The organism is Streptomyces sp. NPDC048416, assembly GCF_043200435.1.
Classification (GTDB): Bacteria; Actinomycetota; Actinomycetes; order Streptomycetales; family Streptomycetaceae; genus Streptomyces.
Genome location: NZ_JBICXU010000044.1, coordinates 1 through 42,988 on the forward strand (window position 1 = coordinate 1; position 42,988 = coordinate 42,988).

31 protein-coding genes are annotated in these 42,988 nt (G+C 71.3%); 18 read left to right on the plus strand and 13 right to left on the minus strand.

What is annotated here, in order from left to right; translation table 11 throughout:
• Positions 1–176: 176 nt before the first annotated feature.
• Entirely contained in the window at positions 177–1,502 is a 1,326-nt protein-coding gene (locus tag ACGFW5_RS33165) for a UDP-glucose dehydrogenase family protein (protein ID WP_393838040.1), read from the minus strand.
• A gap of 190 nt (positions 1,503–1,692) precedes the next feature.
• On the opposite strand from ACGFW5_RS33165, the gene ACGFW5_RS33170 reads away from it, so the two are divergent.
• Positions 1,693–2,868 carry an acyl-CoA dehydrogenase family protein gene (locus ACGFW5_RS33170; RefSeq protein WP_393838041.1) on the plus strand — a complete coding sequence of 392 codons (1,176 nt, stop codon included), beginning with the start codon at positions 1,693–1,695 and terminating at the stop codon, positions 2,866–2,868.
• Between the two features lie 73 nt (positions 2,869–2,941).
• Here ACGFW5_RS33170 and ACGFW5_RS33175 read toward each other — a convergent pair whose 3' ends face one another.
• Together ACGFW5_RS33175 and ACGFW5_RS33180 are read right to left on the minus strand one after the other, a co-directional pair.
• Positions 2,942–3,262 (minus strand): LAETG motif-containing sortase-dependent surface protein, encoded by a 321-nt coding sequence (locus tag ACGFW5_RS33175; RefSeq protein ID WP_393838066.1) that lies wholly within the window; start codon positions 3,260–3,262, stop codon positions 2,942–2,944.
• A 1,256-nt stretch (positions 3,263–4,518) separates the two neighbouring features.
• Entirely contained in the window at positions 4,519–5,820 is a 1,302-nt protein-coding gene (locus ACGFW5_RS33180) for an LCP family protein (RefSeq protein WP_393838042.1), read from the minus strand.
• Between the two features lie 118 nt (positions 5,821–5,938).
• On the opposite strand from ACGFW5_RS33180, the gene ACGFW5_RS33185 reads away from it, so the two are divergent.
• Positions 5,939–6,463, plus strand: coding sequence for an acyl-CoA thioesterase (locus tag ACGFW5_RS33185; RefSeq protein ID WP_393838043.1), 525 nt, complete (start codon positions 5,939–5,941; stop codon positions 6,461–6,463).
• A 76-nt stretch (positions 6,464–6,539) separates the two neighbouring features.
• On the opposite strand, the gene ACGFW5_RS33190 is transcribed toward ACGFW5_RS33185, so the two are convergent.
• Positions 6,540–7,949 (minus strand): LCP family protein, encoded by a 1,410-nt coding sequence (locus ACGFW5_RS33190; RefSeq protein ID WP_393838067.1) that lies wholly within the window; start codon positions 7,947–7,949, stop codon positions 6,540–6,542.
• 245 nt (positions 7,950–8,194) lie between these two features.
• On the opposite strand from ACGFW5_RS33190, the gene ACGFW5_RS33195 reads away from it, so the two are divergent.
• On the plus strand, positions 8,195–9,211 hold the full coding sequence (locus tag ACGFW5_RS33195; protein ID WP_393838044.1) for a glycosyltransferase family 2 protein: 1,017 nt from the start codon (positions 8,195–8,197) through the stop codon (positions 9,209–9,211).
• Positions 9,212–9,358: 147 nt separating this feature from the next.
• Here ACGFW5_RS33195 and ACGFW5_RS33200 read toward each other — a convergent pair whose 3' ends face one another.
• The 4 genes from ACGFW5_RS33200 to ACGFW5_RS33215 form a co-directional block, all read right to left on the minus strand.
• Positions 9,359–10,813, minus strand: coding sequence for an LCP family protein (locus ACGFW5_RS33200; protein WP_393838045.1), 1,455 nt, complete (start codon positions 10,811–10,813; stop codon positions 9,359–9,361).
• A gap of 665 nt (positions 10,814–11,478) precedes the next feature.
• On the minus strand, positions 11,479–13,206 hold the full coding sequence (locus ACGFW5_RS33205) for an LCP family protein (RefSeq protein ID WP_393838046.1): 1,728 nt from the start codon (positions 13,204–13,206) through the stop codon (positions 11,479–11,481).
• A 229-nt stretch (positions 13,207–13,435) separates the two neighbouring features.
• Positions 13,436–14,836 (minus strand): LCP family protein, encoded by a 1,401-nt coding sequence (locus tag ACGFW5_RS33210; protein WP_393838047.1) that lies wholly within the window; start codon positions 14,834–14,836, stop codon positions 13,436–13,438.
• 298 nt (positions 14,837–15,134) lie between these two features.
• Entirely contained in the window at positions 15,135–15,887 is a 753-nt protein-coding gene (locus ACGFW5_RS33215; protein ID WP_393838048.1) for a TIGR03089 family protein, read from the minus strand.
• A gap of 129 nt (positions 15,888–16,016) precedes the next feature.
• On the opposite strand from ACGFW5_RS33215, the gene ACGFW5_RS33220 reads away from it, so the two are divergent.
• From ACGFW5_RS33220 to ACGFW5_RS33230, 3 genes are all read left to right on the plus strand, one after another.
• Positions 16,017–17,321, plus strand: a complete 1,305-nt coding sequence (locus ACGFW5_RS33220; protein WP_393838049.1) for a peptidoglycan recognition protein — start codon at positions 16,017–16,019, stop codon at positions 17,319–17,321.
• Positions 17,322–17,429: 108 nt separating this feature from the next.
• The gene (locus tag ACGFW5_RS33225) at positions 17,430–18,512 is read left to right on the plus strand and encodes a sugar phosphate nucleotidyltransferase (protein ID WP_393838050.1); all 1,083 of its coding nucleotides are present in this window, start codon (positions 17,430–17,432) and stop codon (positions 18,510–18,512) included.
• Positions 18,513–19,073: 561 nt separating this feature from the next.
• Positions 19,074–20,051 (plus strand): DNA-3-methyladenine glycosylase family protein, encoded by a 978-nt coding sequence (locus tag ACGFW5_RS33230; protein WP_393838051.1) that lies wholly within the window; start codon positions 19,074–19,076, stop codon positions 20,049–20,051.
• Between the two features lie 88 nt (positions 20,052–20,139).
• On the opposite strand, the gene ACGFW5_RS33235 is transcribed toward ACGFW5_RS33230, so the two are convergent.
• The 3 genes from ACGFW5_RS33235 to ACGFW5_RS33245 are packed head-to-tail and all read right to left on the minus strand — an operon-like array spanning position 20,140 to position 22,901.
• Positions 20,140–21,432: a coenzyme F420-0:L-glutamate ligase gene (locus ACGFW5_RS33235; protein WP_393838052.1), complete on the minus strand. Its 1,293-nt coding sequence runs from the start codon at positions 21,430–21,432 to the stop codon at positions 20,140–20,142.
• Positions 21,429–22,385, minus strand: coding sequence for a 2-phospho-L-lactate transferase (cofD, locus tag ACGFW5_RS33240; protein WP_393838053.1), 957 nt, complete (start codon positions 22,383–22,385; stop codon positions 21,429–21,431). The genes ACGFW5_RS33235 and cofD overlap by 4 nt, the downstream gene beginning before the upstream one ends.
• 12 nt (positions 22,386–22,397) lie before the next feature.
• Positions 22,398–22,901: a cysteine dioxygenase gene (locus tag ACGFW5_RS33245; RefSeq protein WP_393838054.1), complete on the minus strand. Its 504-nt coding sequence runs from the start codon at positions 22,899–22,901 to the stop codon at positions 22,398–22,400.
• A 759-nt stretch (positions 22,902–23,660) separates the two neighbouring features.
• Between ACGFW5_RS33245 and ACGFW5_RS33250 the strand changes: the two genes are divergently transcribed.
• The 3 genes from ACGFW5_RS33250 (at position 23,661) to ACGFW5_RS33260 (ending at position 30,160) form a co-directional block, all read left to right on the plus strand.
• Positions 23,661–23,924: a WhiB family transcriptional regulator gene (locus ACGFW5_RS33250; RefSeq protein WP_267052898.1), complete on the plus strand. Its 264-nt coding sequence runs from the start codon at positions 23,661–23,663 to the stop codon at positions 23,922–23,924.
• 582 nt (positions 23,925–24,506) lie between these two features.
• Positions 24,507–28,574: a glycosyltransferase gene (locus ACGFW5_RS33255; protein ID WP_393838055.1), complete on the plus strand. Its 4,068-nt coding sequence runs from the start codon at positions 24,507–24,509 to the stop codon at positions 28,572–28,574.
• Positions 28,571–30,160, plus strand: a complete 1,590-nt coding sequence (locus ACGFW5_RS33260; RefSeq protein WP_393838056.1) for a DUF5719 family protein — start codon at positions 28,571–28,573, stop codon at positions 30,158–30,160. Before ACGFW5_RS33255 ends, ACGFW5_RS33260 begins: the two co-directional genes overlap by 4 nt.
• A 121-nt stretch (positions 30,161–30,281) precedes the next feature.
• On the opposite strand, the gene ACGFW5_RS33265 is transcribed toward ACGFW5_RS33260, so the two are convergent.
• Entirely contained in the window at positions 30,282–30,761 is a 480-nt protein-coding gene (locus ACGFW5_RS33265; protein WP_393838068.1) for a metallopeptidase family protein, read from the minus strand.
• Positions 30,762–31,034: 273 nt separating this feature from the next.
• Here ACGFW5_RS33265 and ACGFW5_RS33270 point away from each other — a divergent pair, with 273 nt between their 5' ends.
• From ACGFW5_RS33270 to ACGFW5_RS33305, 8 genes are all read left to right on the plus strand, one after another.
• Positions 31,035–31,454: a DUF3499 domain-containing protein gene (locus tag ACGFW5_RS33270; RefSeq protein WP_393838057.1), complete on the plus strand. Its 420-nt coding sequence runs from the start codon at positions 31,035–31,037 to the stop codon at positions 31,452–31,454.
• 170 nt (positions 31,455–31,624) lie between these two features.
• Positions 31,625–32,986, plus strand: a complete 1,362-nt coding sequence (locus tag ACGFW5_RS33275; RefSeq protein ID WP_393838058.1) for a phosphomannomutase/phosphoglucomutase — start codon at positions 31,625–31,627, stop codon at positions 32,984–32,986.
• Between the two features lie 400 nt (positions 32,987–33,386).
• Positions 33,387–33,569 (plus strand): Trm112 family protein, encoded by a 183-nt coding sequence (locus tag ACGFW5_RS33280; protein ID WP_393838059.1) that lies wholly within the window; start codon positions 33,387–33,389, stop codon positions 33,567–33,569.
• A gap of 89 nt (positions 33,570–33,658) precedes the next feature.
• Positions 33,659–34,786 carry an SIS domain-containing protein gene (locus ACGFW5_RS33285; protein ID WP_393838060.1) on the plus strand — a complete coding sequence of 376 codons (1,128 nt, stop codon included), beginning with the start codon at positions 33,659–33,661 and terminating at the stop codon, positions 34,784–34,786.
• 267 nt (positions 34,787–35,053) lie between these two features.
• Positions 35,054–36,220, plus strand: a complete 1,167-nt coding sequence (manA, locus tag ACGFW5_RS33290) for a mannose-6-phosphate isomerase, class I (RefSeq protein WP_393838061.1) — start codon at positions 35,054–35,056, stop codon at positions 36,218–36,220.
• 79 nt (positions 36,221–36,299) lie between these two features.
• The gene (locus tag ACGFW5_RS33295) at positions 36,300–37,259 is read left to right on the plus strand and encodes a cation diffusion facilitator family transporter (protein WP_393838062.1); all 960 of its coding nucleotides are present in this window, start codon (positions 36,300–36,302) and stop codon (positions 37,257–37,259) included.
• A 287-nt stretch (positions 37,260–37,546) separates the two neighbouring features.
• Positions 37,547–39,010: an adenosylhomocysteinase gene (gene ahcY / locus ACGFW5_RS33300; RefSeq protein WP_393838063.1), complete on the plus strand. Its 1,464-nt coding sequence runs from the start codon at positions 37,547–37,549 to the stop codon at positions 39,008–39,010.
• 447 nt (positions 39,011–39,457) lie between these two features.
• Complete coding sequence (locus ACGFW5_RS33305; protein WP_393838064.1) at positions 39,458–40,078, plus strand: hypothetical protein; 621 nt, start codon at positions 39,458–39,460, stop codon at positions 40,076–40,078.
• Positions 40,079–40,289: 211 nt separating this feature from the next.
• Here ACGFW5_RS33305 and ACGFW5_RS33310 read toward each other — a convergent pair whose 3' ends face one another.
• On the minus strand, positions 40,290–41,417 hold the full coding sequence (locus tag ACGFW5_RS33310; RefSeq protein ID WP_393838065.1) for an RDD family protein: 1,128 nt from the start codon (positions 41,415–41,417) through the stop codon (positions 40,290–40,292).
• A gap of 138 nt (positions 41,418–41,555) precedes the next feature.
• On the opposite strand from ACGFW5_RS33310, the gene ACGFW5_RS33315 reads away from it, so the two are divergent.
• Positions 41,556–42,563, plus strand: coding sequence for a stage II sporulation protein M (locus ACGFW5_RS33315; protein ID WP_393838069.1), 1,008 nt, complete (start codon positions 41,556–41,558; stop codon positions 42,561–42,563).
• Positions 42,564–42,988: the final 425 nt, after the last annotated feature.

The window sequence follows — 42,988 nt, forward strand, 5'->3', positions numbered from 1 at the left end:
CGCCGCGATCTGGCACAACCACAAGACCCGCCAGCCCATCACGCGGTCACTGATCGCTTACGACCACTGATCACATCGGAATGACTCGTCTAGGCGGGCGGACCTCAGCCACGCGGGCGGACCCAAGCCACGCGGGCGGACCCAAGCCGCGCGGGCGGCCCCAAGCCGCGCCGACCCTAGGCGCGCGGGCGGCCCATCGCGCGGTAGGTCCAGCCCGCTTCCCGCCACGTGACCGGGTCCAGCGCGTTGCGCCCGTCCAGGATGATCCGGGAGGACGCGGCCCCGGCCAGTTCGGCGGGGTCGAGGTCGCGGAACTCGCGCCACTCGGTCAGGTGCAGGACGACGTCGGCGCCGCGTACCGCGTCGAACGCGGACGCCGCGTAGCCCAGTGTCGGGAAGAGGCGGCGGGCGTTGTCCATGCCCTTGGGGTCGTACACGGTGACCTGGCCGCCCTGGAGGTGGATCTGCCCGGCGACGTTCAGGGCGGGCGAGTCCCGTACGTCGTCGGAGTCGGGCTTGAACGTGGCGCCGAGCACCGCGACCCGCTTGCCGAGGAACGTCTCGCCGCCCACCGCCTCGCGGGCCAGCTCCACCATGTGGCCCCGGCGGCGCATGTTCACCGAGTCGACCTCGCGCAGGAAGGTGAGCGCCTGGTCGGCGCCGAGCTCGCCCGCCCTGGCCATGAACGCGCGGATGTCCTTGGGCAGGCAGCCCCCGCCGAAGCCGATGCCGGCCCGCAGGAACTTGCTTCCGATGCGCTCGTCGTGGCCGATGGCCTCGGCCAGCTTCGCCACGTCGCCGTCGGCGGCCTCGCACACCTCGGCCATCGCGTTGATGAACGAGATCTTGGTGGCGAGGAAGGAGTTGGCGGCGGTCTTGACCAGCTCGGCGGTCGGGAAGTCGGTCACCACGAACGGCGAGCCCTCGCCGATGGGTCCCGCGTACACCTCGCGCAGCAGCTTCTCGGCGCGCTCGCTCTCCACGCCCACCACGACCCGGTCCGGGTGCAGGGTGTCGTCCACGGCGAAGCCCTCGCGCAGGAACTCCGGGTTCCATGCCAGCTCCACGCCCTCGCCCAGCAGCGTCGCGAGCCGGGCCGCCGACCCGACCGGCACGGTGGACTTGCCGACGACCAGCGCGCCCTCGCGCAGCTGCGGCGCGAGCGAGCCGAAGGCGGCGTCGACGTAGCTCATGTCACAGGCGTACTCGCCGTGCTTCTGCGGGGTGTTCACGCAGACGAAGTGCACATCGCCGAACGCGCCGACCTCCTCCCAGGAGGTGGTGAAGCGCAGCCGGCCGGTCGAGCCCTCGATGCCCGCCACATGCTTGCGCAGCAGCTCTTCGAGTCCGGGCTCGTACATGGGGACGCGCCCCCGGCCCAGCATCTCGATCTTCTCGGGCACCACATCGAGCCCCAGCACCTCGAACCCCAGCTCCGCCATGGCCGCGGCATGGGTGGCCCCGAGGTATCCGGTGCCGATCACGGTGATCTTGAGGGCCATGCGGTGCTCCTGGAGGTGCGGGCTCGAAAGGCGGGCTCGGACGGGCGACAAACGCGCTGCCCGAGCATAGTCGGGCCCGGCCGGAGCCCCATTTCCGGGCTGTCGCCAAACTCACGTATCCCTACCGGGTGATGGCCCCTAAAATTAGGTTACTTAACGGTAGTTAGCATCCCTTGGGGAGTGAGTGATCTTGGCCGGAACGGCTGGCAACGCTGGAAACGCAGAGTTCGACCTCTACCGGCCGTCCGAGGAGCACGACATGCTCCGCGACGCCATCCGCTCGCTCGCCGAGGCCAAGATCGGTCCGTACGCGGCCGAGGTCGACGAGCAGGCCCGCTTCCCCCGGGAGGCCCTTGACGCGCTGGTCGCCAACGACCTGCACGCCGTGCACGTGCCGGAGGAGTACGGCGGCGCCGGCGCCGACGCGCTCGCGACCGTCATCGTGATCGAAGAGGTCGCACGGGTCTGTGCCTCCTCCTCCCTCATCCCGGCCGTCAACAAGCTCGGCTCGCTCCCGGTGATCCTCTCCGGCTCCGAGGAGCTGAAGAAGAAGTACCTGGGCCCGCTGGCCAAGGGCGAGGGCATGTTCTCGTACTGCCTCTCCGAGCCGGACGCCGGTTCGGACGCGGCCGGCATGAAGACCAAGGCCGTGCGCGACGGGGACTTCTGGGTCCTCAACGGCGTGAAGCGCTGGATCACCAACGCGGGCGAGTCCGAGTACTACACGGTCATGGCCGTGACCGACCCCGAGAAGCGCTCGAAGGGCATCAGCGCCTTCGTCGTCGAGAAGTCGGACGAGGGTGTCTCCTTCGGCGCCCCCGAGAAGAAGCTCGGCATCAAGGGTTCGCCGACCCGCGAGGTCTACCTCGACAACGTCCGCATTCCCCTCGACCGCATGATCGGCGAGGAGGGCACCGGCTTCGCGACCGCGATGAAGACCCTGGACCACACCCGCATCACCATCGCGGCCCAGGCGCTCGGCATCGCGCAGGGCGCCCTCGACTACGCCAAGGGCTACGTCCAGGAGCGCAAGCAGTTCGGCAAGCCGATCGCCGACTTCCAGGGCATCCAGTTCATGCTGGCCGACATGGCCATGAAGCTGGAGGCGGCCCGCCAGCTCACCTACGCGGCCGCCGCCAAGTCCGAGCGCCTCGACGGCGACCTGACGTTCTTCGGCGCCGCCGCCAAGTGCTTCGCCTCCGACGTCGCCATGGAGGTCACCACGGACGCCGTGCAGCTCCTGGGCGGCTACGGCTACACCCGCGACTACCCGGTCGAGCGCATGATGCGCGACGCGAAGATCACCCAGATTTATGAAGGTACGAACCAGGTCCAGCGCATCGTGATGTCCCGCAACCTGCCGTAACCACAAGCGAGTTGAGGAAGGTCCCGCATCCGGTGTGTGCCACGGATGCGGGACCTTCGGCTGTGGGGGGCCGTCAGGTGCGGTCGGCGGCCTTGCGGCGGCGGGTCACGAAGACCGCGCCCGCGCCGAGCACCACGGCCGCGCCGCCCGCGAGGGCGAGCTGCGGCATCGCGGAGGACGAGCCCGTGCTGGCCAGCGCGCCGGTGGTGGAGGTGGCCGTCCCGGTGTTCAGCGGGGTGGTGGCCGCTGCGCCCTGCGCGGTGGGCGTCGAGCCGCCCGACGAGGGCTTGGCGGCCGGCTTCGGGCGGTCCTTGTCGTCGACCGGCTGCGGCTTCGCGGCGTCGTTGTTCGGCTTGCTGCCCACGGGCAGCACCTTGAACGTGTAGCCCTTCATCGGGCCGTGGATGCACGGGTTGTACGCGTCGGATGCGTCACCGGCGATCGCGGCGTCGCCCTTGGCGGCCGTGGCCTTGGGGTCGACGGTCAGACGGACCTTCACCTCGATCGCGGAGCCGGGCTTCACACCGTTGGTGGCCGCGATCCGGGAGGAGCGGTCGGTGGCGAGCGGCTTCCATACCGAGCCGTCGAGCCACTGCGCCGTGGCCCCGTTGGCGTGGACGAGGAAGAGCGGGTCCACGTCGAGCGTGCGGTCGGTGCCGTTGGACACCTGGAAGGAGAAGTCGACCGAGGTGCCCGCGACCACCTCCGCGGGCAGACCCGTCAGCTTGGAGGAGAGCTTCGGCAGCCAGACGCACTCCCCGGCGGCCTTCAGCGCGGCGTCCGCGTCCTTCTTCGCCTTCTCGGCGTCGTCCTTGGCCTCGCTCGCCGCGTTGCCCGTGCGCAGGGCGGCCATCCGCAGTGCGGTGAGGGCGTCCCCTTCGGTCGTCTCCTTGGCGTCGGCTGCCTTCGAGGCCGCGGCGGCCTCCTTGGCGGTGGCCTCGGCGTCGGCGACCGCCTTCTTCGCGGCCTCCTTCTCCTCGGTGCTCGCGGTCTCGGGAAGCCCGTCGAGCTTGACCTTCGCGTCGGTCACGGCCTTGTCGGCGGCCGTCTTCGCCGCCTTGGCCTTGTCGGCGGCGGCGCTCGCGTCCCGGAAGGCCTTGGCCTCGGGGGCGTCGGGCGTCATCAGCTTGTTCAGGAGGGCCTGCTGGTCGTTGTGGGCCTTGAGGGCCACGTCGTAGGCCTTGGCCGCGTCGTCGGCGGCCTTCTTCAGGGCCGCGTACGTGGACTTCTGCGTCTGCGCCGCGGGCTTGGTGTCGGCGGCGAACGCGGGGGACACCGAGAGCAGCACGGCCGGGGCGGTCACGGCGGCGGCGACGGTGGTGGCGAGAATGCGACGGATATTCAAGTGAGCCCTTTTCTGGGTCCGAAAAGTCGTGGCGTCCGCGCCGCGGTGGATTTCACGCAGCGCGAGCTCGGTGATCGTAAGACCGCAATCGGGAGGGAGAAAGGCAGTTACTCGGGTGCGCGAATGCGGTGGGTTGCATTCCATGGGAATCAATCGCCGCAAACCAGGACAGTTGCTCTCGGTTCCTGTGGTTTCGCTGTGAGGCATGTCATGCGCGAAAGGGGCGATGGCGCGGTGTATGCGAAAAGGCCCGGCCCGCCGCATCGGAATGCGGCGGGCCGGGCCCAAATGCCCTGCGGTACGGACTACTTGACCGTCACCGTGTCGTCGTTCTTCAGCTCGTTCACCAGCTGGGTGACCTTCGGCTTGTCCCAGAGGAGGGAGGTCTGGGGACCGTCGCCCGCCACCGGCATGTTCATCGAGATGCCGTCGCCGCTCGTGATGCCCTTCATCGCCCAGAACATGGAGCCCAGGTCGAACAGGCTCATGTCCTTGTCGACGATCAGGGTGTCGAGGCCCGCGCCCAGTACCGGATACAGCTTGAACGGGTTGAGGAGCGTCGTCGGGGTCGCCGTCTGGCTCGCGAGGGCGGCCAGGAACTTCTGCTGGTTCTTCGTACGCTCCAGGTCACCGGCCGCGTAACCGTGCCGGTTGCGCACGAACGCGAGGGCCTGCTGGCCGTCGAGGGTCTGCTTGCCCTTCCTGAAGTCCGCGCCGGAGTCCTTGTCCTTGATGTCCTGAGGAATGTCGAGTTCCACGCCGCCGACCGCGTCCACGATGTTCGCGAATCCCGCGAAGCCGATCTCCGCGTAATGGTCGATGTGCAGACCGGTATTCGCCTCGACCGTACGGACCAGCAGTTCGGGGCCGTCCATCGAGAACGCCGCGTTCAGCTTGTTCTTGCCGGGGGAGGGGTACTTCTTGCCCGAGTCGGAACCGACGAAGCTCGGAATCGTCACCCACGAGTCGCGCGGCAGCGAGACCATCGTGTTCCCGTTGTCGCCGACGTGCAGAAGGATCATCGAGTCGGTCCGCTTGCCCTCGGCCGAGCCCGTGTGCAGCTTCTTCTTCTCGTCCGCGGACATGCCGTCACGCGAGTCGGAGCCGACGATCAGGTAATTGGTGCCCTCGCCCCCGTCGGGACGGTCTATGACCTTGGACAGGTCGACCTCCCGGCGCACCTTGCCGTCCGCCCAGAAGTACGTGGCGACCGAGGTGACCAGGAGCACCACGACCAGGGACAGCACCCCGATGGTGATCCGCCTGCGCCAGTTCGGCGCCGCCCCCGGCCGGCGTCCGCCGCCGCGGCGCGGGCCCTCGGGCCCACCAGGACCACCGGGACCGCCGGGACCCGTCGGGCCGCCGCCGTAGACGTGGCCCTCGCTGTAGCCGCTGTCGTACGAGCCCTGCCCGGGCACGCTGCCGCCCTGGCCGTACCGGGGCTGTACGTAGCGGTCGTCGTGCGCGGGCTGCTGCTGAGGGACGGGACGCCGGACGTGCGGCATCCGGCGCGCGCCCTCGGGCTGCGCGGCGGAGCTGCCGCGGCCGTAGCCGTCGTCACTGTTTCCGCGGGCGTTGCCACTGCGGGCGTCGGGCCATTCGTTCATGCCGTCCAGCATGCACGGCCGCCCCGGCCGCCTGACAGGGCGGGGGGAGAATCGGGGCAGGGCTGTTGCACAGCTGATGCAATGAGCCCGCCGTCGCACGGCGCCTAAAGTGGAACGCATGACTGAACTTCCGGGCAAGCCGACCTCGGCCTCCCGAACCACCCTGAGCCACATCATGACCACCCATGACACCAACCTCCTCGGCACGGTCCACGGTGGCGTGATCATGAAGCTGGTCGACGACGCGGCGGGTGCGGTCGCCGGACGACACTCGGGTGGCCCGGCCGTCACGGCCTCGATGGACGAGATGGCCTTCCTCATGCCGGTCAGGGTCGGCGACCTGGTGCATGTGAAGGCGCAGGTCAACTGGACGGGCCGGTCCTCCATGGAGGTCGGTGTGCGGGTGCTCGCCGAGCGCTGGAACGAGTCGACACCGGCCCAGCAGGTGGGCTCGGCCTACCTCGTCTTCGCGGCCGTCGACGCCGACGGCAAGCCGCGTCGGGTGCCGCCGGTGGTCCCCGAGACCGAGCGCGACGAGCGCCGCTACCAGGAGGCGCAGATCCGCCGCACCCACCGGCTCGCCCGGCGCCGCGCGATCATGGACCTGCGGGAGAAGCGGGCGGCCGAGGGCCTGGACGACTAGGTCCACCTGGGCGACCTGGGCGACCTGGGCGACTGGAGCCTGGACGGTTGGGGCCCAGGGGCAGGCCGCCCCAGTCTCAGGGGCAGACCACCCGGTCCCCGGTCACCGTGCCGAAGTCACCCTGCGGCTGCTCCTCGGCGCGTACCGGGACGACGTCCTTGAAATCGGCGCCCGCCGTCACCTTCATCGTGGGGCCGAGCCCCTTGACCGCACGCAGCTCGCTGCCCGGCAGGGCGAGCGCGAGCGACTTCACCGAGTGGTCCCAGCGCGGGTCGTACTCGATCAGTGTGCGGTGCATGTCGAGGTTGGCGCTGGTGCGCGGGGAGCGGGTGGTCCTGAAGCCCGTCGCGTGCAGCGCGTCGTCGACGCGGCGCCCGAGCCCGTCGGTGCGGGTCCCGTTGTAGACCTGCACCCTGATCTGCTCCGGGGCGACCTCGACCACCGCGCCCGCGTCCTTGCGCGGCGGCTTCGCGTCCTTGGCGGCGGGCGGGGCCGCGGGCTTGGGCGGGCTGTGCGGGGCCAGCGGCTTGTCGTCGTGGAGCAGCTGGAAGAGCTTCTTCGCCTTCGCCTCGTCCCACTTCACGGTCGAGCCGATGCCCTTGACCGGGAAGGCCAGCTGCCCGAGCGGCACGGTCGTGAAGTCCGACGACGACGGTGTGAAGTTCTTCATCGCGGCGGTGAAGCTCAGCATCTCCTCCATGCCGAAGCCTTCGTCGGCGCGTACCGAGGAGAGCAGGGACGAGGCGACCTCGCGGAACTTGACCGGGTTCAGGAGCACCCCGTTGCTCGTCGCCTTCTCGATGAGCGCGGCGAGGAAGCGCTGCTGGCGCTGCATGCGGCCCAGGTCGGACGAGCCGTCGGTGTGCCGGGAGCGCACGTACTGGAGTGCTTCCCCGCCGTTCAGCTGGTGGGTGCCGGCGCCGAGGTCCAGGCCGGTGTAGGAGTCCTTCATGGGGCGGGCCGTGCAGATCTGGACCCCGCCGACCACGTCGACCGTCTTCATGAAGCTGGTGAAGTCGACCTCCAGATAGTGGTCGATCTTGAGACCCGTCATGCTCTCGACGGTGCGCACGGTGAGCGAGGGCCCGCCCTCGGCGTAGGCCGCGTTCAGCTTCACCGGGTGCCGCGGGTGCTTCTCGCCGGTCGCCTCGTCGGTGTGCTCGGGGACCTCGGCGTAGGAGTCGCGCGGCAGGCTCACCACGCTGACCCGGTCCCGCTCCGCCGACACGTGCACCATCATGATCGTGTCGGTGCAGTGGCAGGGCGCCCCGCCGAGCCGGTACTTCTGCTTCTCCTCCGGCGTGATCCTGTCCCGCCCGTCGGTGCCGACCAGCAGGATGTTGGTGCCCCGGCTGCCCTGCGGACGGTTCTTCATGTCGCGGAACGGGTCGACCCGGCCGATCCCGCCGTCCAGGCTGGTCACCACCGCGTGCCCGACCCCGCCCGCACCCAGCACCAGGACGGACAGGGTGGTCGCCAGCCGCATGCCCCAGCGGGGGCGCTCGTCCTGCTGTCTGCTGCGGGGCCGACCGGGCGTACCGGGCCTGCTCGGCTTGCCGGCCTTGACGGGCTTACCGGGTCGTACGGGGCGCGGGCGGGGCGGCGTGGGCACGGGGACCTCCGCGGGTGACAGGGGGATCTGGAGCACCGTAGGCCCATACGATCAGCTGGCCCGTGCACCGCCCGGCCGCCGCGCGACCTTGTCCCCCGTTCGCGGTAACGTGACCACCGATGAACGCCACGCCTCCTGTCTCCGTGATCATGCCGGTCCTCAATGAGGAGCGGCATCTGCGCAACTCGGTCCGTCACATCCTGGAACAGGAGTACGCGGGCGAGATGGAGGTGGTGATCGCGCTCGGCCCGTCCACGGACCGCACCGACGAGATCGCCGCCGAGCTGGTACGTGAGGACCCGCGCGTCCACACCGTGCCCAACCCCACAGGCCGCACGCCCGCCGCCCTGAACGCCGCCATCAAGGCCTCCCGCCACCCGATCGTGGTACGCGTCGACGGCCACGGCATGCTGTCGCAGAACTACATCGCCACCGCCGTACGCCTCCTCGCGGAGACCGGCGCGCAGAACGTCGGCGGCATCATGCACGCCGAGGGCGAGAACGCCTGGGAGGACGCGGTCGCCGCCGCGATGACCTCGAAGATCGGCGTGGGCAACGCGGCCTTCCACACCGGCGGTCGGGCCGGGCCCGCCGAAACCGTGTATCTGGGTGTCTTCCGGCGTGCGGCCCTTGAGCAACAGGGCGGCTACAACGAGGAGTTCATCCGCGCCCAGGACTGGGAGCTGAACTTCCGGATCAGGGAGGCGGGCGGCCTCATCTGGTTCTCGCCCGAGCTCAAGGTCCAGTACCGGCCGAGGCCTTCGGTGAAGGCGCTCGCCAAGCAGTACAAGGACTACGGCCGTTGGCGCCATGTGGTGGCCCGCTACCACGAGGGTTCCATCAACCTGCGCTACCTCGCGCCGCCGACCGCCGTCTGCGCGATCGCGGCGGGTGTCGTGGTGGGCGCGCTCGTCACGCCGTGGGGCCTCGTGGTCCCGGCCGGCTACCTGGCCGCGATCGCCGCGGGCTCGCTGCCGGCCGGCAAGGGGCTCTCGCTCAAGGCCCGCGCCCAGATCCCGGTGGCCCTCGCCACCATGCACATGTCGTGGGGCTTCGGCTTCCTGACCAGCCCCAAGGCGCTGGCACGCAAGGTCATCGCGAGCCGCCGCCCGGCCGTGCGGACCGCGTCCGTCTGATCCCCGCGTATGCGAAGGCGCGTATGCGAAGAGGCGTATGCGAAAGCGCGTATGCGAAGGGGGCGTCCGGTGCCGTGAAGCACCGGGCGCCCCCGTTCTCGTACGCCTGCCGCTAGCCGCTGGCCGTAGGCGGCAGGCCGCTGGCCGCTAGAAGCGGTACGGCGCGTACACGTCCATGCAGGCGCCCTTGTCGGCTCCGTTGACCGTCTCGGTGTCCTTGAGCGGGTCGGTGGCCTTCGGGTCCTGCTTGGGGTAGCTCGCGCCGGTGCGCCAGTCCCCGCCGACCACCAGGGTCAGGCCCTTGACGTCGGAGGCCTTGACCGCGCTCAAGGGCAGGCCGAGCGCCGTGGCGACCGACTCCGCGTCCGACTTGCCCTGGGCGCCCGCGCCCTTCGGATAGTCGACCTCACTCGTCGCGGACGGCGTGCTCGAACCCGTCGTGGCCTTGGCGAAGCCCTTGGCCTTCAGGCTCGTGACCACCTCGGTGGCACGGCCCTTGGCGGCGATCCGGCCGTCGGTGCCCGTCCCGTTGACCACGCTCACGGCGAGCGAGCCCGGAGCCGCGGCGGCCGGTCCCTTGGAGGAGGTCGCGGAGGGTGCGGTGGCCGGCTTGCCGTCGTCCTTGCGGTCCAGCGGCTTGTCGTCCCGCAGCATCGCCCACAGCGCGTCCGCCTTGGCCTTGTCCGGCACCACGTGGGCGTCGGGGTCCTTGGGGTCGGGCAGCCGCGGCATGGTCAGCATGTTGATGCGGTCCATGGGGATGTCCTTGAGCTCCATGCCCAGGTCGAACAGCTTCTTGACGGTGCCGAGTTCCGAGGAGACCTTGAGCGACTTGGTCGCCGTCTCGGCGATGTCCATGAGGCGGCCCGTGTCGGTGAACGCGTTCTGGTCCTTGAGGTTGCGGATCACCGAGTTCATGTACATGTGCTGCGCCTCGGAACGGCCGATGTCGCTGCCGAAGGCATGCCGGGTACGCAGCCACTGGAGGGCCTGCTCCCCCTTCACGGTGTGCTTGCCCGCCGTGAGGTGCAGGTGCGAGCCGCCCTTCTGGAGCTTCGTGGAGTGGTCGTCGATGTTCTGCTTCACGCAGACGTCGGCGCCGCCCACCGCGTCCGAGATCGCCACGACCCCCGCGAAGTCGACCATCATCCAGTGGTCGATGTAGATGCCGGTCAGCTTCTCCCAGGTGTCCAGGACACAGCCCCCGCCGCCGCGTCCCAGCGCCTCGTTGATGATGGCGTTGGTGGCCGGGAAATCCTTGTGCTTCTCGGTGTCCTTGCACGCAGGCATGTCGACCCGGGTGTCACGCGGGATGCTCACCACCGATGCGTTCTTGCGGTCGGCCGCGACGTGCAGCAGCATCTGTACGTCCGCGTGCGGATCGCCTCCCCGGTCGTCCTTGGCGCCGCCGAGCCTGACGTTCTCGTCGGAGTTGCGGCTGTCGGAGCCGATCAGGAGGATGTTCAGCGGGGTCTGGCCCTGGGCGTTGGGGGCGGACTTCTTGGCGTCGCTGCCGCCCGCACTGCGGTCGCCCTTGCGGATGTTGTTGTTGAGGTGCTGGTAGTAGAGATAACCGGCGGTGGCCGTTCCGAGTATGAGCACCGCGAGCGTGATCGCGATCCACTTCAGGATGCGGCGTCCGTGTTTTCCCCGTTTCCCCTGTTTTACCTGTTTTACCTGTTTGCCTCGTTTGCGCCGACCGCCCTTGCGGCGACCGCCACCGGCCGCCGGGCCCGCCGACGCGCCGGGTCCCCCGTCCCCGCCCGTATCCCCGGTTCCGCTTGAAGCCCCGGTTCTGTCCGAAGCCCCGGTTCTGTCCGAATTCCCGGTCCCGCCCGATGCGTTGGACCCGGTTGCTGTGCCGGTCCCGCTTGATGCGTCGGGTCTGCTTGCTGTGCCGGTCCCGCCGGACATCGCGGAACCGCCCGTCGTCGCGGACCTTCCGGCCCCGCCGGGTTTCCCGGCCGCCGCGGTCGCGCCGGACGTGTCGTCGTACAGGCTCTCGTCCCAGCCGAGTTCGCCCGCGTGCTCGACACGGCCGTGCGTCCCCTCCCCGCGCACGCTGTTCTTCCCCACCCCATACCCCCCTGTTGTTCAGACTCCCCCTGAGGCCCGAGCGGGCCGTGAGTCTGCTGTTCGGTGCGGACCGCACCGTCTTTGTGGCGCGCACCGTCTATGTGGCACGCACCGGCTTTGTGGTGCGCGCCGGTCTATGCGGTGCGCACCGGTCTATGTGGCGCACGCCGATCGATGCGGCGCGCACCGGTCTATTTGGCGCACACCGGCTTGTCGGCTTCGACCTTCTGGATGCCCTCCGGTGCCTTGTCCGGAGCGGCGATGGGCGTTCCCGCCTGGTGGAAGTCGGGGCCGAGGGTCAGCACCATGGGCTCCTTGCCCACGGCGTCCTTCGTGCCCGGCTTCAGCGCCGACGCGGACAGGCCGATGAGGTCCGCCAGCTTGCGGGCCTGGTCGGCCTGGTTCGGTGCGTACGCGAGAACGGTGGCGGGCACCTTCTGGGGTGCGTTCGCGCCGTTGCTCGACTTGAGTACGCCCTGCTGGTTCTGCAACCAGGTGACCATGTCACCGGCGGAGCCCGCCTGCGCGCCGCCGTTGAGCACGGTGACCCGTACGTCGGAGGACTTGGCGCGAGGGCCGTTCAGGCGGGCGGCCTCCTCGGCGGCGGCGGCGCTCTTGGCGTCCGCCTCCTTCTTCTTCACCTCGGTGAGCGAGGTGTCGGCGCGCATCATCGCGAACAGCGCGTCGGCCTTCGCCGGGTCGGGCACCACCGTGATGTGCTTCTTGCCCTCGGCCGGGTTGTCGATGACCGGCAGGGTGGCGAAGGTGATGTTCTTCGCGTCGATCTTGCCGATCACCTGGGCCAGGTCGGTCAGCTTCTTGATACTGCCTATCCCCGAGTCGACCGTGAGCGCCTTGGTCGCCGCGTCCGCGAGACCGTACAGCTTGGTCGGGCTGCCCAGGGTGTCGTCCGACTTCATCTGCCGGATCATCGAGCCGATGAACTGCTGCTGCTGCTTGATCCGGTCGAGGTCGCTCTCGTTGCCGAAGCTGTGCCGGGTGCGGACGAAGGCGAGAGCCTGCTCGCCCTTGACGACGCTCTGACCGGCGGGCAGCTTCAGATGCGACTTGGGGTCGTTGACCGGCTTCTCCAGGCAGACCTTGACGCCGCCGACGGCCGTGGACAGCTGCTTGACGGCGTTGAAGTCGGCCATCATGAAGTGGTCGACGGTGAGCCCGGTGAGCTGCTTGACCGTACGCATGGTGCAGCCCGGGTCGCGCCCCTCCTGGCCCAGGCTCGTGTTGAACCGTACGTTCTTCTCGCCCGGCACCGTCTTGGTGGTGCCGTCCTTCTGCTTGGTCGGGCAGGCGGGAATGTCGGTGATCATGTCGCGGGGGATGGACATCGCGGTCGCGTTGGTCCGGTCCGCCGAGACGTGGAAGAGGATGTTGGTGTCGGCGTGGCCCTCGCTGCCGGCGTCGCCGTAGCCCTCGTTGCCCGCGCCGGTGCGCTTGTCGGTGCCGATGACGAGGATGTTGAACGCTCCGTCGGGCACCGAGCTCTTGCTGCCCGCGTCGCCGACGTCGACGGTGTTGATGTTGCCGTTGAAGTGCTGGTAGAGCCAGTAGGCCCCGCCCGATCCGACGACGAGGACGAATCCCATCACGCCGCCGGTCCACAGCAGGACCTTCTTCTTGCGGGTCGCCCTGGGCTTGCGCTTGCGGCGGCCGGGGGCGTCGGGCGCCTCCCCGGCAGGGGGTTTTCCACCACGGCGGTTGCGCTGACCGGGCACCTCGCGGCGCCCGGAACGTGCGGACCCCGGGCCGGGTGTGCGGGCCGTGGATGACCGCTCGCGACCGGAATTCGACTGCGTTCCGGAAGGATTCAGTCGCAATTCGTAAGTGCCGGTATCCGGGTTGAGGACCCACTGGTCTGCGGGGTCGACTTCATCGGCCCGCCCACGGCTCTGCGCATCCACGGTTGCTTCTGTCCTCCGTCGGTGCCGAGTCGCTTCCCCCAAAGCGCTCAATCATTCGCTCCTGCAGTGCCCGGCCCGTCGGCCGGTCGCACCGGATCGCGTCACACTATCTGGCCAGTTCGGCCGAGAGCGACGTCCGTGACAAATTCCACCCCCTTTACAACCGGGCATTTGGCCCCAATCGGCTTCCGGTCACGTGGAATTCACAGGTCGCTCACCCGCACTCCGATCAGCCGCACATGCCCGAGGCGGCGTTCGTCCCCGGGTAGACGGGGGACGCCGAGGGGGTGGGCGAAGGGTCCGGATCGTCGGGCTTGTCGTCCCCGCCGGAGCCACCTCCGCCCTTGTCGGCCCCCTTGGACCTGGCCGCGTCCGCGGCGGACACCACCTTGATCGGCAGATCCTGCCGCAGCTGGGTGAAGAGCCGGTCCGCGTCCGGCTGCACGAGCTCGTCCCGGTTCCTGTCGTACACGTAGGGCTGACGCGGAACCGTGAGGAAACGGATGTTCTCGGTGGGAATGCCGCGCATCGAACTCACCAGGTCGTACAGGTCCTTGAGGCTGTCAAGGCCGGGATCCGTCGTGAGCGACTTGGTGGCCGCGTCCAGGACCGGGACGAGCCGGGCCGGGTTGAGCAGCACTCCATTGCTCTGCACCTTCTTCATCAGCGACCCCAGGAACTGCTGCTGGCGGTCCATGCGCTGGGTGTCACTGCCGTCCCCGAACCCGTGCCGGGACCGTACGAAGCCGAGTGCCTGCTCCCCGCGCAGGAGGTGGCGGCCCGCGGCGAGCTTGAGGTGCGCCTGCTTGTCCTCCACCGGCTCCTTCAGGCACACCTCGACGCCGTCCACCGCGTCGACCATGCCCTTGAACCCGTTGAAGTCGACGACCATGTGGTGGTCGATCCTGACGCCGGTCATCTTCTCGACCGTACGGATCGTGCAGGCGGCGCCGCCGATCTCGAACGCCGAGTTGAACTGGGCGAATTGGGCCTTGGACGTGCTGCCGTCCGGTCTGCCGCAGGCGGGGAGGTCGGCCATCAGGTCGCGTGGCAGCGAGACGGCGGTGGCGCTGAGCCGGTCGGCGGCCAGGTGCAGCAGGATCGTGGTGTCCGAGCGCTGGCTGCCGCCGTCGTCCCTGCCGTACGCGGAGTTGCTGCCGGCACGCGAGTCCGAGCCGATGAGCAGCAGGTTCTCCGCGTCGTGCACGACGGAGGCGGGCCGGTCCCGCGCGTACTTGTCGAGTTCCTGCGCGGCGGAGGTGTCGGTGTGGATGTTGCCGTCGAGCTTGCGATAGAACCACCAGCCGGTCCCGGCGGCGGCGAGCACGACGACGGAGACACCGAGCGCGGTCCAACGCAGCCAGGGGCGGCGGCGCTTGGCGGCGGTATCCGTGTCTTCGGGGCCCGGGTCGGCGTCGGCGGTGGCGGCGACCGTGTCGTCGGAGTCCGCGGGGGTGTCGGCGTCGGCGTCGACCGCGGCTTCGGGGTGCGGGTCGGTGGCGGGTCCGGGGTCCGAGTCGTTCCGGGCGCCGGGGCCCGAGTCCGTCCGGGCGCCGGTGTCCGGTGGCGGCGGCTCGTCCCCGGACACTGACTGCTCCGGTTCGGGGGGCGTGCCAGCACTGTCGGTCACGTCGGCGTCCATCCTCACGGGCACGGGCCGTCACGGGCCGTCTTGGGGTCGACGGCGCGTCGCTGCGCCGCCGGGGCACCCCGGTAGACGGCCGAATCGCGCGCGCGGTTGTGCGTACGCCCGATCATGTACCGCGGTCGCCGCCGAAGCCCGGGGGCCCGGCCCCCCGGTGGGCCACAAGGGTGGAGATCCAGCAGGGCACCGGAGGGAGGAGCCGGTCAGGCGGCCAGGAGGTCAGGAGGTTAAGCGGTCAGGCGGTCAGGCGGTCAGGCAGTTAAGCGGTTGGGAGGTCAGGCGGTTACAGGGAGCGGTGGGTGACCCGCTCGCTCTCGGCCCGCTTCTCCAGGCCGCCGTCGGCCAGTTGGGCCAGGTTGCGGCAGAGCACGATCGAACCGCCCGAGGCGAGCGGGGCGTACAGGCCGTCGGCCAGACCGCGCCAGCTGTCGTACGCGAGCGCCGAGAGCAGCCGGGAGCCCGCGCCGAGGCCGAGCCGGGAGGCTTCTTCGCGGGCCCGTGCGACGAGTTCGGCGGCGCTCACGTCGAGACCGCCGACGGTGAGCGCGGGGGCGTCGGGGTCGACGGGTGCGTACGGCGCGAACCGGTCGCCCTGGCTCGGCACCTCGACGGCGTAGTCCGCGAAGCCGGCCGGGGGCTGCGGGAAGCGGCCGCCGAGCGGGCGCAGCGCGAGCGCCACCCGCTCGCCGGAGCAGGCGCGGGCCGCATCGAGGGTGTCGGGGCCGCTGACGACGAGGTCGGCGGCGGCCGGGTCGCCGCCGATCTCGACGCTCACGCCCACCGAGTGGCAGGCCATCAGCCACACCGCGCTCTGCCAGTGCGCGGGGAGCAGCAGCGCGAGCCGGTCGCCGGGCTCGGCGTTCAGATCGCCCTGGAGCAGATTGGCGGTCTTGGCCACCCAATTGGCGAAGGTGGCGACGGACAGTTCCACGCGTTCGCCGGTGGCGTCGTCGTAGAAGGTGATGAAGGGGCGGCCCGGGTCCGCGGCGAGCGCGGATCGCAGCAGGTCGGCAGGGGTGCGGTCGCTGGCGTTCACGCGGGCAAGGCTACGCGGCGCGGCGCTGCGGCACCGGCACCGGTGGGCCGGGTGGGTACACCGGTTTGGCCGACGGGCCGTCAGTTCAGCATTGGACAGATTTGTACAAGTATGTCCAGGATCGTCAACATGCGTAGCTTCCTTGCGTCTTCGATCGGCGTCGCCGCTCTCGCGGCCCTCACCGTCCCCCTGGCTGCCGCCGCGCCCGCCGCATCCGCCGTGGTCCCGGCCGCCGCGGCGGAACCCGCCGGGTCCACCCAGTCCCTGCCCCTGACACCGCTGCCCGGCGCGAACCGCGTGGGAGGCAGCGCCTCACAAGAGGGCCTCGCGGTACGGGAGGTACGGCCGTTCTCGCTGGTCGGCGTCGTCTGGGACAACGCGGACGACGAGCTGCACGGCAGCGTCCAGGTCCGCACCCGGGCCCGAGCCTCCGGCACCTGGTCCGGCTGGCAGGACCTGGAGACCCACAACCACGACCACGCCGCCGACCCGGGGACCCCCGAGGCGGCGCGTCCCCTGCACGGTTCGACGGCCCCCCTGTGGGTCGGCGACTCGGACGCCGTCGAGGCGCGCGTGAGCGCCGAGGCACCCGAGGACGGGCAGGACGCGGTCCCGCTCCCCGAGGGCATGCGCCTCGACCTCGTCGACCCGGGCGCCGGTCCCGCGGAGGGCGAGGCGGGTGAGACCACACGCGCCGCCCGGACCCCGGACGTACTTCCCGCCCTGGACAAGGCCGCGAGCGAGGCCGAGGCCGAGTCCGTGTCCGAGCGCAAGCCCGAGTCCGAGTCCGGCGAAGTGTCCGGCGCCGAGGGCCTGGCTCGCCCGTACGCCGGCCCACGGCCGCGCATCATCACCCGCAAGGGCTGGGGCGCCGACGAGCGGCTGCGTGAGCGGGGCTTCGTGTACACCAAGAGCGTCAAGGTCGTCTTCGTCCACCACACCGCGTCCGGCAACGGATACACCTGCGCCCAGGCACCCTCCGTCCTGCGCAGCATCTACCGCTACCACGTCAAGAGCAGCGGCTGGCGGGACATCGGCTACAACTTCGCGGTCGACAAGTGCGGAAACATCTACGAAGGCCGCGCCGGGGGAGTGGCGAAGGCCGTGATGGGCGCGCACACGCTCGGCTTCAACACCAACAGCACGGGTGTGGCGGTCATCGGCACGTACACCAGGACCAGCCCGTCGGCCGCCGCCCTCAAGGCCGTCGAAAAGCTCTCGGCCTGGAAGCTCGGTCTGTACGGACTGAACCCGGCCGGCAAGAGCACGCTGATCTCGGGCGGCGGCAACCGGTACAAGAAGGGGCGCAGCGTCAGGTTCAACGCCATCGCCGGTCACCGCGACGGATACGCGACCGACTGCCCGGGGACGCGCCTGTACAGCAGGCTCGGCGCCGCACGGGTCACCGCGGCCCACTACCAGGGCCGGCGCTGACCGGGGGCGTGGGCGTCGAGGCGGTCTGCATACACTGGCCGGCCGGGAGTTCCGCCGAACGTACGACGGAATCCGAAGGCCGGCCCCAGCAGGAAGCAGAGACGACAGGTGACAGAAGCGATCCTCCTGGTCGGCGGCAAGGGCACCAGACTGCGCCCGCTCACGATGAACACGCCCAAGCCGATGGTTCCGGCGGCGGGCGTCCCCTTCCTCACCCACCAGCTGGCCCGGGCCAAGGCGGCGGGCGTCGACCACATCGTGCTGGCCACCTCCTACCTGGCCGAGGTGTTCGAGCCGTACTTCGGGGACGGTTCCTCGCTCGGCCTCAGCATCGAGTACGTCACCGAGGGCGAACCGCTCGGCACGGGCGGCGCCATCCGCAACGTGGCGTCCCGTCTGGACTCCGGGCCCGACGACCCGGTCCTGATCTTCAACGGCGACATCCTGACGGGCCTGGACATCAGGGCGCTGGTGGACACCCACCGCTCGTCCGGCGCGGACGTCTCCCTGCACCTCACCCGGGTCGACGACCCGAGGGCGTTCGGCCTGGTCCCCACGGACGGGACCGGCCGGGTCACGGCGTTCCTGGAGAAGCCCCAGACGCCGCAGGAGATCGTCACCGACCAGATCAACGCGGGCGCGTACGTGTTCCGCCGCTCGGTCATCGACGAGATCCCGGCGGGCCGCCCGGTCTCGGTGGAACGCGAAACCTTCCCGGGCCTGCTGGCGCGGGGCGCCCACCTCCAGGGCATGGTCGACTCGACGTACTGGCTGGACCTCGGCACCCCGCAGGCGTTCGTCCGCGGCTCGGCCGACCTCGTGCTCGGGCGGGCCCCGTCCCCCGCGGTCCCGGGCCGCTGCGGCGACCGCCTGGTCCTGCCGACGGCGACGGTCGCCCCCGGCGCGAAGCTGACGGGCGGCACGGTGGTGGGCGACCGCGCGGTGATCGGCGAGGGCGCGCGCGTCGTGGGCAGCGCGATCCTGGCCGACGCGGTCGTCGAACCCGGTGCGGTGATCACGGACTCGCTCGTGGGGGCGGGGGCGCGGATCGGTGCGCGGACGGTGCTGGACGGGGTGGTGGTGGGGGACGGGGCGAGCGTGGGCCCGGACAATGAGCTCCGCTCGGGGGTGCGGGTCTGGTGCGACGCGGTGCTTCCGGCGGGGTGCGTCCGCTTCTCCTCGGACCAGTAGGCCCCTCGGGGCCGCGGGGTGCCGGGGGGCGGGTGGCTGGTCGCGCAGTTCCCCGCGGCGCCTGAAGGGTCGGTCGTTCGTCGGGTGCGGGGCGTGGTTGCTTTTCGCGCAATTCCCCGCGCCCCTATACCCGTGGTCGCCCGCGGGTCGTGGACGGTGCTCGCGCAGTTCCTCGCGCCCCTATCAGCACTGGTGCAGGGGCCGTGCTGGGTTGCATGGGCATCTTCAGCCTGTCCGGCGATTGAGGACGAGCGCCGTTCAGGCGCGAACGGGGGTGCAGGGGGCGGAGCCCCCGCAGGGGGTCTGGGGCGCAGCCCCAGGGGTTAGCTCATTCAATGCGCTGTACGGGCGGGCGGGTGGGAAAACCCGCCCGGGGTCTGGGGCGGAGCCCCAGGGAGCTGCACCCTCAAGTAGCCGCACGGGCGGGCGGGTGGGAGAACCCCCCGGGCTGGGCGGAGCCGGGGGCTCGCCCCACGCGAGGGAGCCGCACAACGGGCCAACCCCCGGAGGGCCCCGCGCCGCGTACCCTCGAAGGACAGCCCACCCCCGAGGACCCCCACCGTGGCAGGACGATTCACCCCCCATACCCCCCACCCCGCCGGCCAAGGCACCCCGCACATCCCCCGGCCGGCAGGCCAGACCCGCGTGTGGGCCGCGAAGGGCCCCCTCGACCTCGCCCTCACCCTCGGCCCCCTCAGGCGCGGCCCCGGCGACCCCACCTACCGCACCACCCCCGACGGCACGGTATGGCGTACATCACGTACCCCCGCCGGCCCCGCCACGCTGCGGGTGAGGGCGTCCGGGGACACCGCGCACGCCGAGGCGTGGGGTGCCGGCGCGGAGTGGATGCTCGACCAACTCCCCGCGATGCTGGGCGCGTTGGACGACCCGGAGGCCTTCGAGCCCCGCCACCGCTTCGTCGCGGAGACCCAGCGCAGACGGCCCGGCCTGCGCCTGACCCGTACCGGCCTGGTCCTGGAGTCCCTGATCCCGTCGGTCCTGGAGCAGAAGGTCACCGCGACCGAGGCCTACCGGGCGTGGCGGCTTTTGGTGCGCGGCTTCGGCGAGCCCGCGCCGGGCGGCGCCCCCGAGGGCATGTACGTCATGCCCGATGCCAAGGGGTGGGCGATGATCCCGTCCTGGGAGTGGCACCGCGCGGGCGTCGACTCCAAGCGTTCGGACACCGTCATGCGCGCGGTACGGGTGGCCCGCCGCATGGAGGAGGCGGCCGCGATGGATCAGGCGAAGGCCGCGGAACGGCTTCAGCTCATCCCCGGCATCGGCCCCTGGACGGCCGCCGAAACCCTCCAACGGGCCATCGGCGCGGCCGACTTGGTGACGGTCGGCGATCTCCACCTGCCCGGCATCATCGGCCACGCCCTGGCCGGCAACCGCAACGCCGACGACGTCGAAATGCTGGCCCTGCTCGAACCGTACGCGGGCCAACGCCACCGGGCCGCCCGCCTGGTCCTGCTGAGCGGACGCACCCCGCCCCGCCGGGCCCCGCGCTTCCAGCCGAACAACATCGCGGTCCTGTAGGGGAGTTGGGGCTGGGCGGGCGGCGCTCAGCGCACCTGGATGAACACAAACGAAACCCGAACCCGAACCCAAACCCCAAGCCGCGCGCTCAACGCACCTCAATGAACGCCGAAACCTCCCGCGCAGCCCGCTCCCGCGGCACCCCCGCCGCATGGCCGACGGCCACCGCCCCCATCGGGTCCCACCCCGCAGGCAGGCCGAGGACATCGCGTACGACGTCACGGCAGAACATCGTGGACGACACCCACGCCGAGCCGAGCCGTTCGCCCGCGAGGGCCACCAGGAAGTTCTGCACGCCCGCGCCCATCGCGACCACGAACATCTCGCGCTCGGCGCCGTCGCGCCGCGCGTCGCCGTAGTGGTGCGCGCCGTCCATCACCAGGCAGGGGACCACCAAGTACGGCGCCGCGCGCAGGACTTCGCCCCGGGCGACCCGCTTGGCGATCGACGCGTCGGACTTCCCGTCGCGGCGCAGGTCCGCGATCCACGCGTCCCGCATCGCGTCGAGCAGCCGGGTGCGGGACTCCTCGGATTCGAGCAGCACGAAGCGCCACGGCGTGGTGTGGTGCGGGGCCGGCGCGGTCACCGCGGCCGCCACCGCACGCCGTACGGCCCCCGGGTCGACGGGTTCGGCGGTGAAGGCCCGTACCGTACGCCGCTGGGTGACCGCTTCCCGTACCGCTTCCGAGGTGCCGAGGCGGAACATGTCGTCGGCCGCGACGCGGACCATCTCGCGGGCCGAGCCCTCGCCCGCCAGATGGGCGAGCCCGCGGACCACGGCGACCGGAAGCCCGCCCGCCTTGCCCTTCACCAGGTCGCCCGCGGCGGCCAGTTCGTCGGCGAGCGAGATCACCGTCGCGCTCAGCGGATTGCCGTGCCCGTCCGTGCCGCCGCGCAGGTCGTCCAGGACGCGTACGCCACTCGCGCCGATCGCCACATCGGTCAGGCCGTTGCGCCAGGGCCGGCCGAAGGTGTCCGTGACGATCACGCCGACCTCGACGCCCAGCGCGTCGCGCAGCCCGGCACGGATCGCGGCCGCCGACGCGTCGGGGTCCTCGGGCAGCAACAGGACCGTACCGGCAGGGGTGTTGGAGGCATCGACACCGGCCGCGGCCATGACCAGGCCCTGCCGGTTCTCGACGATGCGCAGGGTGCCGCGCCGCGCCACCACCCGTACCGTCTCGGCGTCGATGGCCGCCTCACGGTCGGTGGCCTCGGTGATCCGGCCCTCCGCCTTGGAGACGATCTTCGAGGTGACGAGCAGGATGTCGCCGTCGGCCAGGCCCGGCTCGGCCGCCGCGATCAGCTTGGCCAGGTCGTCGCCGGCCCGTACCTCGGGCAGGCCGGGCAGCGCCCACACCCGGTAGGAGGCAGGGCTCACGCGCGGACCTCCTCCGCGAGTGTGAGGGCCTCGCGGGCCATCGCGGCCGTCGCGTCGAGGTCCGTCATCATCAGCGGCACCGCCCGGCAGCGGATGCCCGCCTCCTCGACGCGGGCCGTCGAGCCGGCGTCCACCGTGTCGACGAGCCAGCCGTCGAGCAGCCCCGAGCCGTAGTGCTCGGCGACCGCCGCCGCCGTGGACTCCACGCCGACCGCCGCGAGCACCTTGTCGGCCATGCCGCGCACCGGGGCGTCGCCGACGATGGGGGAGAGGCCGACCACCGGCACGCCCGCCTCGGCGATCGCCTCGCGGATGCCGGGCACGGCCAGGATGGTGCCGACGGAGACGACCGGGTTGGACGGCGGGAAGAGGATGACGTCGGCCGTGGCGATGGCTTCGAGGACACCCGGCGCGGGCTTGGCCTGCTCGGCGCCGACGGGAACCACGGCCTGCGCGTCCACGGAGGCGCGCAGCTTCACCCAGTACTCCTGGAAGTGGATCGCCTTGCGCTCGCCGTCCACGTCGACCGCGACGTGCGTCTCCACGCGGTCGTCGGACATCGGGATGAGGCGGACGCCGGGCTGCCAGCGGGCGCACAGCGCCTCGGTGACCGCGCTCAGCGGGTATCCGGCGCCGAGCATCTGCGTACGGACGATGTGCGTCGCGAAGTCGCGGTCGCCGAGCCCGAACCATTCGGGGCCCACTCCGTAGGCGGCGAGCTCGTCCTTCACGGTGAAGGACTCCTCCGTACGCCCCCAGCCCTGCTCCTCGTTGATGCCACCGCCCAGGGTGTACATCACGGTGTCGAGGTCGGGGCAGACCTTCAGGCCGAACAGATGGATGTCGTCACCGGTGTTGCCGATCACGGTGATGTCCGCGTCGGGGGCGGCGGACTTGAGACCACGGAGGAAGCGGGCACCACCGATGCCGCCTGCCAAGACCACAATGCGCATGCACAGAGTCTGTCAGGCGGGTACGACATCCTGGCTCGCCGGGGCGGACTGGCTCGGGTGCATCGGCATGTCGGTCAGGCCCGGGTAGTAGATGTGCAGGCTCACGGCCGGCTCAAGGGAGTCGTTGACGACCTCGTGGACGTAGCCCGGCGCGAAGACCCGCTGGGACCCGGTGGTCAGCGCGCGCACGCTGCGCTCGCTGCGCTCGGCGAGTTCGCCGGTGAGGACGGTCAGTACGCCCGAGGACGCGCCGTGGTCGTGGGCGCCGCTGCCCTGGCCGGGCACCCAGGACAGGAGCCACACCTCGTAGCCGGGCCCGGTGCGGAGGCGGTGGTACCAGCGGGAGGCCGCGTCGTACTGGACGAGGTGGGCCCACTGGGAGCGGTCGGCGGCGATGGCACGCGCCAGTCCGGCGAACTCGGCGACGGTGGCGGGGTGCTCGCGGGCGGGTTGCAGGAGGTGCTGGACCTCCAGGATGTCGCCGGCGATCTGGAGGTCGCTGTGGCTGCTGTTCATGGTGCGGGGGTTCCTCGGCAGGAGTGCTGGGGTGTCGCAGATGAGGTGTCTCGCACGGCTCGCCAAGGCGAAGGCGAAGGCCAGGCGGAGGCGTGATGCGGAGACGGCGGCCGTCCGGACGCGCTGGCGTCAGCGGGGGAGGCGGGGGGAGGAGCTGGATCGCACGTGGGGCAAGCGGTGCGGCATCAACAGCTGGAACAGCAACAGCGCGCCTGGACAGCGCTGCGGAACCCACGGACGTGGGTCGCTCGGTGCGCTGTGGTCGCTGACATGCGGTCCAGGAGACCGGGTCCGGTCGTCGGTTGTCAACCCAATGCCCGATTTGGCGGCAATGTTTCACCTCATCCGGTTACTGCGGCCGGAGAAAGGTTTGTGCACTCGCGAGGCGGGAGATGTGGCGCAGCAAGTGGGCGATCAAACGCCGCCACCTTCTCGTGATCTGAATGTGATCCGGGCCGCTTTCTGGGTACGGGCGCAACAAGATCAATATTCGCCTCGTCCTCCCCTGTGGTCACAGTCGAGCCGAGCCGAGTGGATCCGTGCGGAGAGGTGGTGGCGTGAGCCAGTGGCATGTGTCACCTTTTTGGCGATTTGAACACTTTCTGCATAGCCTTGGTTCCGCAGAGTGAATACGGGGCCCAATAGCAGATCTCGGCTTGACTGGCCCGGATCCGCGCACTTGTAATTTCACTCGTGTCGTTCGGCCGGATTCGGTAACGGCAACATCACGGGGCAGCAAAAGACAGACGAGGGGCGCACATGACCGAGCTGTTTCAGGAACTGCTGGTCGACGAGGCCGAAGAGGAGCTCGGCTGGCAGGAACGGGCCCTCTGCGCCCAGACCGACCCCGAATCCTTCTTCCCCGAAAAGGGCGGCTCCACGAGAGAGGCCAAGAAGGTCTGCCTCGCCTGCGAAGTCCGTTCCGAATGCCTGGAGTACGCACTCGCCAACGACGAGCGGTTCGGCATCTGGGGCGGCCTGTCCGAGCGTGAGCGCCGCCGCCTGAAGAAGGCCGCGATCTGAGTCGGCCGGAGAGGCTCGCCGTCCGCGCCTGAAGTTCGGCGTGCGAGGCCGGTGTTCGAGTTCGGCGTGCGGGGCCGGCGTGCGGGACCGGTGTTCGAGTTCGGCGTGCGGGGCCGGTATGTGAGGCTGGTGTTCGAGTTCGACGTGTGAGGCCGACGTGTGAGGCCGGCACGCGAGTCCGCTGTACGAGGCCGGCACGCGAGTCCGGTGTACGTCGGCATGAGAGGCCAGTGTTCGAGGTCGGCACGCGAAGCCGGTGTTCGAGGTCGGCATGCGAGGCCCGTATTCGGAATCGGCGTCCAGAGTCGGTGTTCGGGGCCGGTGGCCCGTCGGCCGACCCCCGACGGCCCGGGCCGGGCGTGCGACCGCCCAGCATCGCGGCGCTCAAACCGCCCAACTCCGTACACAATCAACGGTCCGTCCCCCGCGCCCGTCCGCAGGCGGCGGACCGCCTGTGTGGCAGCCGTTAGTGTGGGGCGCTGTCCACGGCACTCCGGTCACGTCAGAGCCCGTCTCGCACCGCCGGCCGTGCCGACCGCAGTCCGCACAGCAGCCTTCCGGGGCGGAGGGGCCCGTACCTCGATGTCCGTGCACAGCCAGTCGACGTCCCCGTACGAGGCGGCCGCGACTCCCGAATTCCCCCGCCATGTCGTCACCGCCGTGCTCGTCTCGCACGACGGCGCGCGCTGGCTCCCCGACGTCCTGTCCGGACTGCTCGGCCAGGAACGCCCCGTACAGAACGCGTACGCCGCCGACACCGGCAGTGCCGACGACTCCGCGCGTCTGGTCACCGAGGCGCTGGGCGCCGACCGCGTCCTGCATCTCGCCCGGCGCACCGGCTTCGGCGCGGCCGTCGAGGAAGCCGCCCGCACCGCACCCGTGCTCGGCCCCGACGAGCTGACCTACCTCAAGCGCCCCAGCGGCTGGGACCCGGTCACGCGCAGCTGGCGCGACGACAGCTACGACCTGCCCGAACTCCCGCACGGCGAGCCCGTGCAGTGGCTCTGGCTGCTCCACGACGACTGCGCGCCCGAGCCCGGCGCGCTCGCCGAACTGCTCCGCGTCGCCGACGCCAACGCGCACGCGGGCATCGTCGGACCCAAGCTCCGCGGCTGGTACGACCGCAAGCAACTCCTGGAAGTCGGCGTCTCCATCGCCCACAGCGGGCGCCGCTGGACGGGCCTTGACCGGCGCGAACAGGACCAGGGCCAGCACGACCAGGTCCGGCCCGTCCTTTCGGTGTCGTCGGCGGGCATGCTGATCCGCCGCGACGTGTGGGACGAACTCGGCGGTTTCGACCGCAGGCTGCCCCTCATGCGCGACGACGTCGACCTGTGCTGGCGCGCGCACGCCGCAGGGCACACCGTGCTGGTCGCCCCCGACGCCGCCGTCCGTCACGCCGAGGCCGCCGCCCGCGAGCGCCGCACCGTCGACTGCGCGGGACGCTCCGTCGTCAACCCCCACCGGGTCGACAAGGCCGGCGCCGTCTACACCATGCTCGTCAACTCGCGTCCCGCGCTTCTCCCCTACGTAGCGCTGCGCATCGTGGTCGGCACCCTGCTGCGCACCGTCGCCTACCTCGTGGGCAAGGTCCCGGGCCAGGCCGTCGACGAGGTCATGGGCCTCCTCGGCACCCTGCTGAGACCCGGCCGTATCCTCGCCGGCCGCAAGAAGCGCGGCACGAGCGGCATCGAGGCGAGCGAACTGCGCCCGCTGTTCCCGCCGCCCGGCGCCACCATCCGCGCCACCGTCGAATCGGTCGCCGGCAGCCTCGGCGCGGGCACCGAGGACACCGGCGGCTCCCGGCACGGCGCCGTCGAATCGGGACCGGGCGGCGACGACGCCGACTTCCTGGAGGTCGAGCAGTTCGCCCGACTCAAGAAGATCGCCGGCCGGCCCGCGCCGGTCCTCTTCGCCCTCCTCCTGATCGTCTCGCTCGTCGCCTGCCGCAACCTGCTCGGCGGCGGCTCCCTCATGGGCGGCGCCCTGCTGCCCGCGCCCGACCACGTCGGGGACCTGTGGGGCCGCTACGCCGACGCCTGGCACCCCATCGGCGCCGGCGGCACCCAGAGCGCACCGCCCTACCTCGCGATGATCGCCGTGCTGTCCGCGCTCTGCTTCGGCTCCACCGGTCTCGCCCTGACCCTGCTCCTGGTCTGCTCGGTCCCGCTGGCCGGGCTCACCGCCTACTTCGCCGCCCGGCCCCTCATCGCCTCCCGCCAGCTGCGCTCCTGGGCGGCCATCGCCTACGCCTTCCTGCCCGCCGCCACCGGCGCGCTCGCCGCGGGCCGGCTCGGCACCGCCGTCCTCGCGATCCTGCTGCCGCTGATCGCACGGGCCGGCGTGACCGCCGCCGGGTTCCGCGGCGACGGGGCCCGCGGCAGCTGGCGCGCCACCTGGACGTACGCCCTGCTCCTGACCGTCGCCATGGCGTTCACCCCCGTGGTGTGGCCCCTCGCGGCGCTGCTCGGCCTCGGGGTCCTCGCGCTGCGCCGCGGCGACATCACGGCGTACGGGCTGCGCCTCCTGGCCGCCCTCGGCACGCCGCTCCTGATGCTTGCGCCCTGGTCGCTCAGCCTGCTCACCGGGCCGTCCGCCTTCTTCAAGGAGGCGGGCCTGGAGTACGGCGACGGGTCGGCCGGCGTACTCGACCTGCTCGGGGCCAGCCCCGGCGGGCCCAAGGCGGTCGGCGGCCTCGTGCTGCTCGGGCTCGTCGGAGCGGCGCTCGCGGCCCTGCTGCGCTCGGAGCGCACCTTCGCGATCCGCACGGCCTGGGTGGTCGCGCTCACCGCGTTCGCCTTCGCGATTCTGTCGAACCGCAGCGCCTGGGCGGGACCGGCGACCCTCGTGTACGGGCTCGCGCTGCTCGCCGCCGCCGCACTCGGCGCGGAGTACGGCCGCACCCGCGTCGCGGGCCACGGCTTCGGCTGGCGCCAGCCGGTCGCCGCGCTGATCGCGCTGGCCGCCGTGCTCGGACCGGTGTACTCCGCCGCGCACTGGATGATCGGCGGCGCCGACGGCCCGCTGGAGCGACGCGATCCGGCGCAGGTGCCGGCGTTCGTCGCCGAGGAGAGCGGCACCCGCGACCAGGCCCGCACCCTGGTCCTCGGCGGCACCTCGCCCGCCAAGGTCGCGTACACGCTGGTACGGGGCTCCGGCGGACAGCTCGGCGACGCCGAACTCGTCGCGTCCGGCACCGGCGACGCCGGGCTCGGCAAGGTCGTCTCCAACCTCGTCGCGGGCTCGGGCGCCGACCAGTCGAGCCAGCTCAGCGGGTTCGCGGTGCGCTATGTGCTGGTCCACGACGGCGCACCCCGGGCCTTCGCCCGCACCCTGGACGCCACGCCCGGACTCAGCCGGCTCAGCCAGCTCGACGGCAGCGCGCTGTGGCGGGTGGACCGCCAGGTCGCCCGCGCCATGATCGTCCCCGCGAAGGGCGGCGAGAGCCTGCCGGTCGCAGCCGACCCCGTCGACATCCACACCAAGATCCCGGCCGGTGCGGCGGGCCGCGTCCTGCGCATCGCCGACAAGGCGGCACCCGGCTGGAGCGCCACCCTCGACGGCAAGGCGCTCAAGAAGACCACCGTCGACGGCTGGGCGCAGGGCTTCGAACTGCCTGCCGACGCGGGCCGCCTCGATGTCACCTACGACGCCCCGCTCACCCACACCCTGTGGATCTGGACCCAGTCCGCGCTCGCCGTCGTCCTCCTGGTGCTCGCCCTGCCGGGCCGCCGCCGCCGGATCGACGACGACCTGCCCGAACCGGAAGCGGCCGTGGCGGCCGTTCCGGCGCAGCCCGTCGCGGGCGAGGGCCGCAGGGCCCGCAGGCTCCGCGCACAGGCCGAGACCGAGACCGAGGCGGAGTCGGTGGCCGAGGCCGAGTCGGACCCGGCCGGCGCCGATGCCACCGAACCCCGGCCGGACGGGCGGTCGGCCGAGTCGGCCCAGCTGCCGCAGCAGCCCGCGTACGGAGAATGGGACGCGGCGCAGTACGCCACCACCTCGCCCGCCGACACCACCCAGCACGACCAGCAGGCGCAGCAGCAGTACGACCCGTACCAGCAGCAGTACGCCGGGTATCAGCAGTACCCCGAGGGCCAGTACCCCGAGGGTGCGTACCCCGAAGGCCAGTACGTCCAGGCCCCGTACCCCGGCCAGGCCTACCCCGACCCCTCCTACCCCCGGCCCCCGCACTCCGAAGGGCCGGACGCCGAAGGCCGGTTCGGCGAAGAGCAGCACTCCGACGGCCAGTACACCGACGGCCGGCACTCCGACGGCCAGTACACCGACGACCGGCATTCCCACGGCCAGTACGCCGGTGAGCCGTACGCCGACGGCCCGTACTCCGGTGAGTCGTACGCGGACGGCCCGTACGCAGGAAGCGAGTACGCCGAGGGCCGGCCCGCGGAGGGCCAGTCCGCGGAGGGCCAGTACGGGGACGGCCAGTACGGGGACGGCCAGGGGCAGCAGCCCCCGTACGACCCCTACGCGCAGCCGCACCCCCAGCAGCAGGCGCGGGACGGTCAGTACGACCCGTACGGGTACGGCTACCCGCCCGAGCAGACCGAGCAGACCGAGCAGACCGGGCAGACCGAGCAGACCGGGCAGCCCGAACGGCAGCCGCACCGCCCCGACGGGAGCCAGCAGTGAAGCGCACGACCCTCTCCCTCGCAGCGGGAGCCGTCGCGCTCGCCGCGCTGACCGGCTTCGCCTCCCTCGCCGCGCCGGGCGGTTCGGCCGACACCGGGGCCAAGACCCCGGCGCGGCTGCCCGTCGAACGTTCGAGTCTGCTGTGCCCGGCGCCCAGCAACTCCGATCTCGCGCAGACGACGTACACGGCGTTCACCCCCAAGGGCACGGCGCAGAGCGCTTCCCCGGGCAAGCCGGGCACGGCGGTGCTGTCCCCTGCGGTGCCGCCGCCCGCCGACACCGACGCGGCCGATACCTCTGACAAGGACGCCAAGGACAGCAAGAGCGGCAAAGACGGCAAGGACGGCAAGGACGGCAAGGGCAGCACGGACAAGGCGGCCGTCGGCAAACCGGTCCTCTCTCTGAAGGAACCCGGCAAGCCGGTCACCGCCAGCGCGTCCGGCTCCGACGCTCCCGCGCTCACCGGGTCCGCCGACGGACTGCTCGCCCCGGGCTGGTCCGCGCAGCAGACCACCCAGATCACCGGGGGCGTCGGACGCGCACTGCTCGGCACCAACTGCACCGCTCCGGACGCCGAGTTCTGGTTCCCAGGCGCGTCCACCGCCAAGGACCGTCAGGACTACGTCCACCTGACCAACCCGGACGACACCGCGGCCGTCGCCGACATCGACCTGTTCGGCAAGGACGGTCCCATCAAGGCCGACACCGGCGAGGGCATCACGATCCCCGCCAAGTCGAGCGTTCCCGTCCTCCTCTCCACTCTGACCGGCACGGTGGCCGACGATCTGACGGTGCATGTCACCACCCGCGCGGGGCGGGTCGGCGCGGTGGTCCAGGCCACGGACGCGAAGGCGGGCGCGGACTGGCTGCCCGCGTCGGCGGACGCGGCCGCCACCCAGGTGCTTCCGGGCATCCCGGGCGACGCCACCGACGTACGCCTGATCGTGCACGCCACGGGCGCGGACGACGCGGACCTCAACGTGAAGCTGGCGAGCAAGGGAGGCAGCTTCACGCCGGCGGGGCTCGACACCGTCCACGTGAAATCGGGGATGACGGCGTCCTTTGATTTGAAGAACGTCACGAGGGGCGAGCTGGGTTCCCTTCTGCTCACCCCGGATGCGGACGGTGGCGGTCCGGTCGTCGCGGCGCTCCGCGTGGCCCGCGGCACCGGCGACAAGCAGGAGATCGCGTTCATCCCGGCGGCCGTACCCGTAGGCGCCCGCTCCACGGTCACCGACAACCGCGACAAGGCGGCCACGCTCGCCCTGACGGCGCCGGGCACCAAGGACGCCGACGTGAAGGTCACTTCGTCCGCGGGCACCGAGGGCGGCGACCCGCAGTCCAAGACGTACACCGTGAAGGCCGGCACCACGCTCGCCGTCGACCCGCCGGCCCCCTCGGGCCTCAAGGGCTCGTACGCGCTGACCATCGAGCCCGACCCGAACGGCGGCCCGGTCTACGCCTCCCGCACGCTGGCCATCACGCAGGACGGCGTCCCGATGTTCACGGTGCAGACACTGGCGGACGACAAGGGCACGGTCGCCGTGCCGGCCGCGTCGCAGGACCTCACGGTCCTGGAGAAGTAGGGAGCGGCAGCAAGGCCGGGCCCGGGCGGCGAGGAGCGAGGGCGCGCGTCGGGGGGCCGGGGGTGGGGAGCGAGGGACGGCCGCCGGGGCCCGGGCGGAGAGAGGTGGGCCCGGCGGCGGGTCAGTCCTGCCCGTACCGGGGGTCGACCGACTCGGGCGCCAGGCCCAGGAGTTCGGCGACCTGTTCGACCACCACCTCGTGCACGAGCAGGGCGCGCTCGTCCCGGTTCTTGGTGCGGATCTCGACCGGCCTGCGGTAGACGAGGATCCGGGCGGGCCGGTCCTTGCCCGCGGCGACGGCACGGCCGAGCGGCACCGCCTCGTCGCTCCAGGCCGCAGAGTCACCGTCGTCGTTGACCGCGCCGGGCGCCTCCTTGAACGGCACGTCGGTCACCAGGAACTCGACCTCCTGGAGCTGCGGCCAGCGCCGCTCCAGACGCTCCACCGAGTCGAGCACGAGATCGCGGAAGGTTTCCGCCCTGCTGGCCGAGAGCGGCACCTGGGGCGGAGCCACCGGCCCGCGCATGCCGCGGCCGTGCCGGTCGCGGCGCCGGGGCCCCGAACGGGAGCCAGTACCTTCGGCGGAGTGGGAGCTGTCCATCACTGACGCAGCGTAGCCCTCCGGGACGGATGGCGATCGCGGCGACGGCCCGGAAGTCCCCATGTCGCGCGATGACCATTTCGGCCATGAACGAGAGCGCTTACCCGGCCACCCAGGTCCCGGTATTCATCCCGTTTCCACCGAATTGTCCCCAAGTCGCGGACGCCGTAGGGCCGGTCATCCTCCGCGGCCCTTAGTTCCCGTGCAGGTCAGTGCAGTTGCTCTCAAGGAGCCTGTGCCCGAGCTCACACCGCGACACGGTGGAGTGAGCTGGTGGAGAGTCGTCGCGGCCCGGTCAAGAGTGCGGTACCGTCCAACGTCGTGAGCCCTGTACGTCGCTGTTCGCGCACCGCGTGCGGTCGCCCTGCCGTCGCGACGCTGACGTACGTCTACGCGGACTCGACCGCAGTTCTCGGTCCGCTCGCCACCTATGCCGAACCCCACTGCTACGACCTGTGCGCCGAGCACAGCGAGCGCCTGACCGCGCCCCGTGGCTGGGAGGTCGTCCGCCTGACGGACGGCTCCGCTCCGGCCCGCCCCAGCGGCGACGACCTGGAAGCGCTCGCCAACGCCGTACGGGAAGCCGCCCGTCCCCAGGAGCGCGCCGCCGAGGCGGGCGGAGGACGCGCGTCGGACCCCGTGGAAGTGGGCCGACGAGGCCATCTGCGCGTCCTGCGCTCGCCGGAGCCCTGACCGGCGCCCCACTCCCACCGTCACTGTCACCCTCCATCTCGGCCGAGTTGGCGCGGTCGTGCCGTGGCTCCCGGAGCTGTGGCCCTCGTCCGGGCGGCGGCGGGTAGTTTTGGGGACGAGGCCGGTGTCCCGCGGAGGGCGTCGGCGACGACATCAGGGAAGGTTGGGCCGTGGCTGCTGATCTGTCGCAGATCGTGAAGGCGTACGACGTCCGCGGAGTGGTGCCGGATCAGTGGGACGAATCCCTCGCCGAGCTGTTCGGCGCCGCGTTCGTCACCGTGACGCAGGCCGATGCCATCGTCGTGGGCCACGACATGCGGCCCTCGTCGCCGGGTCTGTCGAACGCGTTCGCACGCGGCGCGGCCGCCCTGGGCGCGGACGTCACCCTGATCGGCCTGTGCTCCACCGACCAGCTGTACTACGCGTCGGGCGCCCTGGACCTGCCGGGCGCGATGTTCACCGCCTCGCACAACCCGGCCCAGTACAACGGCATCAAGATGTGCCGCAAGGGCGCGGCCCCGGTCGGCCAGGACACCGGCCTCGCGGAGATCCGCGCGCTGGCCGAGCAGTGGTCGGAGCAGGGAGCCCCGGCCGCCGCGGCGAAGCCGGGCACGATCACCGAGCGCGAGACGTTGACGGACTACGCGGCCCATCTGAAGGCCCTCGTCGACCTCACCGCGATCCGCCCCCTGAAGGTCGTGGTCGACGCGGGCAACGGCATGGGCGGGCACACCGTGCCCACCGTGTTCGACGGGCTGCCCCTCGACCTGGTCCCGATGTACTTCGAGCTCGACGGGACGTTCCCCAACCACGAGGCCAACCCGCTCGACCCGGCGAACATCGTGGACCTCCAGGCCCGCGTCATCGCCGAGGGCGCAGACCTCGGGCTGGCCTTCGACGGCGACGCCGACCGCTGCTTCGTCGTCGACGAGCGGGGCGAGCCGGTCTCGCCGTCCGCGATCACGGCGCTCGTCGCGGCCCGCGAGCTGGCCCGCCACCCCGGCGGCACGGTGATCCACAACCTGATCACCTCCTGGTCCGTCCCCGAGGTGGTCCGCGAGAACGGCGGCACCCCGGTCCGCACCCGGGTCGGCCACTCCTTCATCAAGCAGGAGATGGCGGCCACCGGAGCGATCTTCGGCGGCGAGCACTCCGCGCACTACTACTTCGCCGACTTCTGGAACGCGGACACCGGCATGCTGGCCGCGCTCCACGTCCTGGCGGCGCTCGGCGGCCAGAAGGGCACGCTCTCCGCGCTGGTCGCCCAGTACGACCGCTACGCGGGGTCGGGGGAGATCAACTCCACGGTGGAGGACCAGGCGGCCCGCGCGGCGGCGGTCCGCACCGCGTACGAGGGCCACGCCGGCCTCACCCTGGACGAGCTCGACGGCCTGACGGTCACCGCCCAGGACTGGTGGTTCAACCTGCGCGCCTCGAACACGGAGCCGCTGCTCCGCCTGAACGTCGAGGCGCGCGACGCCGCGACGATGGCAAAGGTCCGCGACGAGGTCCTGTCCATCGTCCGCTCCTGACCCATCCCGAAACCCCGCCCCAGATACGTGGGGTGGGGTCCAGGCCGACCACGTACACGGGGGCGGGGCTCAGCGTCCCGAGATGGCGGTGCGTGCACCCCGCTGGGGGCGCGGGGAACTGCGCGCCAAGCCCAGTCCGGCGGGCACGGACAGGCAACCGGGCGCGGGCCCCGGCCCACCTGACATTGGCCCCGCCGCAAACCCGCCCCCGCCCGAAGCGCCCGCGGCGCCCGCGGCGGCCGCGCGCCCCCGGGAGCAACCCGGGTCGGGAGCAACCCGGGTCACAAGCCGACCCGTTCCGACCGCGGCCCGCCGGAGACCCACCCCAGCGGTAGGCTGGCCTCGCCCCACTGTGCGCACCCGTTCGCGCACCAGAACGAAGCACGCCGAAGGGAATCTCATGCCGCTCGAAGCCGGCCTCCTCCAGATCCTCGCCTGCCCGGCGTGCCACGCCCCGCTCAGCGACGCGACCTCGGCGGACGAGCCCGAGCTGATCTGCACGGGCAAGGACTGCGGTCTCGCCTACCCCGTGCGCGACGGCATCCCGGTCCTCCTGGTGGACGAGGCCCGCCGCCCCGCGTAAGGGAACGCGAGCACCCACCGCGCCCCGACCAGGTAACCCCAGGTACCCCGTCCCGGTAACCCGACCCCCTAGAGCCGGAGGCCGACCCCATGCTCGACGAGTCGCTGCTCGACGCACCGGAGGCCCTCGCCAGGGCAGACCGCAGAGGGCTGTTGCGCGCAGCGGCGGAAGCGGGCGCCCGCGTCCGTACCGCGGCCCGGCACGCGGTCGAGGCCGGCATCGCCGAGCTCAAACCCGAGGGCCGCCCCCGCTCCGTACTGATCGCCGGCCCCGGCACCGCGGCGGCGGGCGTCGCCGACCTGATCACGGCACTCGCGGGCGCCTCGGCGCCGGTCACCCGGCTCGAATCCTCCGGGGTCGCGCCCGCGGCGGGCGCCCTGCGCTGGAGCCTTCCGGGCTGGGCCGGCTCCGTAGACCTGCTGCTCATCACCACCGTCGACGGTTCCGAACCCGGTCTCGCCCTCCTCGCCGAGCAGGCATACCGCAGGGGCTGCAACGTCGTCGCGGTCGCCCCGCCGCGTTCCCCGCTCGCGGAAGCCGTGGACGGGGTGCACGGCCTCGTCGTCCCGATGGCGTCGGGCCCCTTCGAACCCGACGAGGCGGAGATGTCCGCCGCGAGCCCGGGCGCCCTGTGGTCCCTCTTCACCCCCCTGCTCGCGCTGCTCGACCGGGTCGGCCTGCTCAGCGCGCCCCCCGAGACCATCGAGAAGGTCGCCGTCCGTCTGGACCGCACCGCCGAACGCTGCGGCCCGGCCATCGCGACGTACAGCAATCCCGCCAAGACGCTGGCCTCCGAACTCTCGGAATCGCTCCCGCTGATCTGGACCGAAGGCGTGGGTGCGGCCCCCGCAGGACGACGGTTCGCCGCCGTGCTCAGCGAACTGTCCGGCCACCCGGCGCTCGCCGCCGAACTGCCCGAGGCGCTGCCCGCCCACGGTGTGCTCCTGTCGGGATCGCTCGCCGCCGGCGCCGACCCCGACGACTTCTTCCGCGACCGCGTCGACGAGCCGGAGCGGCTGCACGCCCGGGTCGTCCTCCTGCGCGACCGTCCCGCCGGCGGCCTCTCCGCCGCCCCCGCCGCCCGCGAACTCGCGCTGAGCCACGACGCCCCGATCAGCGAACTCGAACCCGAGGACGGCAGCGAGCTCGAATGCCTCGCCGAACTCCTGGCCATCGCCGACTTCGCGACCGTGTACCTGACGATCGCCTCAGCCTGACCGCCCCCCCGTTGGCCCGAACCTCACCCAGTTTGCCCCCGCCCCTCGGCACAGCCCACCCGCACGAGGGGCACAGCCCACCTGCCACACCCGCCCCACCCGCGCGAAGGGCACAGCCCACCTGCCACACCCGCCCCACCGGCGCGAAGGGCACAGCCCACCCGCCCAGCCGCGCACCCCCTGGCCACCCCCGGCCACTCCGGACCACGCCCCACCCGCGCCCCGCCGAGCCCCCGCTCCCGGCAGCCGAAAGAGAACAAAGGACCCATGGACCGTCTCACCAACACCATCCGTCCCTACGCCTGGGGCTCCACCACTCTCATCCCGGAGCTCCTCGGCACCACGCCCACCAACGAACCCCAGGCCGAAATGTGGATGGGAGCCCACCCCGTGGCCCCTTCCCGGCTCGACCGGGGCGCAGGTCGGACATCGTTGTCAGACGTCATCGCGACGGACCCGGCGGCTGAACTCGGCCGCGCCACCCTGGCCCGGTTCGGCCCCCGCCTGCCCTTCCTCCTCAAGCTGCTCGCCGCGGGCGCCCCGATCTCCCTCCAGGTCCACCCCGACCTCGCGCAGGCGAAGGAGGGCTACGAAGCCGAGGAGCGGGCCGGGGTCCCGATCGACGCCCCGCACCGCAACTACAAGGACACCAACCACAAGCCCGAACTGATCTGCGCGCTCACGCCGTTCGAGGGCCTGTGCGGCTTCCGCACCCCCGAGGATGCCGCGCAGACGCTGGCCGCGCTCGACGTCGACTCCCTCAAGCCGTACGTCGACCTGCTGCGCGCCCACCCCGTCGAGGCGGCCCTGCGCGAGGTCCTCACCGCCGTACTGACCGCCGACCACGACGAGATGGCGGCCACGGTGACCGAAGCGGCCGCCGCCTGCGCACACCTGGGGGGCGCGCAGTACACCGCGTACGCCTCTCTCGCGCACCACTACCCCGGCGACCCCGGCGTCATCGCGGGCATGCTCCTCAACCACGTGCAACTCCAGCCCGGCGAAGCCCTGTTCCTCGGGGCCGGGGTGCCACACGCCTATCTCGGCGGCCTGGGCGTGGAGATCATGGCCAATTCCGACAACGTCCTGCGCTGCGGCCTGACCCCCAAACACGTCGACGTCCCCGAACTCCTCCGCGTCGTACGCTTCGAGCCCACCGAACCCGGGGTGCTGCGCCCCGAGGCATCGGCGGCGGGGGAGGAGCTGTACGAGACCCCGATCGACGAGTTCCGCCTCTCGCGTTTCGTGCGGGCCGAAGGCGCGGCCCCCGCCGAACTCACGGCCCCGACCCCGCAGATCGTCCTGTGCACGGCGGGCAGCCCCTCGGTGGGCGGACTGACCCTGGCCCCGGGCGAGTCCGTCTTCGTCCCGGCGGAGGAAATGACCGAGCTGTCCGGTACAGGAACGGTTTTCCGCGCCACCGTGGTTGCCTGATGTAACAATGTGCCGCCGCGGGGTCCGGGCACGGGCCGGCCCCGCCGATGGCAACCGACGAAGGGAAGACGGCAACTCCATGAGCGCGTCAGGCGGAACCAAGGCCATCGTGGCGGCGCTGAGCGCCAACCTCGCCATCGCGGCGGCGAAGTTCGTGGCGTTCCTGTTCAGCGGTTCGTCGTCGATGCTCGCGGAGAGCGTCCACTCGCTCGCCGACTCGGGCAACCAGGGCCTGCTGCTGCTCGGCGGCAAGAAGGCCAAGCGCGAGGCGACACCTGAACACCCCTTCGGCTACGGGCGCGAGCGCTACATCTACGCCTTCCTTGTCTCCATCGTGCTGTTCTCGGTCGGTGGCATGTTCGCGGTCTACGAGGGCTACGAGAAGATCAAGCACCCGCACGCGATCGACGCCTGGTACTGGCCCGTCGGCGTCCTCGTCTTCGCCATCATCGCGGAGGGCTACTCCTTCCGTACGGCGATCAAGGAGTCGAACGTCACCCGGGGCGGGCTCTCCTGGAAGGAGTTCATCCGCCGCGCCAAGGCACCCGAACTCCCCGTCGTCCTCCTGGAGGACTTCGGCGCCCTGGTCGGCCTCGCCCTGGCCCTCGCGGGCGTCGGCATCGCGGTCGCCACCGGCGACGGCATCTGGGACGGCATCGGCACGCTGTGCATCGGCATCCTGCTGATCCTGATCGCCGTCATCCTGGCCGCGGAGACCAAGTCGCTGCTCCTCGGGGAGTCGGCGGGCATGGACGAGGTCGAGAAGATCAAGGCGGCGATCGTGGACGGCGACACTGTGACCTCGGTCATCCACATGCGCACGCTCCACCTGGGACCCGAGGAACTGCTGATCGCCGCCAAGATCGCGGTCCAGCACGACGACACGGCCCAGGAGGTCGCCACGGCGATCAACGCGGCCGAATCCCGCATCCGCGAGGCGGTCCCGATCGCCAGGGTCATCTACCTGGAGCCGGACATCTACAGCGCGGAGGAAGCAGCGGCGGGCCCCGACCCGAGGGCCACCCCGGGCGGCCACTGAGCCGACCGGATCCCGCCCGCCATTGACGGAACCCCCGAATCGGCCGACTTTCGCCCGGAGCCTTTGGCCGGACACGCTGGGGTCCGCTGGGCCGATCGGTGTAGATTCGTGACCAGAGCCAGACGTCGCTGCTGATGGCGGTCGGTCGGTCGTCCCCACGGACCCGGCCGAGGGAGAGAGGGCCTCCGACGGACTGCGCTGCGAGCGCGTTCGGGCACTCCCATGCCCATAGCCGCCCGCAGACCAGCCGTACCCACCTCGCCACCCATCCACGAGGAGCAGCTCACATGACGACTGACGCCAACGGCGCCGGCCAGGACTTCAAGGTCGCCGACCTCTCCCTCGCCGCCTTCGGCCGCAAGGAGATCAACCTCGCCGAGCACGAGATGCCCGGCCTGATGTCGATCCGCAAGGAGTACGCCGCCACGCAGCCCCTGGCCGGCGCCCGCATCACCGGCTCCCTGCACATGACCGTGCAGACCGCCGTCCTGATCGAGACCCTGGTCGCCCTCGGCGCCGAGGTCCGCTGGGCCTCCTGCAACATCTTCTCCACCCAGGACCACGCCGCCGCCGCCATCGCGGTCGGCCCGAACGGCACGCCCGAGGCCCCCGCCGGCGTCCCGGTCTACGCCTGGAAGGGCGAGACCCTGGAGGAGTACTGGTGGTGCACGGAGCAGGCGCTGACCTGGCCGAACACCCCCACCGGCGGCCCGAACATGATCCTGGACGACGGCGGCGACGCCACCCTCCTGGTGCACAAGGGTGTCGAGTTCGAGAAGGCCGGAGCGGCCCCGGACCCGTCCACGGCGGACTCCGAGGAATTCGCCCAGATCCTCACCCTGCTGAACCGCACCCTGGGTGAGAACCCCCAGAAGTGGACCCAGCTCGCCTCCGAGATCCGCGGTGTGACGGAGGAGACCACCACCGGTGTCCACCGCCTCTACGAGATGATGCGCGACGGCGACCTCCTCTTCCCGGCGATCAACGTGAACGACGCCGTGACGAAGTCGAAGTTCGACAACAAGTACGGCTGCCGCCACTCCCTGATCGACGGCATCAACCGCGCCACCGACGTCCTCATCGGCGGCAAGACCGCCGTCGTGTGCGGATACGGCGACGTCGGCAAGGGCTGCGCCGAGTCCCTGCGCGGCCAGGGCGCCCGCGTGATCATCACCGAGATCGACCCGATCTGCGCGCTCCAGGCGGCGATGGACGGCTACCAGGTCACGACCCTGGACGAGGTCGTCGACAAGGCAGACATCTTCGTCACCACCACGGGCAACAAGGACATCATCATGGCCGCCGACATGGCCAAGATGAAGCACCAGGCGATCGTCGGGAACATCGGCCACTTCGACAACGAGATCGACATGGCCGGCCTGGCCAGGATCCCCGGCATCGTCAAGGACGAGGTCAAGCCCCAGGTGCACACCTGGACCTTCCCCGACGGCAAGGTGCTCATCGTCCTGTCCGAGGGCCGCCTGCTGAACCTCGGCAACGCGACCGGTCACCCCTCCTTCGTCATGTCGAACTCCTTCGCGGACCAGACGCTGGCCCAGATCGAGCTCTTCACCAAGCCGTCCGAGTACCCGACCGACGTCTACGTGCTGCCCAAGCACCTCGACGAGAAGGTCGCCCGCCTCCACCTGGCCTCGCTCGGCGTGAAGCTGACCGAGCTGCGCCCGGAGCAGGCGTCGTACATCGGCGTCGAGGTCGAGGGCCCGTACAAGTCGGACCACTACCGCTACTGATCCCGAGCAGGCTGCAGGCGCCGCCCCAGGGCCCAACTGGCGCCTGCAGCCGACCCGGTGGCCCGGCGCGTGGCGAACAACGGCCACCCGCCGACCCGGCCCCCGGCGACGGCAGCAGCCCCGCGGCGACGGCAGCAGCCCGGTGGCCCAGCGCCCGGCCGGGACCGGCGGTGGGAGGCCCAAGGACCAAGCGCCCGGCCGACCGCGGTTCAGGGAGGCCCAAGGCCGGCGGACCGTGTGGCATCCGAGAGGTAGTGCGGTGCGGGTCCCACCCCGGGACCGCCGGGGCCGGGGCCGGTCAGCGCATCCGACCGAGCCGGCGCCCGGGCGGGGGCCGGTATCGGTCGACCGGTACTCGGGCAGCCCCCCGCACCCCCGTGACGGGGGGCTCGCCCAGTACCGTTCCCGACCGCGTCAGCGCCCGACTCCCGAGGACCCCGAGATCACATGCCCCGCGGCCGATATTCGCTTCACGATCCCCACGACCACACCCCTCTCGGTGAAGAACACTTCCACTGCGCGCCAGGTCCTTCCGGCTGGCGCTACGTCTCCCAACTCACCACCCCCTCCGGAGACCACGCGGGCTCCGTAGACCTCGCACTCGATGAACTCGGCCGTCCCATCCGCCTCGAACTCCATGCCGGCGGCTGGCAGGTACGAGGCGCCGCTCTGGACGGCGTCACATGGGTCCGTACAGATCCGTCCGGGGTCCACGCGAGCGAAGGCAATGTCCGGGCCCACGCCTTCACCGCCGCCTCCCCGTCGTTCCTCGTGGCCACCTCCCGTCTGCTGCGCCTCACCCCCCAGTCCCCGACGACGCGCGTCCGCCTCGTCCTCTTCACGGACCCGGTCCTCGCCCCCCGCACGATCGACCAGTCCTGGGCCCTGATGAAAAGTGAAGCGCATGCCACTGACAATGGCCCCCTGACCGTGGACGAATACCAGGTCAACGCCCTGGACACGGGCGAGCAGCACACCGTCCACATCGCCGGAGACGTAGTGCTCGCGGCCCCCGGGATCGAGTTGGAAGACCTGGAATCCCCGCCCTCGACGTTCCCAGCGCCGTAACTCCCCAGCCGCCCAAGCCGATTCCCTCCACCGCTCACCTCCGCCGGTCGCCGCCACCGATCGCCGCCGCCCCCGACGGCTCCCCAGCAGTGGCGAGTTGAGGGACGAGGCCGACCCGCGCGGACGCAATGGAAGCGGGAGCACGCATCGCCCCCGGGAGCGCGCACCGCCCCGAGGGACGCCCCCGGCCCCCAGGCCCGGCCCCGGCCGGCTACGCAGGTGGCGCGAACCCCGTCGGACGCGCCGGCACCCCGGCCTCGCCCGTCCCTTGGCCAGCCCCTTCGCCGGCGCCCGCCGTCGCGTCGGCCCCGTCCGAAACCGGTAGCCCCACCGGCGGGACACCCGCACCGGCAACCGCACCGGGACTCGTCATCACCCTGGCAGCCGGCCCAAATCCCGACCCCGTAACCGGAACGGTCCCGACCGGCACGGCCCCGCCCGGAGCCATCCCACCCGGCGCCGTCCCGGCACCCCAACCAGGCCCCGAGCCCGCACCCGTAAACGAACCCGGCCCCGTACCCGATCCCGCCCGTGGCCCAACGCCCACCCCAGGCCCCCAGACGGGAGCAGAGTGCGCCCCCACGGCCGCGCCTCCCGCGAAGGCCCGCCGCGCGTCCCGTGCCTGGCGCTCGCTCACCACACCGGCGAGATACGCGGCCGGCGGCGTCCCCTGAGGGCATGGCGCCCCGGTACGGGACGCCATGTCGTCGGCCAGACGCACCGCCAGCGCCCAACTCACCTGCGGATCGAGCTGCTGCATACGCGTCAGGTACTGGCGCACCGCCAGCCAGAGCTCGTCCGGCACCCGTGACAGATCCAGCGTGGCGAACCGCCCCACCAACCACGGCGGCGGAGGCGGGACAGCCGCAGTCCTCCCCGACGGCACCCGCTCGCGGACGACGAGCGTCCCCGCGAACACGTCACCGATGCGGCGCCCGCGCGCCGAGACCAACGACGCGATGCATCCCACGACACCGAAGGTCAGCAGAATCTCGATGACCGCCATGGCGCCACGTACGAGCGCGTGCCGGAAACGAATGGGCCCGCCATCGTCCCGCACCACCCGCAGCCCACATGCCAGCTTCCCCAGCGACCGTCCATGAGTCAGCGTTTCGACAGCGATCGGCGCCCCCACCAGGACGAGCAGGAAGAGGGCCACGGTTATCGCGGCCTGGGCGGCGGAATCCAATGAGGCGGTGGCAAGCAGCATCACCATCGAGATCAATATGTAGGCCGCCCACACCACCGCCAGGTCGATCAACAACGCCAGTGCCCGACTCGGCAACCGCGCGGGCCGCAGCCCCAGTACGACCGCATCTCCCGTGACCAGCGCGCTCACCGATACCCCACCCCTCATGGACGACGACCTTCCACACCCCTCGCGCCCCCAGTCTGCCAAGCTGGCCCGCAACGCGCCGCAGCAGTGCCGCAGCAGTACGGACCCGTCCGCACCCAGTGCATGGAGCAGCAGCAGAACATGGACCTCGACGTCTTCGTGACCGTCCACCACGCGGAGTGGGACCGCCTCGAACACCTCCTGCACCGGGGGCGCCGCCTCACCGGCACCGAGGCGGACGAACTGGTGACGCTCTACCAGCGCACGTCCACCCACCTGTCCCAGATACAGTCCACCACCCCGGACCCGCTGCTCACGGCACGACTGACGCAACTGGTGGCCCGCGCGCGCTCCACCGTCACCGGTACCCGCCGCGCCACCTGGCGCGACGCGGCACGCTTCCTTACGGAGGGGTTCCCCGCAGCGGTCTACCAGTCGCGGCGCTGGTGGATACCCGCCGCCCTGATCTCCGTCGCGGTTTCGGCGGTCATCGGCTGGTGGATCGGCACGCACCCCGAGGTCCAGTCCTCCATCGCGGCTCCCGACGCGCTGCGCCAGATGACCCGGCCGGGTGGCGAATACGAGACGTACTACTCAAGCCACCCCGCCGGCTCCTTCGCGGCGCAGGTCTGGACGAACAATGCGCAGGCCGCCGCGATGTGCCTGGTCCTGGGCGCCTTCTTCGGCATCCCGGTGCTGTGGATTCTCTTCCTCAACATGCTCAACCTGGGCGTCGGCATCGGCCTCATGTCCTCGGCCGGGCGCCTCGACACCTTTCTCGGCCTGGTCCTGCCGCACGGACTCCTGGAACTGACCGCGGTGTTCGTCGCCGCCGGTACCGGCATGCGCCTCGGCTGGACCGTCATCGACCCGGGCCCGCGCACCCGCCGAGCAGCCCTGGCGGAACGGGGCCGCGCCGCCGTCGGCATGGCCATCGGACTGGCCCTGGTGCTGTTCGTCTCCGGCCTGATCGAAGGCTTCGTCACCCCCTCGGGGCTCCCGACCTGGGCCCGAATCAGCCTGGGCGTCGCAGCCGAGCTGGCCTTCCTTGCGTACGTGTACGTCCTTGGCGGTCGAGCCACGCGTGCGGGCGAGCGGGGCGACGTCGAAGGAGCCGCCCGCAGTGCCGAACTTCCGACGGCCGCGTGATGTGCGCGCAGCACCTCTGACCTGCTACTGTCCTCCTCGCCCACAAAAACCGTTGACACGGTTGGCGTGGGGAGGTAGATTCTAACGGTTGCCGCGAACTGGACAAGTTCGGGAGCACTGACTAACATCTCTCTCGCTCTCACCGGAAACTAGATTTCCTAGCGATGAGCCATTCCGATTCACCATTCGAAGTCAAAGAAGCCGATTCGGTCGGCCGAAATGCTTCTGGTAGAGTCGGAAACACCGAATAGGGAAACGCGAAAGCGAAGAACTCAAGGTAAACCCCAATTCGACGGGGAATCGGACACGAAAGAGTCTGATAGAGTCGGGAACACGAAATACCGAAGGGAAGCGCCCGGAGGAAAGCCCGAGAGGGTGAGTACAAAGGAAGCGTCCGTTCCTTGAGAACTCAACAGCGTGCTAAA

Coding starts and splice junctions, on each gene's coding strand:
- ACGFW5_RS33165 (WP_393838040.1), bottom strand. CDS start 1,502: ATGGCCCTCAAGATCACCGTGATCGGCACCGGATACCTCGGGGCCACC.
- ACGFW5_RS33175 (WP_393838066.1), bottom strand. CDS start 3,262: ATGAAGGGCTACACGTTCAAGGTGCTGCCCGTGGGCAGCAAGCCGAAC.
- ACGFW5_RS33180 (WP_393838042.1), bottom strand. CDS start 5,820: ATGAACGAATGGCCCGACGCCCGCAGTGGCAACGCCCGCGGAAACAGT.
- ACGFW5_RS33185 (WP_393838043.1), top strand. CDS start 5,939: ATGACTGAACTTCCGGGCAAGCCGACCTCGGCCTCCCGAACCACCCTG.
- ACGFW5_RS33190 (WP_393838067.1), bottom strand. CDS start 7,949: ATGCGGCTGGCGACCACCCTGTCCGTCCTGGTGCTGGGTGCGGGCGGG.
- ACGFW5_RS33195 (WP_393838044.1), top strand. CDS start 8,195: ATGAACGCCACGCCTCCTGTCTCCGTGATCATGCCGGTCCTCAATGAG.
- ACGFW5_RS33220 (WP_393838049.1), top strand. CDS start 16,017: ATGCGTAGCTTCCTTGCGTCTTCGATCGGCGTCGCCGCTCTCGCGGCC.
- cofD (WP_393838053.1), bottom strand. CDS start 22,385: ATGCGCATTGTGGTCTTGGCAGGCGGCATCGGTGGTGCCCGCTTCCTC.
- ACGFW5_RS33245 (WP_393838054.1), bottom strand. CDS start 22,901: ATGAACAGCAGCCACAGCGACCTCCAGATCGCCGGCGACATCCTGGAG.
- ACGFW5_RS33250 (WP_267052898.1), top strand. CDS start 23,661: ATGACCGAGCTGTTTCAGGAACTGCTGGTCGACGAGGCCGAAGAGGAG.
- ACGFW5_RS33255 (WP_393838055.1), top strand. CDS start 24,507: ATGTCCGTGCACAGCCAGTCGACGTCCCCGTACGAGGCGGCCGCGACT.
- ACGFW5_RS33265 (WP_393838068.1), bottom strand. CDS start 30,761: ATGGACAGCTCCCACTCCGCCGAAGGTACTGGCTCCCGTTCGGGGCCC.
- ACGFW5_RS33280 (WP_393838059.1), top strand. CDS start 33,387: ATGCCGCTCGAAGCCGGCCTCCTCCAGATCCTCGCCTGCCCGGCGTGC.
- ACGFW5_RS33285 (WP_393838060.1), top strand. CDS start 33,659: ATGCTCGACGAGTCGCTGCTCGACGCACCGGAGGCCCTCGCCAGGGCA.
- manA (WP_393838061.1), top strand. CDS start 35,054: ATGGACCGTCTCACCAACACCATCCGTCCCTACGCCTGGGGCTCCACC.
- ACGFW5_RS33295 (WP_393838062.1), top strand. CDS start 36,300: ATGAGCGCGTCAGGCGGAACCAAGGCCATCGTGGCGGCGCTGAGCGCC.
- ahcY (WP_393838063.1), top strand. CDS start 37,547: ATGACGACTGACGCCAACGGCGCCGGCCAGGACTTCAAGGTCGCCGAC.
- ACGFW5_RS33305 (WP_393838064.1), top strand. CDS start 39,458: ATGCCCCGCGGCCGATATTCGCTTCACGATCCCCACGACCACACCCCT.
- ACGFW5_RS33315 (WP_393838069.1), top strand. CDS start 41,556: ATGGACCTCGACGTCTTCGTGACCGTCCACCACGCGGAGTGGGACCGC.